The sequence below is a fragment of the Candidatus Paceibacterota bacterium genome (genome assembly GCA_035530615.1).
Lineage (GTDB): Bacteria > Actinomycetota > Actinomycetes > Nanopelagicales > Nanopelagicaceae > QYPT01.
In genome coordinates this window covers 1-57,671 of sequence record DATKUL010000002.1, presented here as the reverse complement: position 1 = coordinate 57,671, position 57,671 = coordinate 1, and the positions used below count along the sequence as shown (strand labels likewise).

Genomic DNA, 57,671 nt, shown 5'->3' with positions numbered 1-57,671 from the left:
GAATATGGTTTCCTCCTCAAGTGATGGTGCAAAACTCGTGGCTGCTGCGAACGGCGGACAGATCTACACCTCTACCAATTCTGGTGCCACCTGGACGTCACATGGTTTAACTCTAGGTTGGTATGGGGTTGCTATTTCCAGCGATGGTTCAAAGCTCGTTGCCACTGCTTACGGTGATCATATCTATACCGCGACAACTGCTGCGACGGCACCTAGTAAAGGTTCCGTCAAAGTTAAGAAAGTGAGCACAAATAAATACGTGCTAACTGTTTCTTCGAAATCGCCAAAAACTAAATTTATTATTACAGCGACAAAAAAAGGGAGTAAGACAATAACCTTCAGTGGAACTACAAACACTGCTGGCGGCGCTGTTATCCGGGCTACCAAGAACTTATCTGGCTTCAAATTCACACTGAAGTTGATGGTGAAATGATCTACCCAGCGCCCAGTTTCCTCCCTCCGGGCGCACCACGCGGAAAATAGCGCGACAATGCTTGACACCTTGCCTCAAAGAACTAACTCTCGGATATTCTCACAGTCATTATGGAATCCGAGGTACCAATATCTGGCGGGCGACTAAATCGCGGAAGATTGGTTCGCCTTGGTGATTTTCTGCTCCGACCAGCCGATGAAGATCCCGCAGTCGAACAAATAATGCTTGAGGTTGAGAAGGTCTTTCGCGGGATACCCAAATCATTTGGACGTGATGATGTGGGTCGTCTGAAACTGCAATGGGTGGAAGGCGATGTTATTTCTGAAATCGCGCATGAGGATAACGATGTAGAAAAGACTCGCCTGCTAAGTGTTGGCAGGTTGCTAAGAGAGTTGCATGACTCAACTGCGGACATTGCGGCAGGAATTGCTTCCACTTCCTTAAGCCTTTTGGATCCTTCAGGAGTTCCAGAGGTTATCTGTCACGGAGATCCAGGACCTGGGAACGTAGTCTTTCAAAACGGAAGTGCAGTTGCGTTTATTGATTGGGAACTAACTTCCCCAGGGCGAAGAGCATGGGATTTAGCGATCACGCTGAGATACTGGGCTCCTTTTCGAAATCGGGCAAATATCAAGAACGCCGAACTTCTAGTCGACCCCTGGCAAAGAGCGAGGTGGGTTCTCGAGGGATACTCTGCGTCGAATGAACTTCGAACCGAAGTTTTCAGACTGCTTCCGATCAATCAGAGGGCGCAAGCAGAATATGTCATACGTAGAATTAAGGCACGTGGAGATTCGGTGTACCAGGAGTGGGTCAGCAAGGGTGGCCTTAGAAGATTGGATTTGGATGCCGCTTGGCTAGGTGCGGAAAGCGAACGGCTCATCCGAGATTGGTCTCCAACCTAAGAGGGACGACCAATTCCGCATGCCCAGTGCTATCTCTTCGGACAGCACGTCCGTTTTTGCCAAAGAAATTGTGCAAGGGGCGTCAAGGATCGCTGTTATCCCATCAACCAATCTTGGCAATTTGAGATACATCTAGATCGTGAAGCGCGCCAGTAATAGCGCTGTAACCCAAAGCAGGGTTTGCATTGGAGCATGCCGGACTCAAGAGGTAAGTGAGGAGTCCTTTGACATCCGAAGCGTGTTTACCTTTGGTGTCGACAAGTGCGTAAGAAACAATCCCCAGAGGATATGCGCCTGGTTCCATCGTCTCGTAATCAAAGGTTAGGAATCCATTCGGATCTACTGCTGCTGCACCGAGAAATGCTGAAGTCCCTGCGGCGTCAGGTGCAACAAAGTTTCCCGCCCGATTTCCAATGTTGGCTTCGCTCAACCCCGCCGCGTCAGCGTAGTTCTTTTCTGCATAAGTAATCGAATACGGGGTACTTCCCGCAAGTGAAGAGACGCCTGAGGATCCGGCAGCAGAGACGATCCGACCAAGATTGGCCGATGAATCAATATTGCCAGGGAAACTAGCTTTGAAATCGTTACTGCCAGGGTTTGACCAGATCGCAGGAGCCATTCCATATAAGAATGCAGTGAAGTTGCCTGAGGTTCCCGATGAATCGGAACGGTAAATTACCTGGATCTTCTCTGATGGCAGTTGGACGCCAGGATTGTCTGCAATCACGGCGGGGTCGTTCCATTTAGAAATCGTCCCCGCAAATATTCCGGCAACGGTGGAAGGTGAAAGATTTAAAGGCTTGGCTAAATCCATTTTGTACATGACGGCGATGGGGGCTGCGATAACGGGTACATGGATTACGGTCGCAAGCCGGGTATTAGCGGTGTGAGGAGTATCTGAAAAATTAAAATCCCCAATGCCCATATCAGAGGCACTACGACCAGCTCCTGAGCCTCCACCCGAATATGTGAAGGTATTTCCTGAGGTCGCTGTGTATCCAGCCTTGCACTCATCCAACAGGGGGATAGCAAAAGTCGATCCTGCACCAGTCAGATTGACTGCGGATGCTCCTTTATCGGTAGAAGGGCGCATTGCGAAGAAGATGGCGAATAAAACTACCAAGACAAGTGCAAGGATTCCGAGTTTCACATTCTTTTTCATACGTTCTGCTCCCCTTGATAGATCTCTATCCGACTATTGATAATACCCGCTGCACACTCCTGCAAGAAGAGTATGAGCGATCGATTTTGGTCGACCGCCCATACTCCAGTTAACTCTTCTTGCTATGACTAGCCAAGCTTTGCGATCTGCTTTACGTCCAAAGCGTGCAAGGCACCAGTAATCGTTGTGTATCCAAGTAATGGATCAGTTCCTGGACATTTTGGATCCAAGAGGTAGGAAAGAAAGTCTGCAACAGCAGCAGCGTTCTTGCCCTTAGTATCGACCAACGCGTATGAAACGATACCTAGTGGGTAAGCACCAGCTTCTTTCGTGTTGTAGTCGAAAGTCAAGAATCCGTTGGAATCAACTGTTGCCGCACCAAGGAAATCTGAGGTTCCGCCAGCATCGGGTGCTTGATAATTACCCGCTGCGTTTTGGATATTGGCCAAGTTGAGCCCGGCTGCTTTCGCAAAGTTCTTCTCTGCATACGTGATTGAGTACCGTGTCTTTCCAGCTAATGTCGCAACACCAGGTGAACCTGCTGCAGCCACAATTCGGCCGAGATTTCCTAATCCGTTTATGTTTCCAGGAAAACTTGCCTTGAAATCACCATTGCTTTGGTTCGGCCAGAGGGATGGAGCCATGCCATGTAGAAATGCAGTGAAGTTGCCAGAGGTTCCAGAGGAATCTGACCGGTAAATCACCTGGATTTGCTTGTTTGGAAGTGTGAGGTGGGTCCTGATGGTCACCGTCTTGAGGACGATTGGGGAACCAGTCTTATCCTTTAGAACTTCTCCCTTTGAATTCTTCTTATATACAACGGTGTCAAATGCTCTGTTGTTGTCAGCAACAATCTTTGGGTCATTCCACTTTGTAATCTTTCCGCTGAAGATACCAGCGACCGTCTCCGGTGAAAGATTAAGCGCCCGAGCAGTTCTGAAGTTGTACATCACTGCAATAGGAGCGGCCAAGATTGGCACATGGATTACGGTTGCTAGACGCGTTGCGCCAGTGTGTGGTGTGTCGGAGAAATTCACATCACCAATGCCCTTGTCAGATGCAGATCGTCCAGCTCCTGATCCGCCACCTGAGTAGGTAATTGTGTTGCCAGTTGCTGCTGTGAAGCCAGCCTTGCAAGAATCAAGTAGCGGGATCGCAAAAGTTGATCCAGCGCCAGTTAGGTTAACTGCAGCTACTGCAGGCTGTGCGGCGAAGAGAGCGACTGCTGCGACTATCGCGGCAATCTTCGGAGTCTTCGTAATTTTCATTTACTTCCCCTCATAGGTTTAGACACATTTACAAGGGAAAAGTTAAAGCAGTAGTCTGAACGAACCATCTGAAATTCGAAAACGCCGACTTACGCCTAAATGAACAGTTGGGGTTAACCAAACCGTCCTGTCACATAATTCTCAGTCCGCTTATCCTTTGGACGTGAGAAAATCTCACCCGTAGGCCCAACTTCGACGAGCTTTCCCGGTCCGCCCTCAGATAGGAAGAATGCGGTGTAGTCAGAGACACGGGCAGCTTGTTGCATGTTGTGAGTCACGATAATGATCGTCATGGTCGAGGAAAGATGAGAAATAGTCTCTTCGATTTTCAAGGTTGAACCTGGATCAAGAGATGAGCAAGGCTCATCCATCAGCAGAACTTCAGGACGTACGGCCAATGAACGCGCGATGCAAAGTCGCTGCTGTTGTCCGCCAGAGAGAGAACCACCGTAGGCACCTAGTCGGTCCTTCACTTCTGTCCATAACCCCGCCCGCTCAAGACATTCCTCAAGTAGGTCATCTTTATTTTCAACCTTGAGCTGAGCCAACTTCAAACCAGCAAGTACGTTCTCGGAAATCGTCATTGAGGGAAAAGGATTTGGCTTCTGGAAAACCATGCCGATTTTCAGGCGGATCTTGGTGACATCAACACCCGATGCGTACACATCCTCTCCATTGAGAAGAACCTGTCCAGCCATAGCAGCCCCCGGAATGAATTCATGCATCCGGTTAAGTGTGCGAATAAAGGTTGATTTTCCACACCCCGATGGGCCAATGAGTGCGGTGACAGTCCCTGACCAAAAATCCAATGAGAGATCTTCCAGAACCAATCGATCGCCAAACCAGGCATGAATTCCACGAGCTTCCAGCCCAATCCCCTGGACCTGAGCAGGTGCAGTCCGGGAATCAAAGCGATTCTTGGCGACGTCCCCCAGAGACGAGACCAAAGGTTGAGTGGACATCACATTCTCCGTCTCATCGTTGCTGGCGTCATTCATGACTTGGTCCTTCTCTCACTCAAAATCCGGGCTGAAACAAAGAGCACTAGCACAATTACTAAAAGAACCAGGATTCCGGCCCAGGCGCGAGTAACCGATTCTTCAGTCCCAACCGCATAAGACTTCCAGATATAGAACGGCAAGGAACCCATGGGACCACTAAACGGATTCCCATTGACTGTATCTCCGCCACCGGTAAGCAGGAGCACCGGAGCGGTCTCTCCGGCAATACGTGCGATTCCAAGAATCATCGCCGTCACCAAACCACTCCTTGCCGCCGGAACAACCACCATGGCGACGGTGCGCCATTGCGTTCCGCCGAGTGCGACACCGGCTTCGCGTAAATCATTTGGAATCAGAAGTAGTACTTCTTCTGACGTGCGTGCAACCGTCGGGATCATAAGGATTGAAAGAGCTAGTGCTCCAACAAATCCTGAGTATGATTTTGTGATTGGATAAACGATCGCCGAGAGAATAAAAAGACCGGCAACAATTGAAGGTACGCCGCTCATCGCCTGGACCAAGAATTTGATCGGCCTTATAAAGCGGCCTTTGATCTCAGTCATATACACGGCGGTCAATATTCCTAACGGGACGCTGATAAGCAGCGCCACAATCACCAGAATTGCCGTTCCGGTTATGGCATGAAGAAGTCCACCCTGGTCTATCGGATCTGAAACGCTGTTGAGTTTCATATCTGTTGTGAATAAAGAAAGGTGGATTCCTTTGTAACCGCGCATCACCACAGTTGCCAGAATGCTGATAATCGGCGCAACTGCCAATGAAATTCCAAGGGCGACGACAGCTCGAGCAATTGCATCTTTGGCTAAGGCAATGCCGCGCGTTAGGTAGTGAAATATGAAATCAAAAAGCGTAAAAGCAAAGAAGAAAACTAGAAAATAGGCGAGTTTGCCCTCCATCGGAGTTGTGGCCACCAACAGGTAAGAAGTAAGCATTGCTCCAAGAAGTACCAGCGCAGAAACCATTCTCTGCTTTGGCGAAGATTTCCACGGTTTCTGTGGGAGAACGACGGGCTTTTCGCTCATCGCCCTTTGCCTCCAGAACTGCGGACAATGAAATCTGCCAGTGAGTTAACGGCCAAAGTGAGCAAGAACAAGACAAGGCCTGCGGCCATCAATGCTTTGATTTCCTCTGGTCCTGCTTCGCCAAACTTCAATAAAATCATCGAAGCAACATTGCCACCTGCGCCTAGGAGTACGTGCCAATTAACTTGATAGACAACATTGAGAACCGTGTAAACGGCCACCGTCTCACCCATGGCGCGACCAAGCCCCAACATTGCGCCGCCAATGATTCCACTACGGCCATATGGAAGTACCACCGCGCGAATCATTGCCCAACGCGTCGCACCGAGTGCGTAAGCCGCTTGAATACGGTCTAAGGGAGTCTGGTTGAAGACTTCACGAGAAATAGAGGTAATAATCGGAATAACCATAATTGCGAGCACCAAACCAGCGATAAACGGCGAGCGCGTATAGATCGGCGGTTCGACCTGAAAGAACGGAATGACACCTAAGTAACGGTGGATTAATTTCGCCCAATACTCCGCGCTCGGCATGAGAATGAAGAAACCCCACAGTCCGAAGAGGATAGAAGGGAAAGCTGCCATCAGATCTACAACCGCGACCATAATCTTCTTCACCGACGGTGGCGCGAAAAAATTTAAGAAGAGTGCTGCAAGAACCGATATTGGAAGTGCGATAACAATTGCAATGACAGCACACAAAATGGTTCCGACAAGCATTGCAGCGATTCCGAACTGAGTCTCTTTCGGATCGATATTTCCTGCGGCATCGAGAACAACTTGCCAATTGCTCCCGGTAATGAAATGCAGTCCCTGAGAGCGAAGTACCGCGAAGCCTTGATAAGCGAGAAAGAAGAAAATCAGTCCTAGAATGAGAAGTGAAGAAAGTGCGCCACTCGTGACAATCCAAGCAAATACCCGATCCGATAATCTGGGCTTGGTAGTAATTTCCCGTTTGGCCGGCAATGGAGAGAGAACAGGCGAAATCAGGGTTTCGGACACAAGACGATCTTGCTCGTCTCCAGGTGCAATTACCTTGAGGGCTGGTTAATGGAAGGTGAACGGCAAGTGAAATCCCTGCCGTATTTAGCGACCTGTTTCATCATCTAAAGTGAGACCTATGGCAAGCGAGAACCCACCCCTGATCTGGATCGACTGCGAGATGACCGGCCTCTCCCTGGCGGTCGATGTCCTGGTAGAGATCGCCGTCCTGGTCACCGATGCCGATCTCAACATCATCGGAGAGGGCGTGGACGTAGTGATCCGGGCGGACGCTGCACAACTGGCTGGCATGAATGACTTTGTGACCCAAATGCACACCTCATCGGGTTTGATCACAGAAATTCCCGAGGGAATCGACGTCGCGACTGCTGAAGAATTGATACTGATCTATTTGCAAGCCAGCGGTGCCCAGCCAGGGAAGTCACCACTGGCAGGTAACTCTGTCAGCGTTGATCGGAGTTTCATCGCTCGCGACATGCCTTGTCTCAACGAATTCCTCCACTATCGAACCGTCGACGTTTCCTCCATTAAGGAGCTCGCGCGCCGGTGGCACCCACGCATCTATTTCAATTCCCCATCGAAGAGCGGAAACCACCGCGCCCTTGGAGATATTAAAGATTCCATAAATGAGTTGAAGTACTACCGCGAGACCATATTCGTCGCCTCCCCCGGCCCCGAAACCAAATTTCTACGAGAAGTAGCTCAAAAATTCGGCCCAGTGCAGCCGGAACAGGTGACCACCGACTAGGGACCCCGATGGCGAATCAGCAGAGCCATATTGGCGGGTAGTATTGGGACCTCTTGGTGGGCGTAGCTCAGCTGGTAGAGCACTCGGTTGTGGTCCGAGATGTCGCGGGTTCGAGCCCCGTCGTTCACCCCAAGTTTTAGTGAGGAGTCCGCATGCCAGGAATGACTTTCGATGTCATTGTAGAAATCCCGGCGGGCAGCCGTAACAAGTACGAAGTCGATCACGAAACCGGCAAGATCCGTCTGGATCGCATGCTCTTTACATCCACGCGATACCCGTGGGATTACGGATTCGTCGACGACACACTCGGTCTCGATGGTGACCCCATCGATGCACTTGTGATGCTGGATGAGCCGACATTTCCGGGATGTGTCGTTCGCTGTCGAGTAGTAGGTATGTTCCGCATGCGCGATGAAGCAGGCGGCGATGACAAGTTGCTCTGCGTGCCGGCTGGAGATGTACGTAAAGATCACCTCAAAGAAATTACCGATGTCCCGGAATTTGATCGGCTAGAAATCAAACATTTCTTTGAAGTGTATAAAGATCTCGAACCAGGTAAGAGTGTCGAAGGTGCAATGTGGGTTGGACGCGACGAAGCGGAGAAAGAAATCCACGACTCATACGACCGGTATCGCGCAGGACACTGAATTAGTTAGTTTGAGAATTGATTAGTTTGGCAATAATTGCTCTGGGCATGGAGTCAGTAGCCTCAAAATCGCATCCTTCTCAGGTTTTGTGAGCCACAATCCGTACTTCGCCTTTACGGCTACTTGTCGAGCAACGAAAGCGCAGCGATAACTCTTCAATGGCGGCAGCCATGTAGCCGCGTCGCCATCGCTTTTCTGACTATTTAATGAGCCCTTTACCGCCAACAAATTGAGCGGGTCATTGGCCAACTGGGTCCGTACTTGGATCGTCAATTTGAACGCACCGGTCTGCCAGGCATTTGAAAGAGAAACTACGTGATCAATTTGGACTTCCGAACTTGTTTTATTTCCCCTTAGAAAGCTGATTTCAGTTCCTGAATAAGGATCCCGCAAGATTCCACTGAGTACTACGCATGAGTGGGTGTTGGGCTTGAATGTGACTGATGTGAGATCTCGATTCAAGATGTCATTTCGGGTGTCACAACCATTGCGGTTGGTGTCTGCCCATCTCTGCCCAAATTGGGTTCGTGAATACCCGGTTTTTGGCGCCCTCCCCTTTACCGGAATCTTCTCTATGGCACTAATTACCGTCACCTCACCGGTGGAACCGACTGCTGAAGAACTCGATATAATTTGCAGCGCAAACACGGAAAAAATGGGTACCCACACCGAGCGCCCATATCTATGCCAGAACATGGGTCCATCGTGCTCTTGGAAACTGGCATATCTATCCCCGCCACGCTGGTAGGGTCTGATCCGCAGAATCTTCACAAAGTTCGGCGTTGTTAGCTCAGTTGGTAGAGCAGGTGACTCTTAATCACCGGGTCGGGGGTTCGAGTCCCTCACAACGCACTTTTTCGTAAAAATTCAGGTTCTACTAATTGGTCTTGCGATAGTCAACTCAATTTCACGGCAGTCCCTAGCAGCGTGATTGCCTGTGAACGATTTAAAGCGCTACCCGAACCATCCATAGAAAATTGCACCGAGACCACAGCATCCGCACTAAGTCTTGTTGCTTGGAGCATCAACTCCCGTGTCACCTTGTGACGCGCGATTCCCGCCCGTGACACTGTTGTTTCAATGGCAGTTCCGCGACTTAACTCTCGGAAAATGTGCCTAGACGACCACTATCCAAAATTTCGTTTACTACTTTCAATATATTAACTGACGTTTCGTAACAGTAGGTTGCATCTTCGATCGAAATACTTGGCGTTAACTCCGACGGGTACTGGGAATCAGCCCGAGATCTCCGCAAAGTCGCTTTGCAAAATTTGTGTTGGCTGTGACCATCTCCAGGGAGCCTTCCTCTAGCAAACGCAAAACAGTTGCTCTCCCATGCGGCCATGAACTCACTTTTTAACTCTCGGCTTTTCTAATATCACTTCAATATCCTTTGCTTTGGAATTTGTCGAAAGCACTAAAAGGGGCCGGGCCTTGACGTCGGTCAGGAAGGGATCTGGATGATTCCATTCTTGTAGTGATCGGACCGTAATTTGGACCGGAAGATTCAACTTCGATTCGATTCGGTCCCCCACATCATGAATTTCAGCACGATTTGGATTTCCAAGCACCAATATGTCCAGATCGTTTGGAGAACGTCCTTCAACTCCCTCGAATCTAGCCGCCCATGAACCAAACAGTATGAGTGCATCAACCCCCAAAATAGTCGCAAACTCTTCTGCGACTACCGCTGGAGCCCCAAATGCAGCAATTACTATTTCTCGGATGGGTTTAAAGAATCTGCTTGACTGATCAGCGCGAACGAGTGTGGCATTTCCCACTTTACGTGTCGTTACTAGTCCTGCTTTTTGAGCACGGTCGACTTCGGTCTGTGTCAAAAAACCTGGACACTTCTCTGTTGATCGGACTGATCAGGATATTTGGCGACTCCAATTGCACTGTTTCCCGAAAAAAATTCTGTCGGCTAAGCAAATGGCTTAGTCAGCATGCTCTCAATATCCACCATGACGCTCACCACAGATTCCTCATTTTGGACATCTTTCAAAGCTGAATCTCCAGCTTCCATAAATGAAGACAAAATATTCTGGCGAATAAACTTTATGCGCTCGCTCGCCCAATCTTCATCAATCCTAAGCCTCCTGGCCTCAACAAGGAGATCGTCCTCCGAAATAGTAGAAAAATTGTACTTCGAGTTGATTCTCATGGCCGAGTTGTCGGTATATCCATAAGGTGCGCCTGTGGTCAGATCGTAAAGAGGGGCGAGACGTACTTCATGATTTACTAGAATTAATGAATAATTCTTTGCATGGGCATCTGGACACCGTCCATATATGTTGAACACTAAACCTTCAAAAAAGGCTCTTCCTACTGCCTCCCGATTCTCTATGACCGGAAACTTTGAAATCAATCTCGCTATCTCACCAACGCCGGGACCGCCATCTTCAAATTGATACTTCTTGGTCGGCGCGACTGAGAGTGCTTGGCAGAAATCTTCCTGATGAAGGCGTACGTATATGCCCGATTCTTGATTTAGCAGTCTGTCATACCTCTTGGCAATAAAAACCCTCAAATTATTGAAGGATGTAATCTCGCTTTCGCATACATTGAGTCCAAGTTTTCTAGCTGCCAATAAAGTTATGTGCTCCACGATGTCTTGGTTCTTAAGTTTTTCCGTCAAAGGTTTCAAGATATGCGTGGATGGGTGAGAGTCAGTGGGAACAAACCACTCCCCTTTTGCTGATTTATGTAATGCAATTTTTGGCTGCGCCCCAGCAAGACTAATCTTGCCGCTATTTTTGATTATGACAACGCCATCCTGGTATTCGGCGATCTTGCCCCTCAACTGATCCTCTATCTCGCCCTCATAGATTCTTCTCAATTCCTTGTCATCGCTATTGCTTGTCGGAGTTTCTCCTTCTGGATATATTTCGACGGCTCCCGCCACATCCCGGCCAATATATTTTAGTAGCGCAAAGGGATTATTGGGTGACTCGCTAAATCGCTTGCCTAGCGCTTTTAGGGCGTTTTCGTTGTCAGGCAACAGCCCTTCCAAGTAAGCACGGATCGATCTATTGGGATGCATGGGCACCTGTATTGGCATAGAAAGAGAAAGGGGTGTTTGTTCTTCTGAGTATTCCTCGTCATATTTAAATGCGAGACTTCCTCCGTCCTTCTGTGTCACACGTCCACACAGGATTCCATTTAAGTAAAGGTCAAGACATCCAGACATTTTCGGATTCCTTGTTCTTTAGATGCTCTGCCGATAAATCCAATTTGTTTGACTTATCATCCCTATTAACTTCTATCACGTACCCCAAAGTCGAAAACACATCTAGAAGTAATCCAAATTCCACATTGACTTTCCCGTTTTCAACCTCATTTAGCCAACCTCTAGAAACGCCTGAAAGTTTTGCCAGTTGAGCTTGTGTCATCCGCGATTTTTGACGCAGATCTCGCAACTGCGAACCTAAGGAAAGTAGTGTCAGTTTCATTTTTCCTCCTTTGTAGGCGTACGTGTACAATACTCTTTGTAGGCGTACGTGTACACCATTGCCGTCAGCAAAAGGGTGAATTGTCTCAAATTGGGCGTGGGAGGGAAAAATGCGCCTTTATCCGCCAACAATGCCGCGGTTAACCATGAAACTCACCGCGTCGTTCATATTTATTGGGACGATCTTCTTATCCAGGTTGTCCAATGCCCATACTCGAAATATCTCATCAACAAAGCCCTGACCAACGGCTTCGACTTTCTCGAAATCCAGTTGTATTTCACTGAATTTTCCAAGTCCGGTTAGCAACCTACGCGCTTCACTTCGCGATACAAAAGTCATACCAGTTTCGAACAGTTTTACTGTTGGACGGGTGCGTACAAAATGATGGTCAACGGTGAATTCCTTAAACACATCAAGGTATTTTCGCGCGGTATACACCTGAAGTCGGCAGGACACTCGTGTCCCTTTCTGGTACTTCACTTGGCCGACGCTGAAATCGCCGCGAAGATTGTCTACAGTCCATTGAATTCCATCCGACGACAATTCAAATACATCAACTGCTTTCGAAGTAAAGAAAATACCCTCGCCGGAGTGAGCTTTAGGCGCTGTAGTTTGTTTTCCCTTCGACAACTCCGCCACCGACTCAAAACGATTGTCGAGCTTGAACTCCCTCATGATCTTGGAATAGACCCCGCAGCCATTGTCGACGATTTCGAAAGACCAAACATCTGGCGTCACCGCAAACTTAATCTTTGCTTCGCTACCTTCTGAGTGATCGATAGCGTTGTTCAACATTTCATTAAAGGCCATTGGGATGATGTCGGCTGCCCCGCACTTTGTGTCAAGATCGAGCATCTGCACTATTTCTTGCCAAACCTCGTCTTCCTGCAAGCCAGGGAGCGAGACGGTCTTCTCCCAGCCCACCGTGTCATCTTTGACCACTATTCGCGCAAGGCGGGAAGGATGTCGATTCTTTGAACGAGTTGCCAGCGCATCCTCGACGGCTTCGATTTCAAATACCCGCTGGCCACCTTCTGTTCGCTCACTTGGGATGATCCCGGTATCTGCAAGCCGACGTATCGTGTTTTCATGCAGTCCGACTGCCCGCGCAAGTTGGCCTATCCGCACCCGTCCTGACATCGGCCTACCCTCCAAAGCTCTAAAACCTCACTATTTCGAACTCCTGAGCGGAAATCTAACATATCTAGTGAGGTATTGCTCCAAAGTTAACCAAAATAGTGAGGTTTTGTAGGAAAAGAGCCACATTGGTGAGGTTCGGCCTCAAAATCTAACTACTCGAACTCTACAGAAACCGAACTGGAGATCCATCAAGGGCGACACTCAATCGTCAAAAATTAGGCGAAGCAGTAAAGTTCCAAGTCACTCAGTTGGGATGTACATGGGCGCACCACCTGTCAGCGATATGACTGCACCTTTAGCAGTCAGGCTTCGCCCTGCCAGTATCCAGGACCTGCTTGGCCAGCAACACCTTCTCCAACCGGGCTCACCCCTCGTGCGTTTGATCCAAGGGGAGGAAAAACACATAACCAGCGTCCTCCTTTATGGCCCGCCCGGCAGTGGTAAGACGACCCTTGCCAAGATGATCGCGCACTCTGGCTCGCGCGTATTTGTCGAACTCTCAGCGGTGAGCTCCGGGGTTACCCAGGTCCGTGAAGTACTGGCGCAAGCGCAAAAAAGACTGACGGACGAGGCAAAAGAAACCGTCCTCTTTATTGACGAGGTACACCGTTTCTCCAAAGCACAGCAGGACGCCCTGCTTCCCGGAGTTGAGAACAGGTGGGTGACACTCGTTGCCGCCACCACAGAGAACCCGTCCTTCTCCATCATCTCCCCACTACTCTCGCGCTCCATTGTTCTAACCCTGCGCCCCATCCCCGATGCTGAAATCGCCGGGCTCATCGACCGGGCTATCACCGATGCCCGCGGTCTTAACGGCGAAGTCACGATTTCGGCGCAGGCAAGAGACTCCCTCGTCCGGCTCGCAGCCGGGGATGCGCGCCGCGCGCTCACGTATCTAGAAGCTGCAGCCGGGGCGGCCAGCGGTGAGATCACAGCCGAAGTTCTGGGCCGGGTCGTAGACCGCGTCATCGAGAACTATGACCGGGGCGGGGATACTCATTACGACGTAGCCAGCGCTTTCATAAAGAGCATACGAGGCTCTGATGTGGATGCCTCCCTGCATTACTTGGCGCGGATGTTGGAATCAGGTGAGGACCCACGCTTCATCGCCCGCCGCATCATGATCAGTGCCAGTGAGGACATCGGCATCGCCGACCCCGGCGCCCTGGGTCTCGCTGTTGCGGCGGCCCAAGCAGTAGCGCTGGTGGGTATGCCCGAGGCGCGGATCATTCTGGCCGAGGTGGTCACTTACCTGGCGTGCGCGCCGAAATCCAACGCTGCCTACCTCGCCATTGAATCGGCCATTGCCGACCTGCGCTCATCCAAGGGCGGACCCGTACCACCGCATCTGCGGGATGCCCACTCAGGAGCGCTGCGTGATAGCCAGGTAAATGCGGCGCGAGAGTCGGCCTCCTACATCTACCCACACGACAACGCACTGGGGGTTGCGCAGCAGCAGTATTTACCCGACGCTCTCGTGGGCACGCAGTACTACCACCCGACAACTCACGGGTACGAAGCGCGCGTCAAAACTGCTTTAGAACAGATTCGTAAGATGCTCGGGAAAAACTAGAATCAGAGTAAATCAAAACGATCCGCCATCATGACCTTGTTCCATACGGTTACGAAATCATGAACGAACTTCTCCTCGGCGTCGTTGCTTGCATAAACCTCTGCGATCGCCCGCAGTTGTGAATTCGAACCGAAAACTAGATCAACCCTGCTGCCAGTCCACTTCACGACCCCCGTCTTGCGATCATGCGCGTCAAAGAGTTCGGGATTTTGTGGATTCGGATGCCAAGCCAGATCCATGTCGAGCAGGTTGACGAAGAAGTCGTTGGTCAATGTCTCTGGTTGCTTCGTCAAGACACCTATTTCGGAGCGAGCCGTGTTTGCGTTTAGAACGCGCATGCCGCCAACAAGAACAGTCATCTCCGGAGCAGTAAGTGTAAGAAGTGAAGCACGATCAAGGAGCAGAAACTCTGCTGGTTCTTGAACTGCCCCATTGAGATAGTTGCGGAAACCGTCCGAGGCGGGTTCGAGAACTGCAAAAGACTCCACATCGGTCTGCTCTTGCGAAGCATCAGTGCGCCCAGGAGTAAATGGAACACGAATATCGTGACCCGCGTTCCTAGCAGCTTCTTCAATCGCGGCACAACCAGCAAGGACGATTAGATCTGCCAGCGAGATTTGCTGCTTACCGCTATTGAATTCCTTCTGGATTTCTTCCAGTGACTTCAACGCCTTGGCTAACTCGACTGGGTTGTTCACTTCCCAATTACGTTGTGGTTCTAGGCGAATCCGAGCTCCGTTGGCACCACCGCGCTTGTCGGAGCCGCGGAATGTTGATGCTGATGCCCACGCAGTTGTGACGAGTTGGGAGATAGAGAGCCCCGCTGCGAGAATCTTCTGCTTAAGTGTTGTGACTTCCTCCGGTCCCACCAATTCGTGCCAAACCGCAGGAAGTGGATCTTGCCAAATCAACCGCTCCGCAGGTACCAATGGCCCGAGGTATCGTGCAATTGGGCCCATGTCGCGGTGCGTCAACTTAAACCACGCTCTCGCGAATGCATCTGCAAAAACATCCGGGTTTTCGAAGAAGCGACGTGAGATGGCTTCGTAAATTGGGTCTGTTCGCAATGCGAGGTCTGTCGTGAACATAACCGGGGCATGGCGCTTCGAGGGATCATGCGCGTCTAATACGGCCTCTGACGCTTCACCATCTTTCGGAATCCACTGTGTCGCACCAGCAGGGCTCTTTGTCTGCACCCACTCATACCTAAACAAAGTTTCGAAATAATCGTTGTCCCAAGTTGTCGGCGTAGGTGTCCAAGCACCCTCGAGACCACTGCTGATAGTTTGCGCACCATTTCCAGTTCCGAATGTGTTCTTCCAGCCAAGTCCCATCTCTTCGATAGGGGCGGCCTCTGGTTCTGGACCGACGTACTTATTTGGGTCAGCTGCACCGTGTGCCTTGCCGAATGTATGTCCGCCTGCAATCAGGGCGACTGTCTCCTCATCGTTCATGGCCATGCGACTAAACGTCTCACGGATGTCGAGTGCCGATGCAAGAATATCTGGATTGCCATTTGGCCCTTCAGGATTGACATAAATAAGTCCCATCTGAACAGCGGCCAGAGGATTTTCCAGAACGTGCTCTCCGCTATGACGAGAATCTGCGAGCCACTCGGCTTCCTTGCCCCAGTATGTTTCGTCCGGCTCCCACACATCCGCCCGTCCCCCACCAAAGCCAAAAGTTTTCAAACCCATTGATTCAAGTGCGCAGTTACCGGTGAAGATTATGAGATCGGCCCACGAAATTTTCTTGCCGTATTTCTGCTTGATCGGCCACAACAAGCGGCGTGCTTTGTCAAGATTGACGTTATCGGGCCAACTATTAAGTGGTGCAAAGCGCTGCATGCCAGCTCCGCCACCGCCTCTTCCATCGGACACGCGATAGGTGCCTGCGCTATGCCAAGCCATGCGGATAAAGAATGGTCCGTAGTGACCGTAGTCAGCTGGCCACCAATCTTGCGAAGTCGTCATCAACTCTTCGATCTCACTTTTGAGTGCTTCAAGATCGAGGTTTTTGAACTCCTTTGCATAGTCGAATTCTTCGCCCATGGGATCTGCCATGGGTGAGTTCTGCTGGAGCACCTTGAGGTTTAGTTGGTTGGGCCACCAATTTTTGTTAGAGGTGCCCTCATTCGTTTTCTTACCGCTTGGATATGGGCAGTTACTTTCGCTTTCCATCGGTCCTCCAAATAGATTCACACCAGCGACTCCGCTGATCAAAGAGTAACGTCTCCCGATAAATTCTCAACTTGGCCCAAATGCAAACTCTTAATCACCACGTCGGGTTTCGAGTCCCTCACAATGTATTTTGTTACGCGTAATGCTCCATCGGATCATATATCTCTATTTTCCGATCTCAAAAATGATTTTGCCGCGAGGTGAAGGTGCCCGGCGTAATGCGTCCATAGCTTCTCTATAACCTTCCAGTGGAAATCGATGCGTTACTAAAAATGTCAGATCCAATTTTCCAGAATTCATTAAATCGACAGTTTCTTTCCACGCCGTGCGTGAATATCCGAAGGATGCAAAGACGCTGAGATCGCCATTGATGAGATCATCAATCGAAATAGGTGTATGAACATTCGGACCAGTGAAACCAAACAGCAAAAGTCGTCCACCGCGCACCAATTGGCGAATTGCTTCGGATATTCGCGAACTAGCACCCGACGCATCAATGATGAGATCGTACTTTTCAGCCGATGGGTTGCGCATGAAGAGATCAACTCCTGCTTGTTCGGCAAGCACAGATTGACCCGCTTTAAGACCCAGCATATGAACCTCAGATGGCTGCCAGTTGCGTATGAGTTTTGCTGCGATTAGAGCGATCGTTCCATCACCTATGACAAGGACTTTCGACCCTTTCTTCGGTTGGGCTTTCATGAATCCCTGAGTGACGACCGCCGCGGGTTCTACCAAGGACGCTGATTCGTTTGTGACTAAATCGGAGATGACGTGGACCAAGTCGGCGTTGACCACAATTTGTTCGGCGGCCGCTCCAGCTCTTGTGAAGCCCACCTCATCGTATGTCGTGCACCGATTGGTATTTCCGTCCACGCACTCAAAACAGATTCCACAAGGAATAATTCCTTCAGCTACGACTCTTGCCCCTACTTCAATCGATTCAACATCGGATCCAACTCTGATTACGCGACCACACCATTCGTGGCCAAGGACAATCGGGTAGTTCACAAAAGCGGGATCGATCTTGCCGTCGATTATCTCTACGTCAGTACCGCACACTCCTGTCACAATTGGCGCGACTAATACCTCACCAGACAGAATTGCCAACTCCGTGGAGTCGTTAATTTCAAGGTGATTGTGACCATCAGCGATTAATGATTTCAATATGATCTCCGATCATTTTTCCGACCACGAAGTTCTTTGGTTAATTGATCTGCGTACTCGACTACTAACTTACCCAACTTCTCCACTTGATCTTGCGACATATCAGTTTTGACGCCAGTCGCACTAATCGCACCTGCGCAATTTCCGAAATGATCGAAGAATGGCGCACCCACACAGAAGATTCCTTGGGCATCCTCTTCATCATCGATCGCATACCCAACGAGACGGATCCTCTCGATCTCTTTCTTTAACCCGGTCAAAGTTGTTATGGACTTCTTCGTTCTAGCAACCAATCCGCACTCTTTTACAACTACTTTGATTTGGGCATCACTTAACTGAGCCAAAATGGCTTTGCCCGCCGAGCTCACATGAGGAAGCTCCTTGATCCCAAGCGGGGTATAAAACCGAACGAAACCAGCTCCATCTACGCGATCGAGGAAGATTGGAAAACCGCCGTCATTTCGAGCGACTCGAATTGTTAGCCCACATTTGTCGCTTAAAAGTGCCAAAATGGGACGTGCAACTGCAATCAGAGGATCGTGGGCTTCGGCCAAATCCCCAAGTCTAATCAACATCATGCCCGGCACATATTTAGGTCCGGTCTCCACCGAACGGAGGTAACCAAAGGCCACAAGGGTTCTCAGTGTGGCCAAAGTCGCGCTCTTGGACCCACCAACCATTTTTACTATCTCAGACAGGGACATTCCATCCGTGGGTCCGGTAACAATTAACTCCACCAACTCCAAGGCGCGCGCAACACTTCCGACCAGTCCCGACACTGATTCAGACATGATCCCCCATAAGTGATTGACAATTCCTGTCCGTAAGTAATACTAAAGTACCGAACGGTGTTCGGCAATACCGAACGGATAAAGTTTACCAACTGCTACTCATGGAGGACGAATGCGTAAAAAAAGAATTCTCGTTAGCGCCGTGGCTATGGCCCTTGCGTTCGCGGGTATTGGGTTAAGCGCTTCAAACGCTAACGCCAGTACGAAAACCACCCTGACTATCTGGCACAACTTGGGAACCACTCAGAATGCCACAGCCGTGCAGGCGCTTACAGATGCCTACACAAAATTGCACCCCAACGTAACTTTCAATCTCGTTAGCCAACCGGCCGACAACTACTTCGCACTACTGCAGGCTGCTGCCGTTTCCAAAAAGGGCCCTGATATGGCTCTAATGTGGACTGGTCTCTTTGCATTGCAATATAAGAGTTATCTGACGAATCTTAAGAAAGTTATCCCTGCGGCAGCTCTGGCTCGCGAAGGTTCCTTGAACTGGAGTTCACCAAACTTTGATGCTGCTAATGGTCCATACGTGACGCCCTTTGATCGTCAGTTCTATATTGGTTTCTACAACAAGGCTGCCTTAAAGAAGGCCGGCGTAGCTGCAGTCCCAACCACCTGGAACGAACTGTATGCGGCATGTACAAAGTTAAAGTCTGCTGGATACACGCCAATCGTTTACGGTAACGGTGGTCAAAGTCTGGGCGCTCTGTACTACCCATGGTATGACGCAAGCTACATCGCCATCGGACAATCATCCGTAAACGGTCTTCGCGACCTTTATAGCGGTAAAAACCAATGGAATTCAAAGGCAAACATCGCCTCGTACACTAAGTACGCAGCCCTGAAATCAAAGGGATGCACCAATGCCGATGTTCTAACCAAAACGAATAACCTCGATGACTTCCTGAGTGGCAAAGCTGCCATGATCATTGATGGAACTTGGGATACAAAGAAGTTCACCGACGAAATGGGAACCAATGTTGCGGCATTTGTCCCACCTTTCTCCGACAAGCCAATTAAGGGTGTCGTTGAATTCGCTGGTCAGGGCCTTAGCCTTACGAACTATTCCAAGAACCAGAAGGCTGCTGCTGACTTCTTGAAATTCATGACCACTTTGGCTGCCGCGAAGATTGTCGATGGAGCTGGTCTTATCTCCAACGTCAATGGATCAACGACATCTAATCCAGTTAATCAACAGATGTTGGACTTTGCTGCCAAGAATGGTTATGCCCGTTATCCAATGCTCGACAACGTATTGCAAGGCGACGTTGTTGATGCTGGAAATAAAATCCTTCCATCAATTTTGGGGGGGAAGACGTCTGTAGCAGGCGCCTTGAAGCAAATGGCACAGGTCTGGAAAAACTTGTTGCCAGCCAAGCGTGGCAATTCATACAAGTAAAAGGCAATACTTCTCAGCAGGTGATCGCAGGAGAGCGAAGCACGCTTCGCTCTCCTGCACAACATAAAGCCACTTTAAAGACGTTTGAAACTGACAATAAGAGTGATTAGGTGAGATGAAAGTTATTAATCGGGATCTGGGTCACCAGCGTCGTAGGGTCGGCATTCTTTTTATGCTGCCCGCCCTCGCATTGGTCAGCGCTTTTCTTGGGATTCCAATTTTCCAAGCCATGTATTACTCCTTCACTCAATGGGATGGACTTACAACGCTCTGGGTTGGCATCGGTACCTACTCCCATGAATTGCATAATCCAATTTTTTGGAGAGTTCTTGAGAACAATGGCCTCCTTCTCATCGGGATTCCTGTTGCAATGATGTTACCGATGGGTCTTGCCTTCCTTCTTAACGAAAAGGTCCCCGGTTGGAAAGTTTTTCGAACGATCTACTTTCTTCCAACGGCAATTTCATGGGTGGTTATCGGAATGGTTTCCCTTCGATTTTTCGCACAAGAGGGACTTCTTAATGGTCTGCTTAAAGCATTTGGACTTGGCTTTGTACATACCGATCTTCTCTCCTCGGAGAAGGGCGCACTCTTAGCAGTCTCCTTTACCTTTATCTGGTCAATGATCGGCACGAACACCATCATCTTCTTAACCGGAATGGCAACTCTTGATAACTCACTCAACGAGGCGGCCCGCATGGATGGTGCCAGCAGCATACGCATCTTCCGCAGCATTACACTTCCTCAACTTCAGCGGTTCATCCAGTTCTCCTTCATCATTACCGTTATCAGTGCCTTCACGGCTCTCTTTAGTCTTATCTTCGTAATGACGGGTGGCGGGCCAGGTTTCGGAACCACGACCCTTGAATTCTTTATCTACCAGAGTGCATTCTCGCGCGGGGATTTCGGCACGGGGGCAATGTTGGGTGTAATCCTCTTCTTCATGATGGCAGTCTTAGGAATTGGTCAATTGGCCATCTTGAGAAATAGGGACGGACAGTGAAGCGAAAACAGATCTGGATCTTTGCGGTCATGTCCCTTTTCGCGGTGGTTATGATTTATCCATTCTTCTTTATGATTAACACCTCGTTTAAATCAAATACCCAATTCCTCGGTTCCCCTGGACATTCGTGGCTCTCTTGGCGCAAACTCTTCGATGCATTGCCCGTCGGTCGGCAACTTCTCAATTCCACCGTCGTCTGCGCTGGTGCGATCACGATCATCTTGGTCGTCAGCACGATGGCCGGTTTTGGACTTTCTAAACTTCGATCTAAGCGATCGTGGATCTTCTTCCTAGGTATCGTGGGCGCGATGTTGATTCCACTGCAGTCAATTATCATCCCGGCATACATCAATGCCAGTCACTGGAATCTGCTCTCTGGCTACTGGGGTGCGATCTTCCTTTACGCAGCTCTGGGCACACCCTTCGCCACTTTCTTGATGACCTCTTACTTCCGTGGCCTACCAGATGAACTCATCGAAGCGGCTATTTGCGACGGCCTCAGTTATCCGCGGATTTTTAAAAAGATTGCACTGCCGTTGGCAGTACCTGCAATAGTCACGATCATCGTTCTGCAATTTATCCAAATTTGGGACGACCTTCTGGTTGGACTTCTTTTCATTCAGGATCCAAATTACCGCACCATCACTGTCGGTCTCGGTGCCCTCTCGGCAGGGCGAACGACAGACATCCCCGTTCTCATGGCCGGTTCATTGTTGAGTGCGATTCCCGCCGTGGCTATCTATTTAATCTTTCAACGCCAGCTTGTTAATGGATTGACTGCAGGAATTGGAAAGTAATGTGCAACGAATCGTTGGAGACCACATAACCGTTGAAGTCGATCTTCTTCGTGGCGGTCGAATCAGTTCGGTGAAATGGAAAGATCTCGAATTCGTACTTCCCTACCGTGATGGCCCTATGAATTGGGGTTGGTTTGCTATGGTCCCCTGGGCCGGTCGCATTGACAGAGGATTCATTAAGGATGCTTCAGGGACCAAATTCGTTCTGCCAACTCATTGGGATCCACCCCACGCCGAGCACGGGTATGGATTTATCTCATCATGGGAAGCCACTGGACCGAACACATCGCGTCTCGAGATGCCCGCACCATATGCGCCCGGATATGCCGAACAATCTATAGAGGTATCCGGAAACACAATGAGGTGGTCGCTCAATTATTTTGCGAACGGGTGCACGCTTCCTGCATGGGTAGGTTTTCATCCGTGGTTGCCGAGAATAGTCGGAGGTCGCGAAATCGAACTAACTATTGCACCTGGAAAAATGTTGCTCCGTGGAGAAGATGGAATCCCCACAGGCGACCTCGTCGAAATCCCACCTCGCCCTTGGGACGATGCCTTCTTCGGAGTGATAAAACCCCCAATGGCACGATGGGGGAATATTGCACAACTCGAAATCACTTCCTCGGTTCCTTGGTGGGTTGTTTACGATGAAGATCCTCTGGGCATATGCGTCGAGCCACAGACAGCTCCGCCAGATGCAGCCAACTTAGGCATCTCAGGCGCGCATTCAATCTGCGCCAGGTTTATTTTTTCGGATTTGTGACTCATCGCAACCCCCGGATGATTTACAAAGAAAGATTGAATCTAATAAAGTGTTGCAATGACCGGTTGAGACTAAGAAAATATCAAGCGGAACTATTGACCAATTACGAGGCAGTGATGCGTATCGCGGCAGGACCAGACCCTAAGAAGTCGAGATTGACATATAATGGCAGCATCGTTAGCGTGTCGGCATATGAGTAATGGCACTCATTGACTCTCCCCGGTCGAAGGAGCAAGGCTCATGCAACTGAAGTGGCTCAGCAAAGGCAGAAATACGGTGGCAATCTGCTCGCTCGCTGGCGTCTTTCTTTTCTCATCCTTTTCAACTCCTGCTTTTGCGGCCGATCAAGTTTTTGGACCGCTGTTGCCAGACGGTACGAGTGCGATTCAAACCGAGCAGCCAAAGATCGGATCGATTGGTTCGCTCCGCGGACCGCTCCAACTCACACCATCTGGGACTGTTCAACCTAATGAAATCACTGTTGCGTCTAGTGGAATGCAGGGACCTGTCGGTCCAGCAGGTCCGCGCGGACTCAAAGGTGAAACTGGTGCAACGGGACCCGTCGGTCCTGCTGGATCAATCGGAATGCAGGGACCAATTGGTCCGACTGGTCCGCAAGGGACCAAGGGTGACACGGGCGCTACTGGCGCAACCGGAGCGACGGGGGCCACAGGCGAGACGGGTGCAACGGGAGCCACAGGTGCGACTGGTGAGACAGGTGAGACAGGCATGCAAGGTCCAGTCGGTCCCACAGGTCCGCAAGGGGCTAAAGGCGATAAGGGTGACAAAGGCGATAAGGGTGATACCGGTGCGGTCGGACCTGCTGGTCCTAAGGGCGATACTGGTGCAGTCGGACCGGCTGGAGCGATGGGCCCCGCTGGCCCCGCCGGTGCAGCGGGAACAGCAGTACCGATATGTGTTGGCTCAAAAGGAGATGTTGCATGGGGCGTGTGTTCTGACAAAGGGGGCACCACCTACTACATGATCATTAAGTCTTAGGGATAGGAGTTAGCGCATAGTGATAGTCAATATTCCCGACGTAAATCGAAGAAACTCAATGCTCAAACGTGTGGGTATCGGGATAGTCATTGCAATAGTCACTTTTACCGTAACTTGGGCGATAACTTCGAATAGGGAAGTCAAGGTCACTTTTGTTCAACCGGACGGATCGAGTCAGTCCATAACTAATGGGGTCCCAACTAACGAAGCTTCAGCGAATCCAACAATTTCGGGTCAAGTTGCCCTTACCGAGGCGGAACTGCGTTCGGCGGTGAAGACTCATGGAGTACCAATATTTTGGGCCGGTCCTATGCCGGGTGCTCGGTACGCCCTTGATCACATAGCTAACGGCCAGGAATTAGTGCGTTACCTGCCCAATGGTGAAGGCCTGAATGATGTAAAACAAAACTATCGAGTGATCGCTACATATCAAGATGCCAATGCTTTTGAAACAATGCAAACCGCCGGAAAACTGGATACTGGCGTTAGCATCACCAACCCTGATGGTTCGCTGATCTACTACGCAAAGGCGACTCCAACGCACGTCTATTTGGCCTTTCAAGGTTTGGCATTTCAAATCGAGATCTTCGACCCAACCCCTGGTGTTGCACTTAAATTGGCAACCACACCTGGGTTGATTAAGTTGATTAACTAATCATTTACCCTTGGCATAACCTCCGGAAAGGAGGAGCACGGCATGTCTGACGAAAGTGCTACGCCTAGGAACGCCCCTCAGAAAGTTGGCAAAAAGGGCCAGACAATGGTCATCTACCTTCCTGAGGGCGCGGTCATAATTGATCGCTCGGATGTAACGTCAGGATCCCTGCCGGCGGATATTACTACCGAGAACATACTCTTTAAAAAGACCCATGAGCCCATTAAGCATCACGGACGAGAGCACCAACTGGATTGGTTACACATCTTCAATATCTCGTTCATCGCATTTATCGCGCTCGTCGCCTTATTTCCCACTGTGCTCTCAACGTACTTTGGGACTGCGGTTTACGCCTCAAGTTCAAGCAGTGCGCAGGCTTCAATTTACCAAGGGGATCTGATGGTTTCCAAGTTACTACCTGTTTCCGAATTGAACCGTGGGGATGTACTACTTCTTCGCAATGAATTCTCTTGGGATTTTGAGGTGCGTCAGGTCACGTTTAGTTCGACATCAATAGATGGCGATTTGACCACAATTGCTAGTGAGACTGAGACAGGCGCGGCGAGTTCGGATTCTTACGTCCTCGACAGCGCAACTCCTGTCCGCAAAATTACGAGTGTTATTCCAAAACTTGGTGATGCGACGATCATTCTCACTTCGATTGCGGCAAAGATAGGGATCGGAATTTCCTTGCTTGCGCTCAATGTTGTCGTCCAATTTCGCAGGGCGCGACGACGTCGAACCATCTGAAGGACTTAGCGTGGCTGTTCGTACGCATCTGAGTCCTACCTCAGTTGAATTCTAGGGCAGGGAGACTTCAAGTGTCGGTCCCACATTCACCCATTGAAAATCAACCACATATCGCAGTCGTCGGCGGCGGAATCAGCGGATTGATGAGCGCGAGAACGTTGAGCCAGCGAGGCGCAACCGTCACTTTATTCGAGGCTTCAGAACATCTCGGAGGACAAATTCAAGGTGTGCTCCTTGAAGGTCACCAGGTAGATGTCGGCGCCGAAGCCATTCACCTGAGTGGACCTGGGATGCAAGCGCTAGTAGACGAATTGGGCCTTAGCAAATCACTAGTGCGTTCAATCCCAGGAACGTCATGGCTTTGGGGTGGTAAGACTCTTCATGCACTTCCCGCAGGCGTCGGCCCATCAGGGCCGCGCAGATTAAGGCCTGTACTGGAATCGCGCGTGATGAACGTAACGGGATTACTTAGAGCGGCATTGGAACCAATCATGCGCCACCAGAAATTGGATGGGGATACTTCCGTAGGCACATTCATAGAAAAAAGATTTGGACGACAAGTAGTTGATCGACTCGTAGATCCCATCTTAGGAAGTTTGCATGCGGGTGACGTCTACACCTTAAGTCTTAGAGCGACTACACCCGAATTAGCGCCAATAGCCGATACAGGACGTTCAATCATGGTGGGCAAGCCAGGACAGAAGAAGACTCCTCCAATGTCATTCGCCTCCTGGCCCGATGGCCTCACCACCTTGGTAGATCACCTACTGGATGATGCGCGCGTATCCGTAAAAACATTGAGCCCAGTGACATCCATTTCAAAAAATGCCTTTGGAAAATATCTACTGGAGCTTCCTGGCCCTGATTCTCAAGTCTTCGATGGCATCGTCCTGGCTGTTCCCGCCAGAATCGCAGCCGATCTACTTCAAAGTCTCTCGGGCAAAGCTGCCGACTTGTTAAGAAAAATTCGCTACGCATCCGTTGCTACCACCATCCTTGCCTTTCCTCGAAACGAGTTGGAGAAAGTTAAAGCGCTAAAGGGAAATGGCGTGCTTGTTCCATCATCTAAAAATCGCCTGCTGAAAGCCTCGACCTTCTTATCCACTAAATGGCCGCACTTTGAAAAATCCAAATATTATTTTCTCCGGATATCTTCTGGACGGGCCAATGAAAATTTATTGGAAAGTCTTGATGACGCGGCGCTGCTCACTCGATTGCTCTCGGATTTAGAGGAGATCGTTGGGATTAGCCAGAAACCATCCTTTTCCTACACTCATCGCTGGCCACTCGCCTTGCCGCAACTCGAAGTCGGTCATCTAGATTTGATAAAGGATGTGCGAGAAGTACTAGAAGCCCATCCTGGCATCGCTCTGGCGGGCGCTTCTTATGACGGTATCGGCATTTCCGCATGCCTTCGCTCTGGGGAGCGTGCTGCCACGCTCTGTTTAGAAACTGTTAAATCGAAATAAGAGTGCTGGATATTGCTTTAGGTTGGTAAGCGCATGCGGGGTCTTCGCCAAGTGCATCTCCAGTAGCCGCAAAGGCACGTGCCCGTGATCCACCACATAAATCAGAATATTCGCAGTACCCACATCGACCCGAAAATTCAGAGGCTCTAATTTGAAGAAGAAGTGGATTGGTTTGATAAATCTCAGCAATCGGAGTGGTGCGAACGTTGCCTAGTGACTGAGGAAGGAATCCCGCCGGATAAACATCGCCATCATAAGCAATAAAGACAATGCCTTTCCCGTCGCGAGTGGCCGTTGTGTGAGCGCGAACGCGTTGCACTGGAGCGCCCATTAATTCGACAAGTTCATTAGACAATTTGATGTAAAGATCATTCGTTGGACTACTGTCTCCTGCCAGGCGCCGCGTTACGACTCGTCGGAAAAAAGGCGCCTCAACAGTACGAATAATGAATCCATATTGAGATGCATCAAAAAGGAAATGCGAAATATCCTCATGCTCATCCGGCGTAATCGCCTCGGTGATCACACCTCGACCAACCTGAACCAAGAAGAACACTTCCCAGATATGGGCTCCCGCCTCCTGAACCAGCAAGGCAATCTTGGCAAGCTCGTCCACGTTTGACCGCATTACGGTGGTGTTCACTTGCACCGTTAATCCAGCTGCCGAAAGTGCCCTAATGGCATCTACAGTTTTTTGAAAATGACCAGAAATGCCACGAACGCCTTCATGGGTCGCTGGAAAGGCTCCGTCCAAACTGATCGATACGGCTTTAACTCCGCTCGCCACGATTCGTTCAATCATCTGGGGCGTAAGTTGTGGCGTCACGGAAGGAGAGAGAGCCACCGGAACCCCAAGGGAGGTGGCGTAATCGACTAATTCAAAGATGTCTGCACGCAACAGGCAGTCCCCACCAGTCAGGACCAGGATTGGGAATGGACGGCCGAAACCCGCAACTTGATCAATAAAAGCTTTGCCCTCTTCGGTCGACAATTCCCCGGGCAGGGGCTCGGAAGTGGCGCTGGCCCGGCAGTGAAGACAAGCCAACTGACAGGCACGGGTCGTTTCCCAGAAAACAAGCATGGGGCGGCGGGCATAATCAATGTGTGCGCCTGTCATCAATCCAGTCGGGTGAGCCACTTAGGTATCTTTCCACTGAGAGCAGGCTCTCTTCCCCGAAACGACAAGTGCTGGCACTCGAAGACGGTGATTGATACAGATCAATCACCTATACTTCAAAAATGCCGGATGAAGGGAGACCGCTCACATCCGAGGCGGAATTAGCACCCATCTTCTTACACACTGGTTGGCGCACCGGCGGAACCGCTCTTTCCTTCGCCTTTCGCGAACAACCTGAATGCACGCTCTTTTACGAACCAATCAATATTGCCCTGCGTAATCCCGAGAAAGCCTTCCTTGCAAGTCCCGGCAAGTGGGACTCAAGGCATCCCTCGAGCGCTCCCTATTTTAATGAGTTTAAGAAGTTCCTCACCGAAGAGGGCTCCATTCAGAATTTTCCAAATCTCGATTTATTCGCGTTCGATTCACCAAGCCCAGAGTGGCGATACGAATTAGCCAGATACCTACACATGCTCGTTGATCACGCTCAGCAAGAGGGCAAAATTCCGGTATTTAAGTTTACAAATCTTGAAGGCCATGTGGACTTTCTCAGGAGTGAATTCCCATCTTCTACAAACATTGCTGTCGGACGTGGTCGGCAAGACCAACTATTGAGTTGGTTTAGTCAGGCCGCCAATCGCAATTACGAATTTTTTAAGGCAGGCTCAAAAATGATCGGCACCGACCAGGCCAATGCATTCATAGGAAAATTGAAATTGAAACCACTTACAAATGATGACATTGCTTCATTAGTTCAGGATTTTAATCAGTACCGTGATTTAGTTGATGACTTCCACAAGAAAATGGATGCAGTAATTGACATCTCTCCGGAAGTGACTTTTGATCCTAAGGGAGTTCTCGAATTCGTAGCAAAGAATCATTCCCCGCAACTAGCCATCTGGAATATTGCTCTGGACTACCTGATCAAGAGTCGTGTCCCAATCTCGGAAGAAGATGACCGCCTACAGAGGGCATACATTCAAACTATATTGAAAGATCGTGAAATTGATTTAAAAGAGAGTGAACTGGCACTAAAAAATCGGGAAATTGCCAACTTGCAAGCACAACACCAACGGCTGATTTCTTCCCGAAGTTGGAGAATTACCGCACCATTACGACGCATTACCGGTTTACTAAAAAAGGGCAGTGAATAGTGAAGCTAGTCTCTGCCCCATTTGACTCTCTCCCAGATTCGCTCGTGAAAGTAGTAGAGAAAGATCTTAGTAAATAGTTCAGTTGCCGATATCGCGATCGCAAAAGACATTTTGCGGGTAATGAGTATGGAGAGAATGAAAGTATCCAATGTTCCGGTCAATCTCCAAGTAATGGCCTTCGTGAGAGAACGACTACGTATACTTTTACTCATACCCACCTCTTTTCCAATTCACCCGCATTTAGGAAGCAGACTAGCCGCGAATTTTACGCAACGAGTCTGCAATTCCGTTCATGTGAGATTAGTTTCCGAATAGTTTCGCCATAATTCTATTCACGTTCTCTTCTACTGGCGCTGTTCCGTCGAGCACCAGCTCTGGATGTGTCGGTCGCTCATAGTTTTGACCAACGCCGGTGAAATTGGGGATTTCACCTCGGCTAGCTTTCAGATACAAGCCTTTTGGATCTCGCTGCTGACATACCTCTACAGGAGTGTCTACAAAAATCTCTAGGAATTCTCCCTCTTCAAAAAGGGCCCGAGCTTGGTTTCTGTCAGCCTCAAATGGACTAACCAGTGCACCAATGGCTACAAGCCCCGCATCCACCATTAATCTGCCAAGTTCGGCAACTCTTCGCACGTTTTCCGCACGATCTTCCTTAGTGAATCCCAAATCCTTATTTAATCCAAGTCGAAGATTGTCACCGTCGAGAACATACGTGTGCAAACCACGTGTCACTAATCGCCTTTCAAGGTGATCGGCAATAGTCGACTTTCCCGAACCCGAGAGACCAGTCAGCCAGATGAACCGAGCCGCTTGATTCTTCTGACTCGAACGAATGGTCTTGTTTACTTCATAGCCCTGAGAATGAATATTGGAACTCCGGCGCAAGGTGTGTAAAAACATACCGGCACCGACTGTCTTAGAGGTGAGACGATCCACCAAAATAAAATTCCCATATTCTCTCGATTGATCATAGGGAATGAGAGCTAAGGGCACGTCGCAGGCAACTTCAACGCTTCCAATTTCATTCATCTGCAAATTACGAGCAGATAATTGAGCACCTGAATGAATATCGAATTTACTCCGGATTTGGGTAATAATTGCCGGAGTTTGAGTTGAGCCATTAATCAGGAAATAAGAGCGTGAATGAATTAAAGGATCTTCGTCAAGCCAGACAAGATTTGCAGTGAAGCGATCGGTGAACTCAAGAGGCTCTGGACTCTTAGCGATAATGTCACCGCGGGTCGCATCAATATCTGGCTCCAAGACCATGGTGGTAGCAAATGAATTCTCTGCAATTTCCACATCCCCTGAATAAGTGACGATCCGGGCAATTTTCGCCGTCTTATTACTTGGGTAAATGCGAATGCTATCCCCGGTTTTGAAATTTCCTTCACTCACGGTGCCAGACAACCCTCTAAAATCTTGCGCTCTTGAAATAAGTTGTACACGCATACGAGCGCTTTGATCTTCAACCTCTGGAGGTGCCCACGTTTGAATCGCTTCCAGCAAAGATGGACCTTCATACCAAGGCAGATTCTCACTTCTTACGATGACGTTATCGCCCTTTAATGCACTCATCGGGATCGTAATTACCTTTGCGATCTTTAGTCGTTCTAACACAACCTGCAAGTCGGTTGAAATTTCGTCGAAGATTTTCTGATCAAAATTGACGGCATCCAACTTATTAATGGCAACAATTGCCAGGTTTACGCCCATTAATGAGCAAATCGTTAAGTGGCGGAGGGTTTGATCACGCACACCCTTTGTCGCATCGACAAGGACAATGGCAATATGCGCGCGCGAGGCAGCAACCGCCATATTTCTTGTGTACTGCTCATGGCCAGGTGCATCAGAAATGATGAGACGGCGACCATCCAATAAAGACATAGACCGATAGGCAACATCAATTGTTATTCCCTGCTCCCTTTCGGCCTCAAGACCGTCGGTTAGTAGGCTGAAATCAATCTCATCAGTAGGAATCGTGGATCCACTCCGACGCGTCTTTCGTGCCGCCGAAATAGTGTCATGCGGGACGCTCTCGGTCTCGACAAGTAAGCGTCCAATGAGGGTGCTCTTTCCGTCATCAACGCTTCCGCAAGTCAACAACCTAACAATCGAAAGATCCATCAGAAATACCCTTCCGATTTCTTCTTCTCCATTGAATCTTCCCTATCTCCATCTATCAACCGCGTCGCGCGCTCACTCAGAGTCACCTCTAGTACCTCTTTTACAACATCTGTAATCGTGAGCGCCTCAGATTCAACTGCCGCAGTCAATGGATAACAACCCAACGTTCGGAATCTCACCATCCGCATTTCTGGCACTTCACCCTCATTGAGGCGATATCTCTCATCGTCAACCATGATGATCTGATCTCCGCGAAGCACCGTGGGTCTCTCCTTGGCAAAATACAACGGGTTAACGTCAATATTCTCTTGCAAGATGTAATGCCAAATATCGGCTTCCGTCCAGTCTGACAACGGAAATACCCGCATACTCTGACCGGGAGCCAATCGTGTGTTGTAGGTCCGCCAGAGCTCCGGTCGCTGATTCCGCGGATCCCAACGGTGTCCTGATTCTCGAATACTAAAAATTCTCTCTTTGGCTCGACTCTTCTCTTCATCGCGTCGAGACCCGCCAATAGCTGCATCAAAATCGTATTTATCCAAAGCCTGCTTCAATGCCACGGTCTTCATCACTCGGGTGTACTCAGAAGCGCCATGGTCGAAGGGATTGATTCCCGCACTTATTCCTTCTTCATTTGAGTGCGTAATTAATTTCAAGCCGTATTTCTCGACGACCTTTTCTCTGAAAGTGATCATCTCCTTGAATTTCCACGTGGTATCCACATGCATCAGGGGAAACGGAATTGGAGCGGGATGAAATGCTTTGAGTGCAAGATGAAGGAGGACCGATGAATCTTTCCCAATCGAATAGAGCATTACCGGGTTGCGAAAGGTAGCCGCACTTTCCCTGAGTATCTCAATCGACTCACTTTCAAGACTTCGAAGGATCCTGGAATCTACTTTCATGCGTTCGAATTTTCGATTTTTACGAAATCGAAATCCGATATCTCTTTGTTTATCCCTTGGGACTTCAGGGTATCTAAGTATCGAATTTGGCTCTCCTGTTTGGCATCTTGTTTTAAGGTTCTTGGGGTTAATTCAATGGAATCAGAATATATCGAATCCTCCCAATCAATAAATCGGATCACTGATCGCATGACTTCTGGCTCAAATAGACGCTCATACTCCACGTCCAAGACCTCGCATCCCGCTGCACGCGCGATCTTCAAATTCTCAGCATAAAAACGCTCGTTCACCTTAATGTACCCCTGGAGTCTCTTCTCATTGACATCAATCACGACGTCAGTCGAGTCTTTACCATGCCAAACGCCCGACTCGTGGGCCTTCATGTGGGAAATATAGCGATCCAGGTGATTGCGTCGAATGAAGACAATTTGAGGCTTAAATTCCGTGATGATCTTCGCCAGCGTCTCATCGTGAAGGTGATAAGGAAATATTTTGAATATATGAATTCCTGGATTTTTGAGTGTGCTACGAATAACTCTAGTTGGGTCAAGTCTTGCCGCTTCAAATCGATAATACTTCCAGGCTTTCTTCTGTCCAAAGAAATTAACCAGGAATCTTGCATGGAAAGTTGGGTACATTTTAGAGATCTTATAAATGATATTTGACCACTGATTGAATGCGAAAAATTCTCCGTAGTAACTAAAGCCGGTCTCTGGTTGTTTCAGCAGACTACCTAGAGCGGTTGTACCTGAGCGCGGGAATGACATAATAAAAACTAATTTAGATTTTGTGGTGTCGGGTTGTGGATTTGCTAGATTCTTTAAAGACACGACCGCAAAACTTGCAGCATAAGAGGGGAAAAGTCTGGCAGCATTCAACCCAGCGTGAAGCATCTTAAAATCCCGGATGATCATTACCATGATGGCACGATTATACTAGGTGTTCTCTCCTTTATTTCCGCTTTCAAACGCGGACTCACTTTGCCTTTGCGGACTTTGATACCACTTTCTTTACCATGTGGGAAAGATTGGCGATATCTGAGGGCCTTCTTACCTTCAAAACTCGCAGTACTCCAACTCTAATTAATCGGTAGTAGTAACGGCGGCCACGGGTATCTTGGAAAACAAACCGCTCTACTGAATTCCAATGCAATCCCCACGTCATTTCTAAGTTTCGATAACTTGATCCTGGCAAGCGTCGAGCCCGTGCAAGGGCGGGTGCATAGATTACAAACGTGCGGTGATCATTGAAATCTACAACTCCCTCCAAACCGTTGCCTGATTTAGATATAAACGCACGCATGCCAGAAAAATTTATCTGTGAATCCAGTTCGCCTTCAGTGAAATATATATATGGAGTGGGTCCCAGTTCAATTAAGTCAAGAATCTGGTGCGGGCTCAATTTCATAGTTCCTGCCAGTTCTTCAAAACTAAATCGGGTGTCCCCTGAATGCAGACCGTAAATCCTTCGTAAGGAAGAGAGTGGGTCATTTCGCAAGTCATATCTCTCGTGCAGCGCCTTCCAAGGGCCGAAAACTCGAAAACGCACTTGAATACTCTTGTCGGAGAAGAATCTTTTCAACACTAGTGCAAATGAATCGAAACTCATGCTTCGAGCGTCGATCAAGACTTCGGCATCTGGGACCTTAAAATTTATCGGACTGCCTTTACGTAAATATCCGAGTCCAGGGATGTAATTGGCCATATTCGGCCTATTGTGTTCGAGCACCATGGACATATTTTCTTCAACTGTACTTACTCCAAGGTGCCAAGACTTTGCGTCCCGTTCTGGCACAAGCCTTAGGCCGGCCATAAGTGATCGCCAACCAAGTTCAGTATCTTCAGCCATTTTGAATACGGGGTTATACCTCCCGATTGAATCCCAGGTTCTCTTTTTTATGGAGAAAGTTGCACCCACCACGGCTCTGAAGCTGTCCAAATCTGGACTTCGCAAATCGTCCGTGAGTTTTAAGAGCAATTCCCAAGAATCCTTGCCCTCACTTTCAGAATACAAAGTATCAAATTGACCAGCCAGAAGTTTCTCATGAAGGGACTTAGGCTGGTAATCCCAGTTTGCGACGAACCTCTTCCATCCGAGAACCAAGTAATCATCATCGTTATGGTGCCATTTCATATGCTCTGAGAGATGCTGCGGATCAAAGACCATATCGGCGTCATGCATCCAAAAGACATCCGCATTTACTTTACCTGTAGCAAAATTTGTAGCTTGCGTCTTCCCCCACTGCTCATCAGTATTAGCGAATTTGATAATCTTTGTGTTTTTGGGCCTTATGGGCGGCAATTTCAATCCAGGAGTGGAACCATCATCAACTATGACTAATTGAATCAATTGTTCCGGATATGTTTGGGCGGCAAGTGACGCCACGGAAAGATCTAATTTTTCCTGACCATTCCTACAACAAACAATAATCGCCACCGAGAGACTGGGATCAGAAGCAAGGGTCAAGTTCTCTGGTCGGTCATACCTCCACACTTGACCTGTCATTTGCCTGTACCAAATTCTTCCGACTGCCAAATGCCAATCCTCTGTTCGATAGAATTATTGAGGTATTTGGAGTAATGAGTGACGTACGTCTGGGGAGTCAGGCTGCGTCGATAAATGTAGCCATTGCCATATGTTCTAAAAATACGTCCGCCATGAGATTTCACTCCCGACAGAAGAAACTTATCTACCGCACTTTTCCCTTCGCCGAACCAGCCCGCAGCCTGTCCTGCATCTCTTCTTACAAGAATTGTCCCGCCACAAACCCAGTCATCCCATTCTTCGACGGAAGAAATTCCGGCAGCCAAGACCTTGCGAGTAGTCAGATCTAAGTCTTCAATATAAATATAATTCATCGCTTTGCCTACGACATCGGCTCCTTTATCAATAAGTGTGTCCAGCAAATCCTGCAAATGCTCTGGACCATAGATGTCGTCATCGTCCATCTTTGAAATATATTGTCCACTCGAGTCGGCAGCCAAGACACTCAAAATTGATCCTAACGTTTCATGCCTTTCAAAATTCTTTATCTTCACATCGACGTTGCGATTCTCTAATTTTCTGATCAACTCCTTGTGCCTACTATTCAATGTGAAATCATGAATACCAATCATCAATTCAAAATACGGCAACCCCTGCTTTGACAACTGGTGCAATATCTGCGAAAAATCAGTTGGTCTTGCAGTGGAAATAACAACGGATAGTGAAGGGTACGTTTCAATATTCGACCGTCTGATTGCGCGTAGTGCTTTTAGTGCGTTGACTTCCTCTTCATAACTCTGATCACCCATTGCCTTCATCTAGGGATCATCTCTTGGGGGCGCATAAATTGGATGATACAACTTTTGCGTCAAATTTCTCAATCAGACGTGGCTTTGATGGCTTCGCGGCGGAAGAAGAGGAGGTAGAAGAAGCCGAGGCAGAAGGTCTGACCACATCAAAGATCACTTGATCCTTATTCAACCGGTCAAAGAGGTTTCGGGCTCGGACTGAATCCCACATCACAACAGAACCAATTCCAGGCGCATAGCCGTTTGAATTTGAGAGTGGAACCGTGAGAGTTCGAACCTTGCTGGCAGATAAATTGCCAAGATTTTGAAGTAACGACAATAAGTCATTAGACCCGAACCCAGGATCTGTAGAAATTGAACCAATAGAGGCATTAAATACTTTGACCAACGCTGTTGGATTCAAAAGGATCCCCGCACTTGTCACTTTGTGGAAGACCGAACTAACAAATGCTTGTTGTCGCTTCATTCTTCCAATATCACCCGTTCCGTCAAATTCGCGAGTACGTACATACGCAAGCGCTTGAGCTCCTTGAAGCGTGTGTACACCCGATGACATGACCAGATGACTCTTTGGATCATTAATTGCAGTCTTGCTGCATACCTCGATACCGCCCAACGAATCAACAATTTTCGTAAATCCAGCGAAATTGATTTCAACATAATGATCTATATGTAGTTTGGATTTGCTCTCTAAAGTCTGAATGAGCAACGGGGCGCCGCCCCAGGCAAATGCAGCATTTATCTTGGATTGGACCGGACCCTCAACCAGTTTGCCGGAACTATTAATATGCGAAGGGATCGTTGCCAAAGTATCCCGGGGAATAGAGACAATCACGGCGTTGCTACGATCTTTACTGATATGAACCAAAAACATTGTGTCAGAGCGCCCGCCCGCTGCCGTCTTGGTACTCCCGACCCGCAATTTCTTCAGTTCGGTTTTCGTAAGTCCGCTCCGTGAATCTGAACCCACAACTAAGAAATTGAGGGACTTTGACTCTTTCACGGCACGGGTCTGCAGTCCCCCGAAAACATCATTATGGGATATTGAACCTACGACTCCATTGAGGCCAACCCATGAGAGAAGTGAAGCAAAGACGACTCCCAAAGATATGGCAGTCACAATCTTCACCAATCTCGGACTCGACACCGACAGATTGTAGCAATCGCATCAACGGAACAGAAAACTTGCTAGCTGCCCTTTATTTTCCTTGCCTAAAACTATAGATAAGAGTTGCAATTCTAAGAGTCCGACTCCAAATTTTCGTTTGCCCGACCATCAATGAGCCTTCGCATCTGAGCGTACTCAGTTACTTTAATTTCGCCTGAGGCCAACCTGCGATCGAGTACTTGCCGAGGGCTCTCAATTTTTTCAGCAGGTGCCCCACGTTGGGTGATCCAACTTATGAGCCAAATGCTGAGACCAATAAGCAAAATCCAAAACAGCCCCATGAACATCATCCCGCCGCCCCACCATGTTGTTCCATAACCATCCCAATTCATCATTTCGTCCTCCTTGGTAGCCTTGTAGTTGTAACGGTAGGTGGGATAAATAGAGATAGATCTACTAGATCCATAATGATTCAGTAAAGAAAACATCTTCATCAAATCTTTAGGATTATCCGGCACCTTTTACAGGCTCCGCTCGAGATGATGACGCAGTTGCAATCAGTAATCCCCTTCAGACGGATGAGTAATTCTTAGGAGAGAATATGTCGAACTTTCACATCAGTCGCCGCGGATTACTCGGTGGGGTTATCGGCGCCACCGTGGCCAGTGGGATAGCCGGATATGGATTTAGAGAGAGGCCTAAAGATGCTGGATTGTCCTCAATCGATGCACGGGAGGCCACGCTCCTCACGTCTGGCCAGGTGAGGAATTTTAAACTCACTGCCGGCCTTTCGGAAATTGATCTGGGCGGAACGATTGCCAAGACGTGGACTTACGGCAACACGCTGCCAGGCAAAATCTTTCGAGTGAACAAAGGAGATCGTGTCAAAGTTAACTTCCACAATAGGCTGCCAGTGCCGACAAGTGTGCACTGGCACGGACTGGCAATTAGAAACGATATGGATGGCGTACCTGGAGTCACCACGCCAGAAGTACGTGCCGGGAAAGATTTCAATTTTGACTTCATAACCCCCGATGCGGGCACTTATTGGTTTCACCCACACAGCGGAACTCAACTCGATAGGGGGCTCTATTCCCCCCTCATAGTTGATGACCCAAATGAGCGCTCAAATTATGATCAAGAATGGATTCTTATCTTGGACGACTGGACCGACGGCGTCGGTAAGAATCCAGATCAAATATTTGCCGAGTTAAAAAAATCAGGTGGCGGTAGCGGCATGGATATGGGTGGCATGGATATGGGTGGCATGAGCGGAATGGGGGCAATGGACGGAGGAGATGTCACCTATCCCATGTATCTCATCAATGGGCATCCGATTAATGATCCTGACATATTCTCCGCAAATCCCGGGGAGAGAATCCGACTTCGTATTATTAATGCTGCGGCCGACACAATCTTCCACGTTGCTCTCTCTCAACATTCAATGAATGTCACGCATACCGATGGCTTTCCCGTTAAGCCCTCCGAAGCGACACTTCTTCAAATTGGTATGGGAGAGAGATACGACCTCGTTGTGACGTTGAAAGATGGAATTTTCCCACTTGTCGCCCGGGCAGTTGGAAAATCGCAACATGCGCGCGCTCTCATCCGAACTGCAAGTGGGCGAGTTCCTTCAGCCGATTTTCTACCCAGTGAGTTAAACGCGATCCCACTCAGAGTGGAAACTTTGAAAGCAACTGACGCGGTAAGACTGCCTTCAAAAAAACCTGACCGGATACAGGATCTGATATTAACGGGAAGCATGAACCCATATATTTGGAAAATTAATGGTCGTACGTACGATCAGACAAAAGCACTTACGATCAAAGAGAATGAAATGGGCAGGCTACGCATTAGAAATATGTCGATGATGCCCCATCCAATTCACCTTCACGGACACACCTTTCAACTCGGAGTAGCTGGTGGGATGGGCGCTCGAAAAGACACAGTCCTATTGCAGCCTATGGGAGGCGTTAACGTCGATTACGCTGCCACAAATCCTGGCAGGTGGATGATCCACTGCCACAATGCCTATCATGCCGAAGCAGGCATGATGACGCGGTTGGAGTACATCGCCTGATTGTCATCCGGTGTCTTCACTGAATATGCCTCAGTAAGACCGAGAGGTGCTGACGCATCTTCTTCCGCCATTTAGGGAGCATAACCAGGAAAAGTCAAGATTTATCTACATATATTCAATAAGTAAATTATGCTAAGGAGGTGGTGAGCCATGGGTAAAAGAGCGACACTCAGCCAGGTAGCCGCCTATGCTGGAGTAAGTATCGCAACAGCCTCTCGCTTCTTCTCAAACCCAGAGTTGGTAAAACCAGAGACTGTCGACCGCATTCGCGTAGCTGCTGCTGCATTGAATTACAAAGCGCCTCGGGTTCTTGAGCGTGACCTTTCTATGCTCCGTATCGCCGTTTTTGCTCGCCTCTTTAATCATGATGGCGAATTCGAACGACTCCGCGGGATATCAAATGCACTCCGAGCATGGCCACACGAAATGCTTTTGTATGAAGTAGACGATTCTTCGTATTCCATGGAGTACGTCAAAAGATTGGTAGTAACTAAACGCGTAGAAGGATTGATTTTTATCGGAGTACCAATCTTTGAAGAGGTTGTCACCTACATTGAAAGATTTCGCGTGCCCACGGTATTGATCGAAAATGATGATCCGAGATTCTCACGTGTCTTGACTTCGGATAAAAAGGGCAGCGAACTCGTCGCGGATTTTTTCAACAAAAGCACCGCTACTCGAATCTTGTTTGTGGGTGTCCACCCGACAGCCGTGAACGCGAGCGCAGGAATCCGTCTGAAATCCTTCCGAGATCGGCTCAACCGCAATAAGAAGGAGATCGTCGGTGAGCTCCTCCTCGATCCAGACTCCCCCGATCTTCAGAAAGAGATTCTGACGATTCTCAAGTCTAAGAATCGGCCTGAAGCAATATTTGCGGCCTCCGATGACCTTGCCGTTGCCGTGTACACGGCCTGCATTTCATTTGGCTTGAAAATCGGTCAGGAAATTACGCTTATCGGATACGGAGACACGGATATTGCAGCGAAACTTGGCATCTCATCCGTTCGCACACACCTTGATGCAACGGGACGGCGTGCGGTTGAGATTCTTAGATCCATGGATGTAGATGGTGGACCATTACAAGAGGAACTCAAGGTCGAGTTGATTCACCGAAAGAGCACTCTCTAATGTAAAGAATAAATTACATTATCCGAGTGTATTGAAATGAAAAATTTACATCAATACACTCCACGGGACACGAGTTAGAGGAGAGAACGTGCCCGACGCAGATATTAAAGTTGGCGAACATGTCATTTCGCGACGGTTAATACTTTCCCCAAGCGACCCCGTTTTCGATCCTCGTTTCCGCCCACCGTTAGAAACAGCCATCCCCTGGATACTTGCCTACCGCGGTCCCTGGTTGATCCCATATGCATCCATTCCATTTGACCACCACCGTGGCGTTGGAGAGCAGAATCTTTTTCGCTGCTTATTCGGCCGAGACTCTTTAATCATCGCGGACTTCCTCGGGGCGCGAGTGCCAGGACTTCGTCGTGGAGTGATCGCCGCATTAGGCGAAGCGCAAGGAACAAATTTCAATAGCAAAAGTGAGGAAGAACCTGGTCGGATACCTCACGAGGTGCGCGATGCCGGAGATGAACGTGCTCGCGAAATCATGGAAGCGGAAGGTTGGTCTTTCCCATATTACGGATCTGTCGACAGTACTCCCCTCTGGTTAAAAGCATTGGCAAAAGAAGCACTCGAAGAACCCGGACTCCTCGATATTCAAGTTGGCAATAAGACCCTCGCTGAACGAGCAGTCCTCGCAACTAAATGGATTGTTACTCGCCTTGAAACTCCATCTGGTCTCATCGAATCAAAGCGATCCAATCCAAAGGGAATTAAGAATCAGGTCTGGAAAGATTCTGGCGATTCTTATGTCCATGCAGATGGGCGGATCGCCGGCGAGGGTTCTCTCGCTTCTATCGAAACTGCCGCAGAAGTATTTGATGCTCTGAATGGCGCTGCACAACTTCAATTGCTTCGTCCGTATCTTGACTGGCCGCTCGACTGCGACGAATTGAAAGCAGCTGCAAATCGAGTCAGGCTCAAGATGATCGAACACCTATGGCTCGGCAATCGTTTTGCAATGGCCACGGAGCGAGATGAAGACGGAAAGCAAACACCTCTTGATTCGCAAGCCAGCAACCAAGGACGCCTCTTGGATTCGACGATACTTGATGGACCTGAGTGGGACATGTACCGGATGGTGATTGCCGATGCCGTTACCGATCCTCAACTCCTAGGACCTGCGGGCCTACGAACACTTTCCAGCGAACATCCCTCATATCGTCCTGGTGGCTATCACACGGGGTCTGCGTGGCCGATGGATGGAATATTCACTGGCAGAGGACTGCTGCGTCACGGATTTCAATCACAAGCCACTGTTCTCATCGGCAGAACGGTTGCGGCGATTGAATCAATTGGAGGCTTCCCCGAATTGCTTCGAAGTGATGCACCCCTCCATGGGTGGGTCAGTGCGGAAGTGATCGATATCGAAGGAGCGTCTGATGGATTCGGCGCGGGCTTTAATCGAATCTGTCAACCGCCGCAAATGATCCAGGGGTGGACTGTTGCGGCGTACGCATGGGCGCAAGATCACCGGCAGATGTGGAATCGGTGGTAATGAAAATGAAGAGAAACACCAACTACAGGGAGAGGTCGACGATGGTCAAAATCAAAACCGGCAAATCGCTAAGCGTTCTAGTAGCGGTTGCCATGGCAATGTCGGTGGGCGCAGCAGCATCACCAGCAAATGCCGCAGCAAAGAAAATCGTTCTGAAGGTTTGGGATCCAGGCTTGATGGGTCACCTTGCTAACGGAGTGATGGATACCAAGACATCATTTATCTACAAGGCAAAAGTTGCATACGAGAAGCTTCACAAGAATGTGACCATCAACATAAGCGAAATTGATGGCGGCGTCTCAGACACCCAATTCAAGGCAGCATCGATTGCCAAGAATGGTCCTGACATCAAGATCGGATTCGCAGGTGGCAACACGCTCTCATTCGAGCCATTCCTTGAGCCACTCGACAAGTACTTCACCAAGAAAGAACTCGCGGTCATAACAGGAACTGGAACTGTACGCGCCAAGTACAACCCAAAGGGTTCACTGCTAGCTCTTCCATACGGAGCGGGTTCATACTTCTATGTCTTCTACGACAAGCGAGTCTTGAGCCAGTACAACATCAATCTGAGCAAACCTCCACAGACGTGGGAAGCCTTCCTTGCGCTAGCAAAGAAAATGAAGAACGCGGGCATTGAAACTCCAATTTGGGAAACCAACTTGGAAGGCTACACAGGCGCTTGGGTTATCGCTTCACTCGTTGGTGGCCAACTCGGCCCAAATGCTTTCTTTGATATGTATACCGGTAAGGCAAAAATTGACTCACCGGCATTTATCAAGGCATACAACGGGTACAAGTCCCTCTACACCGCAGGTGTAACAAATGCCGATGCAACGACAGTCGGCCAAGGCGACCGCCTCAATGGATTCCTTGCTGGTAAGGGTGCCATGATCATCGACGGTGGCTGGGATAACGATCCGATTTACAAGGCTCTTGGTCAATACGCCGGAACCTTTGCTATTCCAACATTGGCTGGATCAAAGTATCCAGGTATTTTGGCTGGTGGAACCAACGTCTCCGTCGCTGTTACGAAGTACAGCAAGAATAAGGTCGAAGCGATTAAGTTCTTGAAGTACCTCATACAACCAAAAACCATCGACATGTACGTAGCAACCACTCAGACTGAGCCGTCTAATAGCATTCACTCAAATCCGAATGTTATTAAGAACCCGTTGCTCAAACAGCAATCAAAGGACGTCGCAAGTCGCCCACAGGTATATCCGTTCGACAACATCATGCCTGGACCAACAATCGACTTGTTCTACAAGTTGAATGCATCTGTGGCACTTGGACAGACGACTCCAGCGGATGCTGTCGCACAACTCCAGCAATCGCTAACGGATAATAAATAGAGTAAAAAAATGGCCTCGCCTGCTGTAACACCTGTTGGTCCCCTCAAAGTTAAATCTGAGAGGGGGCCAGCAGGTGTGGGTGGAAAGAAGCGGTCCCTAACAAAACAACGACAACGCATTGGGATTCTGGCGACCTTGCCAGCATTCCTCGTTGTAGCCGGTTTACTTTTCTACCCAATTGGATACGCAATCTGGATTTCATTTCTCAAAACAGATGGTGTGACATCAAAATTCATCGGACTTAAAAACTACGTTGATATATTCGCAGCGCCACTAGTCCACGAAGTCTTCTTCACCAACCTTAAATTCTTAGCGGCAATCCCCTTCGTAATATTCTTTGGAACCCTTACGGCAGTCCTGCTCTATCAGGAAATATACGGTTGGAAGCTATTCAGAATCATCTTCTTCCTTCCCTCGGTGCTCTCAGCATCGGTTATCGGCCTCATGTTCCGCTCGGCGTTCACGCTCGAAGGCCCTGTGAATTCAGCCCTCATCAGACTTGGTTTTACCCCGATCAATTTCTTCGCCCGAGCAAATATGGCAATCTTTGTAGTAGTCATGGCTTTGATCTGGTCGGGCTTTGGCTACGCCATGATGATCCTGCTTAGCGGACTCATGGCCATCGACGGTGACATCTTCCTAGCTGCCGAAGTTGATGGAGCCGGATGGTGGCAGCGGTTCTGGTACATCATTATTCCAAACGTTCGCAACCAGCTCGCCTTCGTTTCTATCATCAACATTCTTTATACATTTACTTCGCTCTTTGGATACATCTTTGTTATGACCGCTGGTGGACCCCTTTATTCAACGACCACTCTGGACTATTTGATTTACCAGAAGGCCTTCTCCGCCAGTGATATGGGCCAAGGTTCAGCGCTAGCAGTCATCGTCTTCGGGATTATTTCTATACTGACAATCGCCCAGAGTAAGTACTTGAGAAATAACGATGGTAACTAACCATGAGAAAACTGGATTGGAAGGCTAATTCAACAGTATTCCTAATTCTTGCGAGCATCGCCGTCTCGACGCTCTACCCGTTGCTCTATGTTGTGATGACGTCCTCTCGAACTCTCGAGGATTATGTGAAAAATGCGTATGGAATCCCGAAGTTCTTCACATTCGAAAACTTCCGGATCCTGATCAACAATTACTCATTAGGGTTGGCGGCAAGAAATACTATCCTTGTAGTTGGAATTAGCCTCTTCACATCCCTGATGCTCTCCTCCATTGCCGGTTACGCCCTGTCGAAATATGATTTCCCTGGTAGCAAATTCGTTACGTGGTCCTTCATTGCAGTCATGTTGCTCCCCAGTCAGATCCTGATTATTCCTATATACCTACTACTCTCGAAATTCAGTCTTGTCGGACACCTGCCTGGTTTGATCTTCGTATACATAGGGACAAATATTCCTTTTGGCGTCTTCTTCTTGAAATCCACATTCAATGCCGTACCCGACACAATTTTGGACGCTGCCAGAATTGATGGCGCTGGGTTCTTCAAGTCGTTCTTTCTGATTGCACTTCCTAATGCAGCCGCAGGACTTACGACGCTTGGCGTGCTTCAATTTCTAGGTATGTGGAACGAACTCCTGTACGCCTATTTAATCTTGCCGGATCAGTCTCAACGCCTTCTCACCCCTGCTCTGGCAAGTATTGGCGGACGCTATACATCCAATCAACCCCTCGTTGCGGCCGCACTCTGCATAACCGCCGCGCCAACCATCGCACTTCTGGCATTTACTTCACGCTACCTAGTGCGCGGGGTCTCTTCGGGAATTGGCTCTTCTTAATGCCTTCTTCGACCTTGAACCATTTTCCAGATCTCTCCGCAGCGCGTATCCATTACTGGAGTTCGGACTGGGGAGCCGAGTGGATGCCGCACACTCAAAGTGCCAACACGCCCATTGATATCACCGTAGAAGCTGGTCGGTCGAGCAAGGGTTACCATCCATTTTTAATCATCGAGGACGGTGAACGCTCCTACATCCTCGCAATCATGTGGTCAGGAAATTGGTCACTTAAAACGATGGTATCGGGCAATTCACTCGCCGTGGCGATCGATAGCGACAATCCAAACCTAGATGTCTTAACTCACTCCTCGCATCACGGAGGAATGGATAGCGCATCCCGTGCGCTCATCACTTCCTTTCGGGCAATCGATACTCAACACTCTCACTCTCTGTTGAAGATGGAATGGAACTCTTGGTGGCCTTACGAAGACTCTGACGTAAATGAGCGCGTCATTATTGATAACGCAAAAATAGCCAAGGAGATCGGCTTAGAGGTGGCGGTTCTTGATGCCGGATGGTTTGGCGCCTCTGATTCAGCAAGCCATTGGTATGACTTTCGTGGAGATTGGGATGATGTAAACAGGAGCCGATTCCCCCATGGACTAGCTTCTTTGGGTGATGCGGTTCGATCTCAAGGAGTAGATTTTGGAATTTGGATAGAGATTGAAGCCTTAGGGGTCAGATCGCGAATAGTGGCTGAGTTTCCGACGTTTATGGCGAAGCGTGATGGCAAAGACCTTGGATATCTTTGCTTCGGCAATCCTGACGGCTATCAATGGGCAACGGTGCAAATTCAGCACTTGATTGATACCTGCAAGGCGACGTGGGTGAAGATTGATTTCAACCTTGATCCAAAGACAGGCTGCAATCGTGATGATCACGCTCATTCGCACGACCTTGGTCTTACATCTCACATTGACAATCTCTATCGATTTCTAGACGAATTACATGAGAGAAATCCAGACCTCACGATCGAATCCTGCAGCTCTGGGGGCTTGCGCTGGGATCTTGGGATTGCCCTGCATGTCGACTTGGGATTTACGAGTGACCCGGATTGGCCTGAACACGCGCTCAGTGCATTCTGGGCTTCATCTCTATTTTTCCCCCCTGAAAAAGTGCTTGGATGGTGCGATAGCGAATGGAAGGGAGATCACGCCCACCAAGGCTTCAAAATTGCGGATCAGGATTTACAGAGGTTGGAATTTCTCCTGGCAGTGACATTGCTCGGCGCTTTTGGTTTGAGTCAGAAATTATGCGATTTCAATACCCAGCAGATACAAACAGCCAAAACATTTATTGCAATCTACAAGGACGAATTTCGCCCAAGGTATCAAGATCAAGCATTCATCCGTCGATTAAGCGCTCAACCCCTGCGAGAGAATGAAGGTGCTCGGACAGTCGGATTCGCAATAGAGTCCGACCACTTTGAACCGCTTCTTCTCATTTACCAACTTCCCGGCGCAGCTACAGCTCTCCCGATCACATACGGGCCAGCTGACAAGTCTTCGAGGTATCGTGCAATAAATCTAATGACAGGGGAAGAAATTCTCTCTGCCCAACAGAGCAACTTCGAATTTGAGGTTTCTTCCATTGATTACTCCTACTTACTTGTGAAATTCGAAAAGATTGATGAGTACCTGAGTTGAAGGAGTTCGGAGGTTTCGATTCTTGGAGTCGACCGGCGCCGGTTGATCGTGCTTTCTATAGTCGAAACCTTGATCAATACCTCGACGAGATCGCCCCAAAGATTCCAGATCAGAATTTGCGAAACCTATTCATTAACACCTTCTCGAATACCCTCGATACAACTTCCTACTACACAGAGGCGGACAACGAACCGTTGAGTTACATCATCACCGGCGATATTGAAGCAATGTGGCTCAGAGATTCAACAGCGCAAATATGGCACTACCTACCACTCATGAAACATGCTCCAGAAATTCGAAGCCTGGTAGCCGGTTTAATAAGAAGGCAAACGCAGTGCATCTTGAAAGATCCATACGCGAACGCTTTCTATGACGAAAATAAGTTGGGCATGCACGCCATCGATCTCACCGAAATGAAGCCTGGCGTGCATGAACGTAAATGGGAACTGGACTCGTTCTGTTATCACTTAAGACTCTGTGTCGCCTACTGGAATCTAACCGCAGATCGGACCCCATTTAATCAAGTCTGGAAGGAATCTCTCGGGCTTATCCTCCAAACAATGCGTGTGCAACAACGGATATCCGAACACGGTCCATATTTCTTTGACCGTGCAACCGAGAATCCAATAGATACTCTTTCTAATGGAGGGTATGGGCCCTCCTACGTCCCTACTGGAATGATCGCTTCTTCCTTTCGCCCTTCCGATGATGCCTGTGAACTGCCTTTTAATATCCCTGCGAATCTCTTCGCGCGCAAAGTTCTAAATGAAATTCAGAGAGTTCTTATCGAACTCAACCTTGATGATTTCGGCGAACAGATAGATTGCTTGGTCTCGGATATTTCAGAAGGGCTGGCTGGATTTGCGACTGTAGATCACGAGTCATTTGGAACTATCTACGCCTACGAAGTCGACGGATTAGGAAATTCTGTCCTGATGGATGACGCAAACGCTCCTAGTCTGCTCTCTCTTCCATATTTCAACGCAGTAGACCCGAGCAGTCTGGTTTACCAAGCAACTCGCTCATTTGTTTTGAGTTCAGGGAACCCATATTTCTACCGAGGAATTTTAGGCTCAGGGATTGGATCTCCGCACACGGGCAAAAAAAGGATCTGGCCTACCTCTCTCATTTTTCAAGCACTCACGAGTCAGGATGAGGCAGAAATACGAGATTGCCTTCTCCTACTTATCAAATCAAGCGCAGGCACTGGATTACTTCATGAGAGCTTTGATGTTGACAATCCCAATGAATACTCAAGGTCGTGGTTTGCCTGGTGTAATTCGCTCTTCGGAGTCTTAATTCATCACCTACTTACCGAGCGACCCAGTCTGATTGCTCAGTGGCGAAGTTGAGCGCTCTTTCGTCGGATTACCGTCTTGAATTTGTACCCGTTCTTCTCAGCAATTGCCTTGATTGACTTGGAGATTTCACCAATATCAAAGTCATAGTTGATCACCACGCCGTTGAGGCCTATGAAAGTTCCCTTTACGTGCCGCATGAGAGTCTTGCCAGATTGAAAAGAAGACTCACCGCTTGCCCCAAACGAAAACCCCTTACTTTTCTCGGTGGTTTTCTCGTAGAGGAAAACAGTCCTCTCTTCATCATCAACCAACACGGCATTTTCGTAGATGATTTTCTTCTCCCCTGACCCACCCTTGGCATCGAGCAACTCGCAATCGACGGTGATATCCGAATCTCCGCCTTTGACCGGAGAAAGCGCAAGTGATTCCAACTTTGCGAAGATTTCTTGGACGATTTCTTCCTTCACTTTCAACCCCTAACTCTTGGGAATGACGGCAATCAATTTGGACAATGGGCTCTCCACGCCCGAATAAAGCGCGACCACGCCAATGTACGTAGCCTTCTTCGGCTTCAACTTTAAGATTGTGCATGTGAAAACTCTCGCTGTAGTTTTGCAATAAGAGAGCAACGTGTGAGCTGGACCGTACGCCCCTGCTCGGTATCCAAGGATTCTCTTACCCGCTGTGAATACCGGTGCTTTCCAGGAAACCCGAATTGCTTTGGAAAGAGCAACCACCTTCACCGATTGAGGTGCCGACAGCCTTGGCTTGGAAGTCGCTGCAGAAGTTGGCGTTGCGCTGGCAGCGCTTCCAACGATGACTTTGTATCTCGGCGTTGTTGGATAACTGGACCCGAGTGACGATACGGTTCTAACTTGAACATAGTATGCAGTGCCCAATTTGAGTCCGCCGATCAGACAACTATTTCCCAGAGCTGAACTTTCGGTGCAGTATCCCGCGTATGACCCAGCGGAGATTTCTGGTCCAGTAAAAACTTCGGCGGCATACCAAGCAAACTGACCAGTCCCCAGCGAAGATGACGGAGACCATTTAACGCTCAGCATTCCCTTGCTATCACTTGTTGCAGAAACATTACTTGGAGGAGATCCAGCATTACCTGGAGATATTGGCTTCATGGCACTTGGTCCACCGGTGCCGGCACTATTGCTTGCCACCACGTCCACGTAATACGTCGAACCGGTCGCTAATCCAGAAACTACACACCCCAGACTTGTCGTGGAGCAGGATCCAAAAATTGGCGAGGCGGTGGGGGGTGGGACTGTCCAAACCCGTGCAGTGTAGGTGAGGGTTGCCTCTGTATTGGAACTCGGCGGATCCCATGTGACCGCTACCTGAGTCGGCCCCGCCATTGCCTCCACATATTGGGGTGCCGAAGGCAGTGAAACTGCTGCAACTGGCGAAATCATAAACACGCTCAGCGCAGATACTAAAAGAATAAGCAAGGGTCGCTTACCACGACCAGACGGTGTCTTCATTAAACCTTCTTGGCCTCTTGTCACCGCCACCTCCTAACAAGTGATGTAAGACCTCACTTTGATGCTACAACTGCCCCTTGGATTTGTCTGCAGGGAAGACGAGAATCAGCCCTAATTTCCTTTCAAAATCCACATAAGCGCAGGAGAATTCTCTCAGAGAATGCACAAAGTCATCGTCAAAACTTTTTACGTGGGGCAATAGGGCCCGACTTCGCTTGAGGAGTAAATCATGAAAACTAGAAGAACGTTGGGCGCAGCTCTCCTGACGGCAGGATTGATTATGAGTTCGGCGAGCGTTGTAAGCGCCGATGAAACCGCCACCCCAAAAGCAACTAAATCCACCTCTGCCAGTAGTGCAGATTTACTCGCCTACAAGACCGGACTTTTGAAATTCCGGATTGCACTCACCGTCAATTCAATTAACTACCGAATCGCCATGGAGAAGTACTGGGCCGATTGGCAAGCAACTCTCGACAAGTATCTAGCACCATACAAGGCAGCGTTAGAGCAGTATCGGGTCCTTGAAGCCGCCTACCTGGCAAAATTGACACCTATCATCACCGCTCGCCGGGCAGCTATGAACAAAGCAGATAGCGAATTCCTCGCGGCTGTGGCCTCCGCCACGACCGATGCACAAATGGAACTGGCGCTTAAGAATCATGCAACCGCAACTTCCGCGGCGAACGAAGCATTCCAGAGCGCTAAAGCTGCCCTGGGTGCCGCCCCAGTTAAGCCAGTTAAACCAGCAGAGTTGACCAAGCCACCGCTTCCAGTCAAGCCATCCAATCCTGTGAAGCCTCTCGCTCCAACAAAGCCCGATAACGGGAAGAACAAAAAAACTAAATAGCGAATAATCAAAACTCCCGGCTCATGTGAACTGAACCCCGAAAGTTGGAGTTCTAAATAGGAGTCGGGGGTTTTGATTTGTCTATACAAATTCGCAAGTTGCACCAAATCGAACTAGACGAGCACATGAGGTCTTAAGCCTTGAAGATGGAATCCCAGGCAATTGGGACGAATGAAAAACCAGTCACCCAATCAGGTGTCTCCGCGATGAATCTCTGAATGCTCTTCCATTCTTCAAATTCAGTCTTGGCATATCTCCGCTGACGTGGCGTGAAACATGAAATATTCTTCACGTCGTACGCAAACATTGCTACTTCAAAATCGACAATCTCCTTCTGTAGATTCCAGTATTTGTTCAGATGAGCACTCGTAAAAAACCAAGACCATATACCGTTCACGGGCTCATAATCCTTCTTAAAAATCTGTTCCTGCTTTTCATACGCCAGAACCTGGGCCTTAACCTTGTTGCACGCACTTGATCCTGGAAGCGGATCCGCTGCAGATGCGCCCGTCGCCCCGAGCGTGGCGACCATGATGCCTAGAGCTACTCCTGAAGCCAGAAATCTCTTCACTTCATGCCCCCTTTTTGAACACTGTAGTCAATACCGAACCCCTTGACTAGATTCTCCACTCCAAATTTTGCACTCGGCACGAACTAAAGCAATATAATTTCGTGTGATCGTTGACTCCGCGCTTTACCAAAAAGGCATACGCGTTGATGGACCAACCGATATCTCGGACTTAGTAGACATTGCAAAATCCAGCGGAGGGTTTGTCTGGCTGGGTCTGGCGGAACCGTCCCATGAAGAATTGCAAATGATCGTGGGTGAACTGAATTTCCATCCCCTCGCTGTAGAAGATGCAGTACACGCTAAACAACGTCCAAAGATAGAAGGCTATGAAGGTCTCACTCTCTTCGTTTTAAAAACAGTTTTCTTTGACCCAACCGAAACAGAAATTTCCACCGGCGAAATTCTCTGCTTTATATCCGATCATTTCATTGTGATTGTGCGTCACGGGGAAGGTTCTCCTCTGGCCACCGTGCGAAGAGATCTTGAAGCAAAGCCAGAGCTGATGGCCCTTGGACCCTATGCGGTTCTTCACGCAGTTCTTGATCGAGTTATTGATGGGTACATAGCGATTGCCACAGCCCTCGAACAAGAGGTTGCGAGGCTAGAAACCAAAGTCTTTAGCGGCAGACGCCAAACCTTCTCGCAAGATATCTACTTTCTAAAGAGAGAATTCATCGAGTTTCGTCACGCTATCGAGCCGCTTGTTCTCCCCGTGCAGAAAGTAGCTGGTGAGAACTTCACCCTGGTACCCGAGCCGCTAAAACCCTTCTTCCGAGACACGTTAGACCACTTAATGCGCGCTTGCGACCACGCCACCGGATTGGACTCGATGCTCACTTCTGTTCTGCAAGCAGACCTAGCCCACGTACAAGTTCAACAGAATATTGACGTAAGAAAAATTACGGCGTGGGTCGCACTTGCTTCGGGGCCAACAATGATCGCAGGCATCTACGGAATGAACTTCGAACACATGCCAGAACTTAGCACTCGTTTTGGCTATCCACTTGTGATCGGTGGGATGGTTTTGTTGACATTGTTTCTCTTTCGAAAATTCAAAAAATCTGACTGGCTGTAGTTTCTACGGCTCTCGCAAGAGAATTAATCGCGATCGATTGGAATTACCTTCACTCCGTCTGGGTCGGCAAGTAAGAGAACGTTCTCGCTTTCAACTGCTGACAGAATCTTTAGCACTTCCTCAGTCGATCCAAAACTGCTTGTGTCATTAACTCGTTTCCAGGCTTGGACTCGAGCGCCCGTCTGATGAGTTATTGCGCGGTTCAATTCAATATCCTTCGCTCCGATGAGGAAAACAAACTGAAGTCCTTTTTGACCTGGTATCCCAAGTTCTCGTTCGTTCCTATAAATCATCCAGTGGTAACCAGCGACCGCAAAAGCTGTTAGCAAAATACTTATAGTAAAGCGGGCTCGGTGAAAAGTGGCGATACCGAAGTTTCCTTTAAATACATCGTCGAAGAAGAAGAAAACCCCAACTAACAGGGCGACTACTCCAGCCAGTCCACCTACGCCGAAAAGTAGAAAAAGATAGATTCGACGGGTAGCGGATGCATGCTCTGTTGCAGGAGATTTCTGCGTGGCATTCTGAACCCGGCTCCAGAATATCAACCACACTGGTCCACCAATAATCAAGAGCGTGCCCGCTGCGATTAGGGTATTGCTAGAACCACTACCGCCGACTAGCGATGTAGAACTAGTGAGCTCTTGAACAAGTGCAGTAAGAAGCACTCCAATTCCACCAGATGCCGCTGCAAGACCAATACCAGCAATTAAATATTCATAAATCCGCTGCACCTCAGTTCGAGCAGCGACTCTCTCTTCATCGAGTACCGCATGGTGGTACCACCATGTTATGAAGCCGACTATGGCCGCGCCTGCGAAATTTGACGCGTTCTGAAAATGGAATGCGGCCTCTGTAGAGGCTGGCTCCCCTATGAACCAGACTAAAACTTGGTAGAGAACCGTGCTGGCACACGAAACTGCGACTATCAGTCCGCCAGCCACACCTGCCAGCAATACGTAGCCAAACCAGAGCGAGTCTTTGGAAGATTTTGAGTATGTCCTCATCCAGTAGAGCCACCAAACCGGTATTCCAGTGATCAAGGTAATAGCGCTCAACCAAATGGAGTCGCCTCCTCGCATGAAAATTGCATCTCCACCTAGATGAAAAACGCGACCAAGACCCGCAGAGAGCAAATCGCTCAAGCCGACAAACACTGCCACCAGTCCAATAAGTGATCCAATGAGGTGGTGATATCTGGTACTGGTCTTAGGAGTAACTCGAGCATCAAGCCACCAATGTGCGCCCCAGATTGCTCCCCAAACAATAACTCTGGCGATTGATTCGCCGTTGTAGTTCACATCGTCTACTGCCCACGTGAGAATCTCGCGGAACGCAAAAAAAGTAAAGAGAAGCGCGGTTACAGAAGATGCGGTGATATAGAAAGTCCAACCGAATGACTTTGCCTCAACGGGCTCGGCGATGAATTTGCGCCTTGTCCAGAAGGCCAAAAGTGCATACAGAGGAACACCAACGACAACGAATGAAAAGTTTCTCGCTAGTCCGGTTTGGTCTAGGACCACAAGGCTGTCTGCGCGCAGAAGTCGTCCAAGTAATCCAGAGAACCCCACTCCTGATACAACGAGAAGTCCATACATGAGGAGGAATTGGAAAAATCTCCTCACGGAATTCCCTGTTACGGGACCGTGATCATCACGACTAGTAAATCTCCGAATGACCAAAATGACTATGACAAGAAGAATGACTGGAAATAGAGCGCCAATTATCATTTCGCGATCACTCCGCAATCATAAAGTGGCCATGGAATTCCAGTTAGCAACCAATGATTATTCACTTGGATGAGACGAAAGGTGTGATCTTCCACCCTCACCGCATCAAATGGTGCACCAGACGGGTAATCGACTTTAACCCAGACCTGTGCGTGCTCACCGTCTACCTCCGTTTTGACGAGATCGACCCGTGCTGTGTCCATTGTGTAGACGCGATCAAGATCTTGAACATCACACGAACTTTCCGATGAAATGAACTGCGCTGCCTTCTCATAATCGCCCTTTAGCACGGCGGCCAAATAACCCTGCACGGTCCCCGCCGGCGTCGCAGGGTCAAGGGTTTTAGATGCGTTCCCAGAGGTAAAGAGAGTCACAAGAACAACTGCGATGATTAGTAACGCGAAGACAGTAGCCAGTATTTGGTTCGGTGACTTTTTCATTCTCAAAGCCTCCTTGTGCCCTGTACGTGACCCACGCCTAAACAGTACGCCGATTACTGCCAGAAAGTGGGTTCTGCCTTCGCCAACTTGTCACAAACGCGTAGCCTTACGTTAGAAAAAAATGGTATCTCCATTGGGTAAGATTCCTCCGTGGAACTTCAAAAGGTTATTCTTTATTACGGTTTCACGCCTATTTCCGACCCCGAAGCAATTCGACTCTGGCAGCAGACCCTCTGTGAAGCACTCGGTCTAAATGGACGTATCTTGATTTCACCGCACGGCATTAACGGAACTCTTGGTGGAGATATGTCCGCCCTAAAGAAATATGTCAAAGCCACAAAGGCTTACCCAGGATTTAAGAAAATCGATTTCAAATGGTCAGATGGTGATGGAAATGATTTTCCTCGTCTCAAGGTACGTGTACGCGATGAGCTCGTTGCATTTGGAAATCCAACAGAACTTGAAGTTGATGAGAATGGCGTTGTCGGCGGCGGAGTGCATCTCAAGCCCTACGACGTAGAGAAATTAGTCAAAGAACGCGGTGACGATGTTGTTTTCTTCGATGGCCGCAATGCCTTCGAAGCGAAGATCGGGAAATTCCGAAATGCGGTTGTGCCTGATGTAATGACTTCTCGGGACTTCGTAAGCGAGATTGAAAGTGGCAAATACGATCACCTCAAAGAAAAGCCGATTGTCACCTACTGCACAGGCGGAATAAGGTGCGAAGTCCTTTCATCGGTAATGAAGAAACGCGGATTCAAAGAGGTCTACCAAATTGAAGGTGGAATTGTGAGGTACGGCAAGAAGTATGGCGATAGCTCTCTGTGGGAGGGATCCCTTTACACATTTGACGCACGCATGGCGATTGACTTCTCAGAAAATACAAAAATCATTGGCGAGTGCGAAAAATGTTCGACTGCAACGAAGCAATTTTATAACTGTGCCAATGTCGCCTGCCACGAATTGGTCCTACTCTGCGAGTCTTGCGCCAACAATCAATCGAATAAGTACTGCTCGCATGACCAAACGTTCATATAGATCAGACTCGGTGCCTATCCTTTGGCTGCTGCCTCTTCTTCGGCAATCTGCTTGCGGACGTCGTCCATATCCAAGCCCTGAACGGCTTGAATCAACTCTTCAAATGACGGGGCAGGAAGCGCACCAGGTTGGCTGAAAACCAAGATTCCATCCTTGAAAGCCATCAAGGTTGGGATGGAGGAGATTCCCGCGCCCTGCGCCAATTCTTGCTCGGCTTCTGTATCAACCTTGGCAAAAGTAATCTCTGGAAACTTCTCAGAGGCAGCTTCAAATACTGGAGCGAACATTCTGCAAGGTCCACACCAAGCAGCCCAGAAATCTACAAAGGTAATCCCGCCTTTGCTGACTGTCTCACTGAAGGATTCGTTCCCGATATTGATTGTGGCCATATTAACTAGTCCTCTCTAACAACTCTTGAAGTTTCTCAATAACTACGTGGGCACGTGGATTGGTAATGCTAAAGCCGAGTGCAATAGACATCCCTCGTTGGCTATTAACCGAAGTTAACCTCCTTTTATTCCCTGTACATCCTGTAACCGGGGTCACAGAAATGAGCAAAAAACTACGCTGAAACCTCTTTAATGACGGCAAATTGCGTGCGCATCCTAATCCGAAATCCCATGGCTAGATACAGGCGAATTGCATTTGCATTTGATTCAGAGACGTGAAGGAACGGCATATCCCCCTCGGCTCGAATGTTGGCAGCAACCGCCTTCACAAGGCGACCCGCCAACCCCTTCCCCCGTTGCGACTCATCCGTGCAGACGGCACTGATCTCACGCCAACCCTGGGGATGAATCCGGCAACCGGCCATGGCGACAAGTGCGCCATTTACGCGAAACCCTAAGTACCCACCAAGCTCGATAGTGCGTGGAAGAAAGGGACCTGGTTGAGTGCGGGAAACAAGATCGAGCATTTCTGGCACATCATCATCGCCAAGCGGAATCGCCTCGGCATCGAGTTCTCCCTCGGTATCGAGTTCTCCCTCGACATCCTCTCCAGTCATCTGCAGGCCAAATCCGCCATCAATAATTTCCCAGCCGTCCGCGATGTGGAGTTCTGGACCTGTTAGAAGAACATGCCCACCAGGGCCGATTAATTCTGAAAGGTCACGCCATGCTTGCGGATTGTGAGGATCTTCTATCGCGCCAAACGGAGAGATGTCCAATGGATAGCGCCTGGACATTCCATGCACTTCTGCCATTAAGGCGTGAGGTCCACTAAGCGCTGACCACACCGCGTCGTCTAACACTTGGGAATGATTTATTTCTTTCGCCATAAAAATGAACCTTAACGTTAGAAGCGACAACGAAGCATAACTTTAATTGCGATGCAGTTCAGAATGAAACCACCCTGATAACCTGTATTTCCTCAGAGGCGGAGAAGTCAATGAATTCAATCTGGCAACGAGTAATCGCTCCTTTTGCCAAGCGCAAGTACTGGATTCAATGGATTCTCGTAACCGCAAGTGCCGCCGCCGTATCGTGGCTGGTTGGAAACCAAGTGATCGAAAATGGTGGACTCGTTGCAGCCATTGTCGCGACTTTGACGGTTCGAATATCCGTAAATAAATCCCTACGCGAAGGATTTGGCCAACTCCTTGGCACTGCGATCGGAGTAGGCACTGCCTTTATATCACTACATTTTTTTGGTTTCGGCGTAACAACAGTTTTTGTGACTGTCATTCTTTCCCTGGTTGCATCGCGTGCATTACATCTAGGTGAAGTTGCATCAATAAATGTGCCCATCACCGCTCTCATTGTTCTCGGCCCAGGCCTTGCCGAGACGAAAGCGATCCACCGAACTCTTTCCACCGTTATTGGAATGTGCATAGCGGTCGTATTTTCTTACTTCGCCCACCCGAAGTCTCCCGCCGGTCGAACGATCGACAGAATCAAATCTCTTGCAGATAAGTCAGCGGACTTACTCGAATTAATGTCCGAGGCGGTGTTTTATGGTTACACGCGAGATATAGCCGCCAAAATGCTTGGAGCAGCACGAGTACTGATGGAGGAAATTCCTACCGTCCGAGCCCAAGCGCTTGAGGCTCGCTCTTACGCACGGTGGTTTCCTATGGCAAGAGAAGAGGAAGCCGAAGAACTCTACGAACGCGGCGTCGCGATAGAGCATTCCGTCGTGCAAGTGAGAACAATCGCGCGAACTCTTTTTGATATCTCTCTCGACAAAGACTTACCACCTAGCATCACTGAAAAAATCTCTCATGCACTTACTTCTGCTGGCATCGCCATTCGAAAAGAGAGTTCAACCCTAGGTGAAGAAATTTCAGAGGCGACGCACAATGCGAGGACCAATGATTTGCGCGCGGCACTCAAATCTCTAGCCGAGGAATTCATGGAACGCGGACAGAAAATTCATCTCGCGCAATTTGCGCGCGGCATTTCTCTAGTAACAAACTTGGAGCGGATCGCAGATTCCCTTGATCTCGACAGCCCTGCTATTACTGATGTCATGTCCCCGGAAGAAGCGGCCGAGATGCAAATTTTGGCCCTCTCCCCCATCGAGCAAGGCAGAAAAATCCAGAAGAAAATGAGACGACTTCTTCCAAAGAGATTCCGCAGGTCTCGGTAATTATTTAATTCATGTAATCGCGAAAAACAGTTTCCAAATCGTTCACCGTGCGCCGTGGATGCGCAACCTTCCATGACTAGCGTTCAAAAAATCGACCGTCGAGGCACTACCCTATTTTCACAATTTGAATTCCGCTTGCCTTATTTGCAACACCTCCAGCGATCGGGGATGTAAGTATTACGGCACTTGCGGTCGTCGCGGAAGCTTCCATGTGAATCACAGTATTGACAGCGTCGATAACGCAAATGCCAGCCAAAGAAATAGTGGCAATGTCCCACGTGCCCGCGCCAGCCTTCGGTATTGCAACCTCAGAAGTTGAAATAATAGTTGATCCGCACATCAAATTTGCGGTCGTATCAAGCAGCGCGGCAGTAGCCGAAGGCCGAATCGTTAAATGTCCTGTCACGAAATATGTTCCTGCAGCCGGGGTCAAGGTTGGCCCCGTAATGCTTGGAGTATTTGGAGTCGCACTCAACGTAACATCCGCCCCGAGATAGTTGGAAGCTGAGGTGAGGGAACCGGTAGGGCCACTTGGTCCAGTAAGCCCAGATGGACCAGATGGACCTGTCAAACCAGATGGACCAGATGGTCCACTAGCACCCGTTGTTCCTGTTGCACCTGCACCGGTGGGACCAGAAGGTCCAGTTGCACCGGTTGGTCCGGTCAGACCAGAGGGGCCCGATGCTCCAGTTGCACCGGTTGGTCCGGTCAGACCAGAGGGGCCCGATGCTCCAGTTGCGCCCGTTGCGCCGGTAGCACCAGTAAGACCAGAAGGTCCCGTTGCACCCGTTGCGCCGGTAGCACCAGTAAGACCAGAAGGTCCCGTTGCACCAGTCGCACCCGTTGGTCCGGTCAGACCCGAGGGACCCGATGGGCCAGTTGCACCGGTAGCACCTGCACCGGTCGGGCCGCTAGGTCCTTCAAGTCCGGATGGACCCGAGGGTCCAGTTGCGCCGGTTGGTCCGGTCAGACCCGAGGGACCCGATGCCCCAGTTGCACCGGTAGCACCTGCACCGGTCGGGCCGCTAGGT

The 57,671-nt window shown here is 49.1% G+C and carries 56 protein-coding genes and 2 tRNA genes (1 of these 58 running past the window's edge); 28 read left to right on the top strand and 30 right to left on the bottom strand.

Annotation, left to right across the window (positions count from 1 at the left end; all coding sequences use genetic code 11):
• Positions 1-433, top strand: partial view of a sialidase family protein gene (locus tag VMW30_03290; protein ID HUW87385.1) — the end only. The gene continues 680 nt to the left of window position 1, outside the view; only the last 433 of its 1,113 coding nucleotides appear in the window; its start codon lies off the left edge, out of view; its stop codon occupies positions 431-433.
• A gap of 110 nt (positions 434-543) precedes the next feature.
• Positions 544-1,338, top strand: a complete 795-nt coding sequence (locus VMW30_03285; protein ID HUW87384.1) for a phosphotransferase — start codon at positions 544-546, stop codon at positions 1,336-1,338.
• A 103-nt stretch (positions 1,339-1,441) separates the two neighbouring features.
• Here VMW30_03285 and VMW30_03280 read toward each other — a convergent pair whose 3' ends face one another.
• The 5 genes from VMW30_03280 to pstC form a co-directional block, all read right to left on the bottom strand.
• Positions 1,442-2,500, bottom strand: coding sequence for a substrate-binding domain-containing protein (locus tag VMW30_03280; GenBank protein ID HUW87383.1), 1,059 nt, complete (start codon positions 2,498-2,500; stop codon positions 1,442-1,444).
• 128 nt (positions 2,501-2,628) lie between these two features.
• Positions 2,629-3,768, bottom strand: a complete 1,140-nt coding sequence (locus tag VMW30_03275) for a substrate-binding domain-containing protein (GenBank protein HUW87382.1) — start codon at positions 3,766-3,768, stop codon at positions 2,629-2,631.
• A gap of 113 nt (positions 3,769-3,881) precedes the next feature.
• A complete protein-coding gene (locus tag VMW30_03270) occupies positions 3,882-4,766 on the bottom strand; it encodes a phosphate ABC transporter ATP-binding protein (protein ID HUW87381.1) in 885 nt (294 codons plus the stop codon).
• Positions 4,763-5,812: a phosphate ABC transporter permease PstA gene (pstA, locus tag VMW30_03265; GenBank protein HUW87380.1), complete on the bottom strand. Its 1,050-nt coding sequence runs from the start codon at positions 5,810-5,812 to the stop codon at positions 4,763-4,765. The genes VMW30_03270 and pstA overlap by 4 nt, the downstream gene beginning before the upstream one ends.
• A complete protein-coding gene (gene pstC, locus VMW30_03260; GenBank protein ID HUW87379.1) occupies positions 5,809-6,813 on the bottom strand; it encodes a phosphate ABC transporter permease subunit PstC in 1,005 nt (334 codons plus the stop codon). The genes pstA and pstC overlap by 4 nt, the downstream gene beginning before the upstream one ends.
• Positions 6,814-6,931: 118 nt before the next feature.
• Here pstC and orn point away from each other — a divergent pair, with 118 nt between their 5' ends.
• From orn to VMW30_03245, 3 genes are all read left to right on the top strand, one after another.
• Positions 6,932-7,561 (top strand): oligoribonuclease, encoded by a 630-nt coding sequence (orn, locus tag VMW30_03255; protein HUW87378.1) that lies wholly within the window; start codon positions 6,932-6,934, stop codon positions 7,559-7,561.
• Positions 7,562-7,617: 56 nt separating this feature from the next.
• Positions 7,618-7,693: transfer RNA gene (locus VMW30_03250), tRNA-His, on the top strand.
• Positions 7,694-7,722: 29 nt separating this feature from the next.
• A complete protein-coding gene (locus VMW30_03245; protein ID HUW87377.1) occupies positions 7,723-8,208 on the top strand; it encodes an inorganic diphosphatase in 486 nt (161 codons plus the stop codon).
• 21 nt (positions 8,209-8,229) lie between these two features.
• On the opposite strand, the gene VMW30_03240 is transcribed toward VMW30_03245, so the two are convergent.
• On the bottom strand, positions 8,230-8,802 hold the full coding sequence (locus VMW30_03240; GenBank protein ID HUW87376.1) for an HNH endonuclease family protein: 573 nt from the start codon (positions 8,800-8,802) through the stop codon (positions 8,230-8,232).
• A gap of 185 nt (positions 8,803-8,987) precedes the next feature.
• Between VMW30_03240 and VMW30_03235 the strand changes: the two genes are divergently transcribed.
• Positions 8,988-9,060 (top strand) — tRNA-Lys (locus VMW30_03235).
• A gap of 497 nt (positions 9,061-9,557) precedes the next feature.
• Here the strand turns inward: VMW30_03235 and VMW30_03230 are convergent.
• The 4 genes from VMW30_03230 to VMW30_03215 form a co-directional block, all read right to left on the bottom strand.
• Positions 9,558-10,046 (bottom strand): ArsR family transcriptional regulator, encoded by a 489-nt coding sequence (locus VMW30_03230; protein HUW87375.1) that lies wholly within the window; start codon positions 10,044-10,046, stop codon positions 9,558-9,560.
• An 86-nt stretch (positions 10,047-10,132) separates the two neighbouring features.
• Positions 10,133-11,350, bottom strand: a complete 1,218-nt coding sequence (locus VMW30_03225; GenBank protein HUW87374.1) for a HipA domain-containing protein — start codon at positions 11,348-11,350, stop codon at positions 10,133-10,135.
• Positions 11,351-11,381: 31 nt separating this feature from the next.
• Positions 11,382-11,660 carry a helix-turn-helix domain-containing protein gene (locus VMW30_03220; GenBank protein ID HUW87373.1) on the bottom strand — a complete coding sequence of 93 codons (279 nt, stop codon included), beginning with the start codon at positions 11,658-11,660 and terminating at the stop codon, positions 11,382-11,384.
• A gap of 117 nt (positions 11,661-11,777) precedes the next feature.
• The gene (locus tag VMW30_03215) at positions 11,778-12,800 is read right to left on the bottom strand and encodes a DUF4325 domain-containing protein (GenBank protein ID HUW87372.1); all 1,023 of its coding nucleotides are present in this window, start codon (positions 12,798-12,800) and stop codon (positions 11,778-11,780) included.
• Between the two features lie 259 nt (positions 12,801-13,059).
• Here VMW30_03215 and VMW30_03210 point away from each other — a divergent pair, with 259 nt between their 5' ends.
• Positions 13,060-14,373 (top strand): replication-associated recombination protein A, encoded by a 1,314-nt coding sequence (locus VMW30_03210; protein ID HUW87371.1) that lies wholly within the window; start codon positions 13,060-13,062, stop codon positions 14,371-14,373.
• 2 nt (positions 14,374-14,375) lie between these two features.
• Here VMW30_03210 and katG read toward each other — a convergent pair whose 3' ends face one another.
• From katG to VMW30_03195, 3 genes are all read right to left on the bottom strand, one after another.
• The gene (gene katG, locus VMW30_03205; protein HUW87370.1) at positions 14,376-16,553 is read right to left on the bottom strand and encodes a catalase/peroxidase HPI; all 2,178 of its coding nucleotides are present in this window, start codon (positions 16,551-16,553) and stop codon (positions 14,376-14,378) included.
• 165 nt (positions 16,554-16,718) lie between these two features.
• Positions 16,719-17,720: an alcohol dehydrogenase catalytic domain-containing protein gene (locus tag VMW30_03200; protein HUW87369.1), complete on the bottom strand. Its 1,002-nt coding sequence runs from the start codon at positions 17,718-17,720 to the stop codon at positions 16,719-16,721.
• A complete protein-coding gene (locus VMW30_03195; protein ID HUW87368.1) occupies positions 17,717-18,511 on the bottom strand; it encodes an IclR family transcriptional regulator in 795 nt (264 codons plus the stop codon). The genes VMW30_03200 and VMW30_03195 overlap by 4 nt, the downstream gene beginning before the upstream one ends.
• Positions 18,512-18,623: 112 nt before the next feature.
• Here VMW30_03195 and VMW30_03190 point away from each other — a divergent pair, with 112 nt between their 5' ends.
• The 8 genes from VMW30_03190 to hemG all read left to right on the top strand — a co-directional run bounded on the left by VMW30_03190 (position 18,624) and on the right by hemG (position 26,349).
• Positions 18,624-19,913 carry an extracellular solute-binding protein gene (locus VMW30_03190; GenBank protein HUW87367.1) on the top strand — a complete coding sequence of 430 codons (1,290 nt, stop codon included), beginning with the start codon at positions 18,624-18,626 and terminating at the stop codon, positions 19,911-19,913.
• Positions 19,914-20,028: 115 nt separating this feature from the next.
• Positions 20,029-20,916, top strand: a complete 888-nt coding sequence (locus VMW30_03185; GenBank protein ID HUW87366.1) for a sugar ABC transporter permease — start codon at positions 20,029-20,031, stop codon at positions 20,914-20,916.
• Positions 20,913-21,713, top strand: coding sequence for a carbohydrate ABC transporter permease (locus VMW30_03180; GenBank protein HUW87365.1), 801 nt, complete (start codon positions 20,913-20,915; stop codon positions 21,711-21,713). Before VMW30_03185 ends, VMW30_03180 begins: the two co-directional genes overlap by 4 nt.
• A gap of 1 nt (position 21,714) precedes the next feature.
• Positions 21,715-22,476: a galactose mutarotase gene (locus VMW30_03175; GenBank protein HUW87364.1), complete on the top strand. Its 762-nt coding sequence runs from the start codon at positions 21,715-21,717 to the stop codon at positions 22,474-22,476.
• Between the two features lie 240 nt (positions 22,477-22,716).
• A complete protein-coding gene (locus VMW30_03170; protein ID HUW87363.1) occupies positions 22,717-23,475 on the top strand; it encodes a hypothetical protein in 759 nt (252 codons plus the stop codon).
• A 19-nt stretch (positions 23,476-23,494) separates the two neighbouring features.
• Positions 23,495-24,130 (top strand): hypothetical protein, encoded by a 636-nt coding sequence (locus tag VMW30_03165; GenBank protein HUW87362.1) that lies wholly within the window; start codon positions 23,495-23,497, stop codon positions 24,128-24,130.
• 42 nt (positions 24,131-24,172) lie between these two features.
• On the top strand, positions 24,173-24,880 hold the full coding sequence (locus VMW30_03160) for a hypothetical protein (GenBank protein ID HUW87361.1): 708 nt from the start codon (positions 24,173-24,175) through the stop codon (positions 24,878-24,880).
• Positions 24,881-24,951: 71 nt separating this feature from the next.
• Positions 24,952-26,349 carry a protoporphyrinogen oxidase gene (gene hemG, locus VMW30_03155; GenBank protein ID HUW87360.1) on the top strand — a complete coding sequence of 466 codons (1,398 nt, stop codon included), beginning with the start codon at positions 24,952-24,954 and terminating at the stop codon, positions 26,347-26,349.
• Here the strand turns inward: hemG and VMW30_03150 are convergent.
• Positions 26,336-27,487, bottom strand: a complete 1,152-nt coding sequence (locus VMW30_03150; protein HUW87359.1) for a TIGR04053 family radical SAM/SPASM domain-containing protein — start codon at positions 27,485-27,487, stop codon at positions 26,336-26,338. The genes hemG and VMW30_03150 overlap by 14 nt on opposite strands.
• A gap of 101 nt (positions 27,488-27,588) precedes the next feature.
• Here VMW30_03150 and VMW30_03145 point away from each other — a divergent pair, with 101 nt between their 5' ends.
• Positions 27,589-28,620 carry a hypothetical protein gene (locus VMW30_03145; protein ID HUW87358.1) on the top strand — a complete coding sequence of 344 codons (1,032 nt, stop codon included), beginning with the start codon at positions 27,589-27,591 and terminating at the stop codon, positions 28,618-28,620.
• Positions 28,621-28,625: 5 nt separating this feature from the next.
• Here the strand turns inward: VMW30_03145 and VMW30_03140 are convergent, their stop codons facing one another.
• The 8 genes from VMW30_03140 to VMW30_03105 all read right to left on the bottom strand — a co-directional run bounded on the left by VMW30_03140 (position 28,626) and on the right by VMW30_03105 (position 36,451).
• Complete coding sequence (locus tag VMW30_03140) at positions 28,626-28,832, bottom strand: DUF2061 domain-containing protein (protein ID HUW87357.1); 207 nt, start codon at positions 28,830-28,832, stop codon at positions 28,626-28,628.
• A gap of 88 nt (positions 28,833-28,920) precedes the next feature.
• Entirely contained in the window at positions 28,921-30,750 is a 1,830-nt protein-coding gene (gene cysC, locus VMW30_03135; protein ID HUW87356.1) for an adenylyl-sulfate kinase, read from the bottom strand.
• Positions 30,750-31,655 (bottom strand): sulfate adenylyltransferase subunit CysD, encoded by a 906-nt coding sequence (gene cysD, locus VMW30_03130; GenBank protein HUW87355.1) that lies wholly within the window; start codon positions 31,653-31,655, stop codon positions 30,750-30,752. Before cysD ends, cysC begins: the two co-directional genes overlap by 1 nt.
• The gene (locus VMW30_03125; protein ID HUW87354.1) at positions 31,652-32,575 is read right to left on the bottom strand and encodes a sulfotransferase domain-containing protein; all 924 of its coding nucleotides are present in this window, start codon (positions 32,573-32,575) and stop codon (positions 31,652-31,654) included. Before VMW30_03125 ends, cysD begins: the two co-directional genes overlap by 4 nt.
• A gap of 55 nt (positions 32,576-32,630) precedes the next feature.
• Positions 32,631-34,160: a glycosyltransferase family 2 protein gene (locus tag VMW30_03120; protein ID HUW87353.1), complete on the bottom strand. Its 1,530-nt coding sequence runs from the start codon at positions 34,158-34,160 to the stop codon at positions 32,631-32,633.
• Positions 34,157-34,957: a glycosyltransferase family A protein gene (locus VMW30_03115; GenBank protein ID HUW87352.1), complete on the bottom strand. Its 801-nt coding sequence runs from the start codon at positions 34,955-34,957 to the stop codon at positions 34,157-34,159. The genes VMW30_03120 and VMW30_03115 overlap by 4 nt, the downstream gene beginning before the upstream one ends.
• A gap of 7 nt (positions 34,958-34,964) precedes the next feature.
• A complete protein-coding gene (locus VMW30_03110; protein HUW87351.1) occupies positions 34,965-36,095 on the bottom strand; it encodes an LCP family protein in 1,131 nt (376 codons plus the stop codon).
• Positions 36,096-36,187: 92 nt separating this feature from the next.
• A complete protein-coding gene (locus VMW30_03105) occupies positions 36,188-36,451 on the bottom strand; it encodes a hypothetical protein (GenBank protein ID HUW87350.1) in 264 nt (87 codons plus the stop codon).
• 206 nt (positions 36,452-36,657) lie between these two features.
• Here VMW30_03105 and VMW30_03100 point away from each other — a divergent pair, with 206 nt between their 5' ends.
• From VMW30_03100 to VMW30_03065, 8 genes are all read left to right on the top strand, one after another.
• Entirely contained in the window at positions 36,658-38,136 is a 1,479-nt protein-coding gene (locus tag VMW30_03100) for a multicopper oxidase family protein (GenBank protein HUW87349.1), read from the top strand.
• A gap of 150 nt (positions 38,137-38,286) precedes the next feature.
• Positions 38,287-39,264, top strand: a complete 978-nt coding sequence (locus VMW30_03095) for a LacI family DNA-binding transcriptional regulator (GenBank protein HUW87348.1) — start codon at positions 38,287-38,289, stop codon at positions 39,262-39,264.
• An 88-nt stretch (positions 39,265-39,352) separates the two neighbouring features.
• Positions 39,353-40,762, top strand: coding sequence for a hypothetical protein (locus VMW30_03090; GenBank protein ID HUW87347.1), 1,410 nt, complete (start codon positions 39,353-39,355; stop codon positions 40,760-40,762).
• Between the two features lie 41 nt (positions 40,763-40,803).
• Complete coding sequence (locus tag VMW30_03085) at positions 40,804-42,117, top strand: extracellular solute-binding protein (GenBank protein ID HUW87346.1); 1,314 nt, start codon at positions 40,804-40,806, stop codon at positions 42,115-42,117.
• 9 nt (positions 42,118-42,126) lie between these two features.
• Positions 42,127-43,074: a sugar ABC transporter permease gene (locus tag VMW30_03080; protein ID HUW87345.1), complete on the top strand. Its 948-nt coding sequence runs from the start codon at positions 42,127-42,129 to the stop codon at positions 43,072-43,074.
• A 2-nt stretch (positions 43,075-43,076) separates the two neighbouring features.
• On the top strand, positions 43,077-43,907 hold the full coding sequence (locus VMW30_03075; GenBank protein ID HUW87344.1) for a carbohydrate ABC transporter permease: 831 nt from the start codon (positions 43,077-43,079) through the stop codon (positions 43,905-43,907).
• On the top strand, positions 43,907-45,553 hold the full coding sequence (locus VMW30_03070) for a glycoside hydrolase family 36 protein (GenBank protein HUW87343.1): 1,647 nt from the start codon (positions 43,907-43,909) through the stop codon (positions 45,551-45,553). The genes VMW30_03075 and VMW30_03070 overlap by 1 nt, the downstream gene beginning before the upstream one ends.
• Entirely contained in the window at positions 45,550-46,905 is a 1,356-nt protein-coding gene (locus VMW30_03065) for a glycoside hydrolase family 125 protein (GenBank protein ID HUW87342.1), read from the top strand. The genes VMW30_03070 and VMW30_03065 overlap by 4 nt, the downstream gene beginning before the upstream one ends.
• Here VMW30_03065 and VMW30_03060 read toward each other — a convergent pair.
• Both VMW30_03060 and VMW30_03055 read right to left on the bottom strand, forming a co-directional pair.
• Positions 46,890-47,321: a hypothetical protein gene (locus VMW30_03060; protein ID HUW87341.1), complete on the bottom strand. Its 432-nt coding sequence runs from the start codon at positions 47,319-47,321 to the stop codon at positions 46,890-46,892. The genes VMW30_03065 and VMW30_03060 overlap by 16 nt on opposite strands.
• Positions 47,322-47,330: 9 nt before the next feature.
• Complete coding sequence (locus VMW30_03055) at positions 47,331-48,350, bottom strand: fibronectin type III domain-containing protein (GenBank protein ID HUW87340.1); 1,020 nt, start codon at positions 48,348-48,350, stop codon at positions 47,331-47,333.
• A 229-nt stretch (positions 48,351-48,579) separates the two neighbouring features.
• Between VMW30_03055 and VMW30_03050 the strand changes: the two genes are divergently transcribed.
• A complete protein-coding gene (locus VMW30_03050; GenBank protein HUW87339.1) occupies positions 48,580-49,197 on the top strand; it encodes a hypothetical protein in 618 nt (205 codons plus the stop codon).
• A 133-nt stretch (positions 49,198-49,330) separates the two neighbouring features.
• On the opposite strand, the gene VMW30_03045 is transcribed toward VMW30_03050, so the two are convergent.
• Positions 49,331-49,768: a hypothetical protein gene (locus VMW30_03045; protein ID HUW87338.1), complete on the bottom strand. Its 438-nt coding sequence runs from the start codon at positions 49,766-49,768 to the stop codon at positions 49,331-49,333.
• Between the two features lie 103 nt (positions 49,769-49,871).
• Between VMW30_03045 and VMW30_03040 the strand changes: the two genes are divergently transcribed.
• The gene (locus VMW30_03040) at positions 49,872-50,843 is read left to right on the top strand and encodes a magnesium and cobalt transport protein CorA (GenBank protein ID HUW87337.1); all 972 of its coding nucleotides are present in this window, start codon (positions 49,872-49,874) and stop codon (positions 50,841-50,843) included.
• Between the two features lie 23 nt (positions 50,844-50,866).
• Here VMW30_03040 and VMW30_03035 read toward each other — a convergent pair whose 3' ends face one another.
• Both VMW30_03035 and VMW30_03030 read right to left on the bottom strand, forming a co-directional pair.
• On the bottom strand, positions 50,867-52,573 hold the full coding sequence (locus VMW30_03035) for a DUF5671 domain-containing protein (protein ID HUW87336.1): 1,707 nt from the start codon (positions 52,571-52,573) through the stop codon (positions 50,867-50,869).
• Entirely contained in the window at positions 52,570-53,013 is a 444-nt protein-coding gene (locus VMW30_03030) for a hypothetical protein (GenBank protein HUW87335.1), read from the bottom strand. The genes VMW30_03035 and VMW30_03030 overlap by 4 nt, the downstream gene beginning before the upstream one ends.
• 150 nt (positions 53,014-53,163) lie before the next feature.
• On the opposite strand from VMW30_03030, the gene VMW30_03025 reads away from it, so the two are divergent.
• Entirely contained in the window at positions 53,164-54,051 is an 888-nt protein-coding gene (locus VMW30_03025) for a rhodanese-related sulfurtransferase (GenBank protein ID HUW87334.1), read from the top strand.
• A 14-nt stretch (positions 54,052-54,065) separates the two neighbouring features.
• Here VMW30_03025 and trxA read toward each other — a convergent pair whose 3' ends face one another.
• Complete coding sequence (gene trxA / locus VMW30_03020; protein ID HUW87333.1) at positions 54,066-54,440, bottom strand: thioredoxin; 375 nt, start codon at positions 54,438-54,440, stop codon at positions 54,066-54,068.
• A 173-nt stretch (positions 54,441-54,613) separates the two neighbouring features.
• Positions 54,614-55,330, bottom strand: coding sequence for a GNAT family N-acetyltransferase (locus VMW30_03015; protein ID HUW87332.1), 717 nt, complete (start codon positions 55,328-55,330; stop codon positions 54,614-54,616).
• A gap of 110 nt (positions 55,331-55,440) precedes the next feature.
• On the opposite strand from VMW30_03015, the gene VMW30_03010 reads away from it, so the two are divergent.
• A complete protein-coding gene (locus VMW30_03010) occupies positions 55,441-56,640 on the top strand; it encodes an FUSC family protein (protein HUW87331.1) in 1,200 nt (399 codons plus the stop codon).
• Positions 56,641-56,746: 106 nt separating this feature from the next.
• Here the strand turns inward: VMW30_03010 and VMW30_03005 are convergent.
• Positions 56,747-57,671 (bottom strand): collagen-like protein (locus VMW30_03005; protein ID HUW87330.1); only part of this gene is annotated, 925 nt, incomplete at its 5' end.

Excerpts from the sequence above, each read along its gene's own strand:
- VMW30_03285 (HUW87384.1), top strand. The coding sequence starts at position 544 with ATGGAATCCGAGGTACCAATATCTGGCGGGCGACTAAATCGCGGAAGA.
- VMW30_03280 (HUW87383.1), bottom strand. The coding sequence starts at position 2,500 with ATGAAAAAGAATGTGAAACTCGGAATCCTTGCACTTGTCTTGGTAGTT.
- VMW30_03275 (HUW87382.1), bottom strand. The coding sequence starts at position 3,768 with ATGAAAATTACGAAGACTCCGAAGATTGCCGCGATAGTCGCAGCAGTC.
- VMW30_03270 (HUW87381.1), bottom strand. The coding sequence starts at position 4,766 with ATGAATGACGCCAGCAACGATGAGACGGAGAATGTGATGTCCACTCAA.
- pstA (HUW87380.1), bottom strand. The coding sequence starts at position 5,812 with ATGAGCGAAAAGCCCGTCGTTCTCCCACAGAAACCGTGGAAATCTTCG.
- orn (HUW87378.1), top strand. The coding sequence starts at position 6,932 with ATGGCAAGCGAGAACCCACCCCTGATCTGGATCGACTGCGAGATGACC.
- VMW30_03245 (HUW87377.1), top strand. The coding sequence starts at position 7,723 with ATGACTTTCGATGTCATTGTAGAAATCCCGGCGGGCAGCCGTAACAAG.
- VMW30_03220 (HUW87373.1), bottom strand. The coding sequence starts at position 11,660 with ATGAAACTGACACTACTTTCCTTAGGTTCGCAGTTGCGAGATCTGCGT.
- VMW30_03215 (HUW87372.1), bottom strand. The coding sequence starts at position 12,800 with ATGTCAGGACGGGTGCGGATAGGCCAACTTGCGCGGGCAGTCGGACTG.
- VMW30_03210 (HUW87371.1), top strand. The coding sequence starts at position 13,060 with ATGGGCGCACCACCTGTCAGCGATATGACTGCACCTTTAGCAGTCAGG.
- katG (HUW87370.1), bottom strand. The coding sequence starts at position 16,553 with ATGGAAAGCGAAAGTAACTGCCCATATCCAAGCGGTAAGAAAACGAAT.
- VMW30_03195 (HUW87368.1), bottom strand. The coding sequence starts at position 18,511 with ATGTCTGAATCAGTGTCGGGACTGGTCGGAAGTGTTGCGCGCGCCTTG.
- VMW30_03190 (HUW87367.1), top strand. The coding sequence starts at position 18,624 with ATGCGTAAAAAAAGAATTCTCGTTAGCGCCGTGGCTATGGCCCTTGCG.
- VMW30_03185 (HUW87366.1), top strand. The coding sequence starts at position 20,029 with ATGAAAGTTATTAATCGGGATCTGGGTCACCAGCGTCGTAGGGTCGGC.
- VMW30_03170 (HUW87363.1), top strand. The coding sequence starts at position 22,717 with ATGCAACTGAAGTGGCTCAGCAAAGGCAGAAATACGGTGGCAATCTGC.
- VMW30_03160 (HUW87361.1), top strand. The coding sequence starts at position 24,173 with ATGTCTGACGAAAGTGCTACGCCTAGGAACGCCCCTCAGAAAGTTGGC.
- VMW30_03145 (HUW87358.1), top strand. The coding sequence starts at position 27,589 with ATGCCGGATGAAGGGAGACCGCTCACATCCGAGGCGGAATTAGCACCC.
- VMW30_03140 (HUW87357.1), bottom strand. The coding sequence starts at position 28,832 with ATGAGTAAAAGTATACGTAGTCGTTCTCTCACGAAGGCCATTACTTGG.
- cysC (HUW87356.1), bottom strand. The coding sequence starts at position 30,750 with ATGGATCTTTCGATTGTTAGGTTGTTGACTTGCGGAAGCGTTGATGAC.
- cysD (HUW87355.1), bottom strand. The coding sequence starts at position 31,655 with ATGAAAGTAGATTCCAGGATCCTTCGAAGTCTTGAAAGTGAGTCGATT.
- VMW30_03125 (HUW87354.1), bottom strand. The coding sequence starts at position 32,575 with ATGGTAATGATCATCCGGGATTTTAAGATGCTTCACGCTGGGTTGAAT.
- VMW30_03120 (HUW87353.1), bottom strand. The coding sequence starts at position 34,160 with ATGACAGGTCAAGTGTGGAGGTATGACCGACCAGAGAACTTGACCCTT.
- VMW30_03115 (HUW87352.1), bottom strand. The coding sequence starts at position 34,957 with ATGAAGGCAATGGGTGATCAGAGTTATGAAGAGGAAGTCAACGCACTA.
- VMW30_03105 (HUW87350.1), bottom strand. The coding sequence starts at position 36,451 with ATGATGAATTGGGATGGTTATGGAACAACATGGTGGGGCGGCGGGATG.
- VMW30_03100 (HUW87349.1), top strand. The coding sequence starts at position 36,658 with ATGTCGAACTTTCACATCAGTCGCCGCGGATTACTCGGTGGGGTTATC.
- VMW30_03095 (HUW87348.1), top strand. The coding sequence starts at position 38,287 with ATGGGTAAAAGAGCGACACTCAGCCAGGTAGCCGCCTATGCTGGAGTA.
- VMW30_03085 (HUW87346.1), top strand. The coding sequence starts at position 40,804 with ATGGTCAAAATCAAAACCGGCAAATCGCTAAGCGTTCTAGTAGCGGTT.
- VMW30_03080 (HUW87345.1), top strand. The coding sequence starts at position 42,127 with ATGGCCTCGCCTGCTGTAACACCTGTTGGTCCCCTCAAAGTTAAATCT.
- VMW30_03075 (HUW87344.1), top strand. The coding sequence starts at position 43,077 with ATGAGAAAACTGGATTGGAAGGCTAATTCAACAGTATTCCTAATTCTT.
- VMW30_03070 (HUW87343.1), top strand. The coding sequence starts at position 43,907 with ATGCCTTCTTCGACCTTGAACCATTTTCCAGATCTCTCCGCAGCGCGT.
- VMW30_03055 (HUW87340.1), bottom strand. The coding sequence starts at position 48,350 with ATGAAGACACCGTCTGGTCGTGGTAAGCGACCCTTGCTTATTCTTTTA.
- VMW30_03050 (HUW87339.1), top strand. The coding sequence starts at position 48,580 with ATGAAAACTAGAAGAACGTTGGGCGCAGCTCTCCTGACGGCAGGATTG.
- VMW30_03035 (HUW87336.1), bottom strand. The coding sequence starts at position 52,573 with ATGATAATTGGCGCTCTATTTCCAGTCATTCTTCTTGTCATAGTCATT.
- VMW30_03030 (HUW87335.1), bottom strand. The coding sequence starts at position 53,013 with ATGAAAAAGTCACCGAACCAAATACTGGCTACTGTCTTCGCGTTACTA.
- trxA (HUW87333.1), bottom strand. The coding sequence starts at position 54,440 with ATGGCCACAATCAATATCGGGAACGAATCCTTCAGTGAGACAGTCAGC.
- VMW30_03015 (HUW87332.1), bottom strand. The coding sequence starts at position 55,330 with ATGGCGAAAGAAATAAATCATTCCCAAGTGTTAGACGACGCGGTGTGG.
- VMW30_03010 (HUW87331.1), top strand. The coding sequence starts at position 55,441 with ATGAATTCAATCTGGCAACGAGTAATCGCTCCTTTTGCCAAGCGCAAG.